The sequence below is a fragment of the Azotobacter bryophylli genome (assembly GCF_042643485.1).
Taxonomy (GTDB): domain Bacteria; phylum Pseudomonadota; class Gammaproteobacteria; order Pseudomonadales; family Pseudomonadaceae; genus Azotobacter; species Azotobacter bryophylli.
Window position 1 is genome coordinate 171,370 of sequence record NZ_JBHRSJ010000035.1, and the last position, 53,906, is coordinate 225,275.

Below are 53,906 nucleotides of genomic sequence, written 5' to 3' on the forward strand. Positions count from 1 at the left end.
GCCGCCAACGGGGAAGGCGTCAGACCTTCTTCACGAACTCCGATTTTAGTTTCATCGCACCGATGCCGTCGATCTTGCAGTCGATGTCGTGGTCGCCGTCGCACAGGCGGATGTTCTTGACCTTGGTGCCGACCTTGACCACCAGCGACGATCCCTTGACCTTGAGGTCCTTGATCACGGTGATGGTGTCGCCGTCCTGCAGGACGTTGCCGACCGAGTCTTTGATCACTCTTTCTCCTTCCGCGGCTTCGCTCGCCTGAGTGGCCGACCACTCGTGGGCGCATTCCGGGCAGACCAGCATCTCGCCGTCTTCGTAGGTGTATTCGGAACCGCATTTGGGGCAGGGCGGTAGAGTGCTCATGGATACTCCTCGGCTTCACTCAGGGGAAAACCGCAAATTATATAAGGTATTGATGCGTTTGAGGATTTTTCCTGGAGCAGAAGACCGGCCGGGGGTTTCGCCGATGCGGAAGGGACGCTTTTCCGGACGCAGCCCACCGCTCGTCGCGATTTCCGACGCCGGGCCGCAAAGCCCTGCCTGGATCGATGTCCAGACCCCCTGTTGTTTTGTATAGTATTGATTTTTTGGATTTTTTTGTGCGCAAAGGCAAGGCGAAGGGCAGGGTAAAGCGACGCAGTCGGCTCCACTGGCTGACCCGGCTTCCCTGGTGGTTGTGTTTCGCGATGGGCGCCGCAGCCTGGTTCTACCTGCAGGATTTCTCCGCCGTTCACCCGGCGGCGGTCCGGGTGCAGAAACTGGCGGATATCCAGCCCGCCATGAGCCGCTGGGCGCCCTGGGCTGCCGCCTATGTCGGCCAGTACGTGGTTCCGGGCTTCTTCGGCATGACCGGGCTGGCCTCGCTCTGGCGCCGCTGGCGCAATCGCCGCCTGATGCGGCGGGCGCTCGGCAATCCGCGCAACCTGGCGAGCGGCATGGACTGGCGCGAGTTCGAGCATCTGGTGGCGGAGATTTTCCGGCGCAAGGGCTATTCGGTGTCGATGACCGAGAACAGCGCCGACGGCGGCGTCGACGTGGTGCTCTACCGGCGCGGGACGAGGAGCTTCGTGCAGTGCAAGCAGTGGCGTTCGGCCAAGGTGGGAGTCGGCGTCGTGCGCGAGCTGTACGGCGTGATGGCCGCCGAAGGGGTGGAGGAGGGCTACGTGGTGACCTGCGGAACCTTCACCGAGGCGGCCAAGGATTTCGCCCACGGGCTGGACATCCATCTGATCGACTACTACGACCTCTGCGAGTGGATGGGGGTGAGTCCCTACGGCCGCTAGCGGGCGCTTGCCGTGCGGCGCGCGGGGCTTGTGCTATACAGATGAAAGCGCAGTTCTTCGAGCCGCGGACCTGACGGCGACACCCGGGCGTACCGTCGCGATCCGCGGAAGTCCGTTCCGCCGCCCGACGGAGCCTGCCGACAGCGAGGTCCAGACCATGACCGTGATGCAATGCACCTACCGTGATCACACCATCGTCGCCGATGTCATGGAGTACCCGGACAATCCGACGCCCTGGGCCGGCGGCTGCCACATCACCACGCCGGACGGCCGCACCACCCGGCGCATGCCGCTTCCTGTCGAGCACGCCTTCATGGCCGGGCTGGAAGAGGCCCAGCACGCCTCCATCGCCCATGGCAAATGGCTGGTCGACCAGTGCCTCGACCACGGCAAGCCGCTGTTCTCCGACGCCGCCTGAGCATTCGGCATCTCTTCCTGCAGCGGAGATGACCGCTGCCCCCCTGCTGCAAACTCCGCGTCCCGGCCGTCATCCCCTCCCGGCCGGGCCTCTGTCGTGACTGGCCGCCGGGTGCGGTAGATCTGGCGGCTGTCCGGAATTATCAAGAATCAGGCTGCAACCGTGATTGTCATGGCGCCGGGGGCTCGGCCAAGCTGGCACCCTCGCTTCGATAGGAATCGGCAGCGAATGCCGGCAATGGACAGGAGGAATGCACCATGACGCATGATCGACGGGACGCGACCCTTTATCTGGAAGACCTGGCCGTGGGCGATCGCTTTCGCAGCGGCGAGTTCCTGCTGGACGAGGACGGCCTCAAGGCCTTCGCCGGGCAGTTCGACCCGCAGCCCTTCCATCTGGACGATGAGGCGGCCAGGGCGACCCTGTTCGGCGGGCTGGCCGCCAGCGGCTGGCATACCGCGGCCATCACCATGCGTCTGCTGGTCACCAGCGGCATGCCGCTGGCCGACGGGCTGATCGGGGCGGGCGTCGAGGTCGAGTGGCCCCGGCCGACACGGGCAGGGGATGTGTTGCACGTGGAGAGCTGCATCCAGACGATCACGCCGTCGCGCTCCCGGCCGGACCGCGGCATCGTCCTTCTGGAGAGCCTGACGCTGAATCAGCGTGGAGAGGTGGTGCAGAAGCTGCTGGCCAAGCTGGTCGTGTTCCGCCGACCGGCCTAGCCGCTTTCGCCTGATCCGGGAAGGCGGGCTTGATGCGGCCCGCCTGCTCGGTCCGCGTCAATGCTGGAGCTTGGCCATCTCGACGTGCTGCTCCAGGTTCTCCCCCAGCATGCGGTTGAACTGGTCGGTGTACCAGGTCTTCGCCTTGTCCTTGTCGACCGCCAGGTCGGAGGATTTGTAGGAGGCTTCGTGGGCGCTGAAGCGGGCGGCCGCATAGCGGATGGCGGTGCTGATATAGCCCAGGTCCTTGTGGTTTTCCTCGAGCAGGCGGTTGGCCACGGCGATGAACTCGTCGGCCATATCCAGTATTTCCATTTCTATCGATGCTTCGGACATTGCTGAAAACCCCTATAGGCGCATTATTTGTGTGGGCTAGTCGAGGGTTTATAACGTGCCATCAATCCGCAAGCAAACGCTCGCGCGCTGGCTGAGCCGGAAAGCAGCGTTGCGGTTGTGGCCGGAAGGGGCGACGATTAGCCGGTTATCCGGCGCGCAGCTTCCAGGGCATCCCCAGGCGCTGCGGCCAATCGCTCACGAACCGAAGGACATTTCATGGTCTACACCGAAGCCCTCCCCCTGACTCCAGCCGAAATCGATGCGCGCTACGCCGCTGTGAAGAGCGTGGCTCAGGAGGCGGCACGCCTGGGAATGGATTACTACCTGCGTCGCCAGAGCCTGGCGGTGATGCACAAGGGCGACGACATGCAGGACGTGGTCAGCATCGCCGACAAGGAGATCGAGACCTTCATCCGGGCCGAGCTGACGAAGCGCTTCCCGGAGGACGGCTTCCTCGGCGAGGAGGGCGGTGCGGACGATCTGGACGCCCGCTGCATCTGGGTGATCGACCCCATCGACGGCACCAGCTGCTTCGTCAACGGCCTGCACAACTGGTGCGTGTCCATCGGCCTGCTGGTCGCCGGCGAGCCGCTGCTGGGCGCTATCGCCGACCCGAACCACGACGAGCTGTTCCATGGCTGCCGGGGGCGGGGAGCCTTCGTCAACGATACCCCGCTCAAGGTCAGCTCGGCCCAGGATGTCCGCGAGGGCGTGCTGGGTGTGGGAACCACCCATCGGCGGGGCAAGGAGAACTTCATCCCCTTCCTCCAGGGGCTGCTCAACGAGGGCGGCATGTTCCTGCGCAACGGCTCGGGCGCGCTGATGACGGCCTATGTGGCCGCCGGGCGGCTGATCGGCTATTACGAGACGGACCTGAAGAGCTGGGACTGCCTGGCCGGGCTGGTGCTGCTGAAGGAAGCGGGCGGACGGGTCAACGACTTCTTCCGCAACGACGGTCTGCTGCACGGCAATCCCTGTCTGGTCGCCTGCCCGGGGGTCTACGATCAGGTCGCCCGGCTGATCGGCCCGTCGCTGGATCAGGATTGAGCCGCGACTCGCGGGCCGACGAAGCAATCCCTTTCCCGTGTTGTCCATTACTTGCAGAGTCAGCGAGAGGGACAACCCCATGGCCCGCAGACATTTCGCCAAGTTCGACGCCATTTCGTCGGCCGTTCCGGCCGACGATGCCTTCGAGGCCGTCATCGCCGTGAAGCGCCGGGGCACCGACGAGCACGCCCGCGTGCATCAGGTCGCCAACGGCCAGCGTTACGATCTCATGTTCGAAGCCAATGCGGCCGCCGAGGCCGCCCTGACCCGGGTAGTCGAGGTCGGCGACGACGGCGAGCTGATCTGGGAGTCGACCGAGCCGATCTAAGGCGCGAGGTCTGGCCTGCGCGCCAGCGCCACGAGCGTCTTGTGCCGCCGGTAGCGCGCCAGGCGCTCCGCCAGCGGCTGCGGCAGGTCGGTGGTCGGCATGAAACCCGCCCTCCGGTAGAAGTCGGCGAGGTCCGGGTGGCAGAACAGCCACACAGTCCCCGGCGTCCGGGCGAGGGCCTGCTCGAGCAGGTGGCCGGCCAGCCCCCGGCGACGCTGCTCCGGGGCCACCAGCAGCCCGCTCAGCCAGTGTCCGTGCTCCACCGGGCTGAGGTTCAGCGCGGCTAGGATTTCCCGATGCCGGGCCACCCAGCTCTGCGCGCCGGCCGGGACGCGCATCGGCGAGCGATGGGCGCGGTAGAACTTGTCCAGCAGCGGGCGCAGCTCAGGCGCCAGCGGCTCGTAGCGGATATCGTCCGCGTCGGATGTTCCGGGGCGAGGCGAGGATTCGCCGATCCGGTCGCTACGGATAGTCGAGGCTTGCTCCCGCTCTTGCACCACTTCATCTCCTTCTCTGCGGTCGTCACCGCTCGCCGGACATCCCGGCAGAGGGCACAGGCCGTGACCGGGACCCATTAAGTTATGTTTCAGATTCGATTGCTATAGATGAACGGCAGCTTGGAAAACAGTCCCTTGCAGAGTCTTTTTCTGAGTTTCATGGAGGTTCGGGCATCCGCTCAGGCGAGGCCCCTTTCGCTGTTCGTCGGAGATCGTAGTCTTGGTGAATCGGTTTCGGGTGTTGTGTGCGTCGCTGGTCGCGGGCTGGTTGTCGTTCCTGGGCGTATCGACCGCACAGGCGTCGTCAGGCCAGCCCGGTGCCTACCCGCACATCCCCGAGCCGATGGTCTTCGACATGATGCGTCCGCTCGGCGCGCGCCAGGGCGAGCTGGAGTCCAACGTGTTGGCCACCAGCCCGCTGTCGGGCCGCGAGCGGGTGACCCACTGGGCCCCGGAGGTGGAATATGCCTTCGCCGACGGCCTGGCCATCGAGTTCGAGTTTCCCTTCGAGGACGATCGGCTGGCCGACTTCAAGCTGGGACTGCAGGCCACCTTCGGCACCTTCAATCAGGGGCGTTCCGTCCATGGCGCCCAGTATATGGGCATCTACGACCGCAAGCGGCATACCTACCTGAACACCCTGGTCTATACGCTGGGCCACCGTTTCAACGAGCGCTGGAGCAGCATGAGCATGCTCGGACTGGCCGACATCAGCTGGTCCCGCTCCAGCAGGCGCAACGATCTGATCGTCAATCAGTCGATCTTTTTCGATGCGACCGAGAGCACCGTCCTCGGGCTCGAGGTCAACTATCTGACCGGCAACGAAGGGCATGTCCTGCTGATGCCCCAGATCCATCGCAAGCTGAGCCGGTCGATGAACGTGCAATTCGGTCTCGGGGTCAACAAGGAGCGCGGCGAGTCGGCACACCCCGAGATCGGCCTGCGCATCGTTCGCCAGTTCTGATCGAGCGACGAGCAGGCTCGCGGTGTTCGGCCTTCCGCTGGCAGGGGATCGGGAGGGGAGATAACCGCGTGACCGGTTAGCGGTATCAGGTGAGGCAGGCTACCATCCGCGGCGCGTTTCCCATCTGCCGAGCCGATATGCCGTTCCCCTTCGAAATCGCCCAGGACCCCGTCACCTTCGCCGTTCTGGCCGGCGTGGCCTTTCTCGCCGGATTCATCGACGCCATCGCCGGGGGCGGCGGGCTGATCACGGTTCCGGCCCTGCTGACCGCCGGCCTGCCGCCCCATCTGGTGCTGGGCACCAACAAGCTCAGCGCCACCTTCGGCTCGGCCGTCGCCAGCTTCACCTTCTTCCGCCGCGGCCTGTTCGATCCCCGCCAGTGGTCCGCTGCTCTGGTCGCCACGGCCATCGGCGCGCTGCTGGGGGCGGGCATGGCCCATCAGGTCCCGGCCAGATGGCTCAATCAGGCTCTGCCGGTCATCGTCTTCGCCTGCGGCCTCTATCTGCTGTTCAACCGTGCTCCCGACAGGACGCCCGATCCCGCCAGGCCCCTGGCGAAGCGGCGGCAGTGGCCGCAGGGGCTGGCCCTAGGCGCCTACGACGGACTGGTGGGCCCCGGTACCGGGGCCTTCTGGACGGTCAGCACCCTGCTGCTGTATCCCATCGATCTGGTGCGCGCCAGCGGAGTAGCACGCAGCATGAACTTCGTCAGCAACGCCATGGCCCTGGCCGTCTTCATCGGCACCGGCCATGTCGCCTGGCTGCTCGGGCTGAGCATGGGCGCGGCGCTGATGCTCGGGGCCTTCCTCGGAGCCCGGACCGCCATCGGCGGCGGGACCAGGCTCATCCGCCCGGTGTTCATCTGCGTGGTGCTGGCACTGACAACGCGCCTGAGCTGGCAGCACTGGTTCGGTCATGCCTGAGTCCGGACGTGACGCTGCGTGCGTCACGGGCGATACTGTGGCGCTTTCCATTCTGTCGCCCGGCCACCACAGGAACCCTCTGCCGATGAACGAAACCCAAGCCGATCTCGACATGCAACTCATGCGCGACGCTGCCGGCAAGGCGGCATCCGTGCTGCGCACGCTGGGCAATCCGGATCGCCTGTTGCTGTTGTGTCAGTTGAGCCAGGGCGAACGATCGGTCGGCGAGCTGGAGGAGATTCTCGGCCTGAATCAGCCGAGCCTGTCGCAACAGCTGGGCGTGCTGCGCAGCGAAGGGCTGGTGCAGACGCGTCGCGATGGCAAGCGCATCTTCTATTCGATCGCCGAGCCGAAAATATTGGTGCTGTTGGGCACCCTGTACGAGCTGTACTGCCCCGGAACCGAAGAGGGGTAGGTCGCGTCTCTCAGCGATGCTGTTTTTCGTCCAGTGCTGGCCCGACGAGCGTCATGAGGTCGCTCTGGCGGTCCGGAGGAGCCCGAGAGCGGGGGAAACGCCCCGATTGTTTTGAAATCTTTCCGTCATCTCCCATTCTTCGGGATTCTTGGGTATGCTCCGCGGCCTTTCTACTAGCCTCAGACATCTCCCATGCTAGAAAACACTCTCGTGCAACTCGAACGCGTCGTGGCCGATCTGCTGCAACGGAACCAGGCGCTGACCGAAAACTGCAACCAGCTCCAGCAGGAACTGCGTCAGATCAGGGAGGAAAACGAAAACCTCCAGTTGGCGGCACTCGAACAGGAAGAGAAACAGGCCGCCACGCTCGCCCGCCTGCAGGCGCTGGTCGAGCGTGCCGGTGCCAGTAGCGCCGCATGAAGGGAAGTGGCGTCCGTGTCCTGAAGATCCTCGGGCGCGATTACTCGATCCGGGCCGGCGAGGGCGAGGCGAGCGCTCTGCTGGAGGCCGCCGAGATGCTGCAGAAGCGTCTCTCCGAGGGGCGGCGGCAGTTTCCCAATGCCAGCAACGACGAGCTGCTGGTGTTGACGGCCCTCAATCTCTGCGTCCCGCTGATCCAGCAGGGCCGACAGTTGAGCGAGGCGCAGCAGCGCCTGGCCGAGACTGTCGAACGCATCACCTGCCAGCTGCAGGCCTCGGCCGGAAGCATCGATTCCGGCGCCTGACGATCCCGCGCCCGCTTCCCGCGGAGCCGGCTTCGGATCGAGGGGGAAGGCGCATCGCGAACTTCCCCTTCATTTCCAGTCCCGCTTCCAGTTCGGCGAAGCCTCATGGGCATCGCCCGAGAGGCGGCGGCTTTTTCCGGTCAGGAAAGAAATCCCGGTCGTGATACCAGATCCTTGTCGCCGAAAGCCATGAATTCCGGATTCAGCATTTCCCGCTCCAGGCCATAGCGCAGCGGCTGACCCTGGAGATCGGTCACCGCTCCGCCGGCCACTTCCAGCACGCACTGGGCTGCGGCGGTGTCCCATTGGCAGGTCGGTCCGAAGCGTGGGTAGAGGTCGGCCTGGCCTTCGGCAATGCGGCAGAACTTCAGGGAGCTGCCGGCCGCGAGGAAACTGTGCTCGACCGGCAGGCCGGCGAGCCAGGCGCCGAGTTTCTCGCCGCCATGGGAGCGGCTGCCGATGATGCGCAGCGGTGTGCCCGCGTCATAGCGGGCCACCCGCAATTCGGTCGTGCCGCTGGCGCTGCGCTTCCGGGCCCCGAGGTCGGTGGCGGCGTAGAAGCATTCGCCGAGGGCCGGTGCCAACACCACGCTCGCCACTGCCCGGTCCTGATGGATCAGCGCGATGTTGACGGTGAATTCGTCGTTGCGCTTGAGGAACTCCTTGGTGCCGTCCAGCGGATCGACCAGGAAGAAGGTCTCGGTTGGCGCGAGCTCGCCCGAGGAGGACTCTTCCGAGAGGATAAATACCCCCGGGAAGGCCGTTTCCAGGCCCGCGCGGATCACCTTGTCGGCGCGCAGGTCCGCCTCGGTCAGCGGGGAGGCGTCGGCTTTCTCCCAGGCGGAAAGCTCGCCGGCATACACCTCCATGATTTCCCGGCCCGCCGTTTCGGCGATGGCGCACAGGGTCTGCAACTGTTCTTCGGTCACTTTCATCGCAACATCGTCCAATCCAATTTGAGTCCTGTCGACAGCGGCAACCCGGCCATCGGTCGGTGGCGGCCCCGTCTTCGGGGCCATGGCTCAGTCCAGCAGGCGCAGCAGGCTTTCCACGCAGGCTTCCGGCGTGTTCTCGGCAGGGTGCAGGTGCACCTCCGGCGCCCTCGGCGGTTCGTAGGCGCTGTCGATGCCGGTGAAGTTCCTCAGTTCGCCCCGGCGCGCCTTGGCGTACAGCCCCTTGACGTCGCGCCGCTCGCATTCCTCGAGTGGGGTGTCGACGAAGACCTCGACGAACTCGTCCGCGGCGAATAACCCCCTGGCCATCTCGCGCTCGCTGATGAAGGGGGAGATGAAGCTCACCAGCACGATCAGCCCGGCGTCGGTCATCAGCTTGGCCACTTCGGCGACCCGGCGGATGTTCTCCACCCGGTCCGCTTCGGTGAAGCCCAGATCGCGGTTCAGGCCATGGCGCACGTTGTCGCCGTCGAGCACGTAGGTGTGCCGGCCCTCGGCATGCAGGCGCTTCTCCAGCAGGCTGGCGATGGTCGACTTGCCCGATCCGGACAGCCCGGTGAACCAGATGCAGCGCGGCGTCTGCCGCATGAGCGCGGCGCGGGCCCTCTTGTCAATATCCAGGGCCTGCCAGTGGATGTTGCTGGCACGGCGCAGGGCGAAGTCGAGGGTGCCGGTTCCGACCGTTTCCTGACTGAGCCTGTCGATCAGGACGAAGCTGCCGAGAGCACGGTTCGCCCGGTGGGGCTCGAACACCACGGGTGCACTGGTGGACAGGTTCACCGTGGCGATCGCGTTCTGCTGCAGGGTCTTGGCCGCCAGGCGGGCACCGCTGTCGATGTCCTCGCGGTACTTGATGAGGGTGACGGTCGCCGCCACCTCCTGGGAGGCCAGTTTCAGCAGGTATTGCCGGCCGGGCGCCATCGGCTGTTCGCCCAGCCACAGCAGACGGGCCTCGAACTGGTCGGCCACCTCGGGCGGCGCTTCGGCCGTGGCCAGCACGTCGCCGCGCCGGACCTCCACGGAATCGGCCAGGGTCAGGGTGACAGCCTCGCCGCTGTCGGCCCGTTCCCGCTCGCTGCCGTCGACCAGCAGCGTCTCGATCTGCGTCTGCAGACCAGAGGGCAGCACGCGCACGGCATCGCCCGGGCGTACCGATCCTGCCGCCAGGCGCCCGCACAGGCCGGGCAAGCCCGGCTCCGACCGGCTGACCCACTGTACCGGCAGGCGCATGGGGTGGACCGTGCTATCGGGAATCTCGATACTTTCCAGATAGTCTGGAAGGCTCGGGCCGCTATACCACGACAGGCTCGGCTCGGCCTGCTGCCAGTCGACGCCCGACGGGCCTGGGAATGGAATCGCCTGGATGCCGGCAAAGCCCAGATCGGCAGCGAATTCGCGATACTGTTGGACGATAGCCTCGAACGCCTGCGAGTCGAATGCCACCCGCTCCATCCAGCCCACTGCCAGAATCACCTGGCGGACCCCCATCATCGCCACGATGCGGGTATGCAGGCGGGTCTGGGACGTCAGCCCCTGACTCGCATCCACCCGGATCAGCGCCAGATCGGCCGTGGCCGCGGCGTCTGCGAGTCGGCGGGTGAACTGCGGGTGGCCGGGGATTTCGGCAACCAGAAGACGCCGCCCCGCGATGGCGAGAAGGCGGTACTCCACTTCCCGCAGTCCGGCTCGGTTCGCTGTCGGGGCCTTGCCGGGGTTCTCCGGCAGCGGCGGTTCGAATGGCGTGGCGTTGCCGTCACCGGCGCTGCTGCAGGCGACGATGCGCAGGAGCGGTTCGTCATGCCGGTTTTGCAGGGCAAACGGCATGTCCAGGGGGGGGCGAAAGTTGCTCATCGGACCTTGCGCGGGAGAACCCGTACCTCCGTACGGGGAGGATGGCATGGTGCCCTCGGTCCCGCTTCCTTCCTTATCCAGACTATTTTGGCTCATTGATAGGGTTCGGTCTTCTTTCCGTGACCAGTTGCGAAGGCAGGATATCGCCTTTGCCTGTCCATTCCTGACCTGATGAGCAGGGGACGCCAACATACGACGCCCCGGCACATCATTCGTTGCATTGGGAAAGCAGGCGCCCGCCGTTCAGACGGCGAGCCAGTGGCTGAGATCGCGGTCCAGCAGTCGCGACAGGTGGGCGATGTCCTCCGCCAGAGTCTCGCGGATGTCCCGGCGCAGCGCGGCGTCGAGCGTCACCTTGGGCGCCGGCGCCTTGTTCCAGTCGAGTAGCGCCTTGCGCCCGCCCATCACCGCGCAGAGCAGCGGCGAAGGCCGTTCCGGCTTATCCAGCGGCTTCAGGCGCAGGCGGTACTTCTCCCCGGCCATAAAGCCGCGCACGGCCATCGGCGGGCGCTTCAGCAGGCGCTGCAGCCAGCCGACCTTGAAGCCCTGGCCGGCCCGGCGGGCGGCGAAGTCGGTGCGGCCGTCGTCGGGCAGGTCGAGGAAGTCGAGCATCCGCCGGTAGAGCCCGGCCGGGTCCTTGGCCAGATCGTCGTACACCGCCACGAAGCAGCGCTCCCGGCCCACTACCGAGAAGAAACGCTCCACGTGCTTGCCCAGGCGGCCGATCTCGTCGTACTGCAGCCAGCGCGGGTCGAGGCAACTGCGCGGGATCTGACGGCCGCGGGCGCGTTCGCCGAGCAGGCGCCAGGCGCTGGCGAAGTCGGGCACGACCTCGTCGCCCAGGTAGAGCAGGCGCTGGTGCAGGGAAGGGAGCATGGCCATGGGGTCGCGCAGGGCGATGATGAACTTGGCCTCGGGCCAGACGCGCAGGATGGGCTTCATCTGCTCGGCGGCGTAGAGGTAGGACACCGAGCCCTCGGCCAGGAGCGGGCGGTCGGCAGAATAGTGGCCGAAGTAGCGCGGCAGGTAGTCGCTTTGCAGGGCCTGGCGCAGTTCGGCGTCGGAGAGCCCGTTGAGGTCGTAGCGGGAGAAGAAGTGCGGCTCCTTGACGGAGGAGAAGGTGACGCCGGGATGCTCCGCGAGGTAGTTCGAGAGGGAGGTGGTGCCGCAGCGGGGCGCGCCCACGACGCAGGCGAAGCGCTGCGGGATGGCGTCGAACATGAATCGGGTGGTCATAATCACTCTGTGAAAGCAGCGTTGAGTTCCACCTCAAATGCCTACGACGAATGCGAGAAGGCGTTTTCCGGACAGATTCGCCTTGCCTAACTTCTGCCCATTGCGAGTGCAAGCAGGCCAAGACGCGCCTGCGGAATTGCAAGGAAAAACAACGCCGTGTTAGACGGTGCCGGCATTGTAGAGAGGCCGGAACGAGGTTGTCCATGGCGAGCCAAGGGGTAATCGCCCTCTGCCGGCGCCCCGTCGCTGCCGGATTGTCGCAGTGCCCGAAATCGCTCGAGGCGCAAGCCTGGCCCGGAAAAACGTCCGCGAGGGATCTTTCGCGCCTGGCGGGTGTCTAGGAAGGCCGGCGATCCGAAACGAAACGCTCGTTCCGTATCGCAGGAACGGCAATCAAGAGGACGACAATGCAGAAGCAAGTGATGGGGCTGGTAGCCGCGGCGTTCGTGTCCGGCATGGCGCTGGGCGGTGCGCTCGGCTATTTCGCCGCCGGCAAGGGCGAGCAGGGCGACACGAGCGCGGCAGGAAAGCAACTGACCACGGCCGAACTGACCGAGCGGCTCGGCGACGAGGCTTCCGAACTGAAGGAAACCCTGCCGAAGATGGCCGATGCCGAAACCGAATGGTTCGACGTCACCGTCGGTCCCGGAGCCGTGACCACCTACTGGTACCGCTTGGTGAACTACAACGGCGATGGTCTGAATTCCGAGAAATTCAAGGCCAACGTCGAGTCGAGTCTGACCAAGCAGGTCTGTGCCGAGCCGTCGATGCGGGAAAACATAGGCTACGGCACTACCTACCGCTTCAACTACGTCGGCAAGGACCGCATCAAGGTCGCGGAACTCGAAGTCGATCGTCAGAAGTGCGGCTTCTAATGGCTGCATGCCGGTTCAGTTCTGGCCGATGGAAGCGTTGACGGGAAAGTCTGAGAGGCCTATCAATCGTGATCCTTGTCGGATGAGGATCGGAAATTGAAACGACTCGTTGCCTTGGCGCTATCGTCCGGACTGCTGGCGGGATGCACCGGCACATCGCCCATACCCGTCGATATCGCCCGCAAAGCCCCTGCCGAGCGGGTGAGCGGAGGCCCGGATGGGCAAGCCCGAATCACCGTGGTGCGGGATGCGGGGCTCTGGACCTCGTTCTGCCCCGCCTCCCTCTACATCGACGGCGATCGAATCGCGCGGCTGGAGGCGGAGGAGAAGGTCACCGTTGGTGTTCGGGCCGGTGACCCCGTGCTGGTTCGTGCTGCGCAGGATGGCGGCGGGCTGTGCGCCTGGTTGCCGTCGAGCCGCTCGCTCGAGACCCGGCTGGAGCCGGGGCAGCATCGCTTCTATCGTATCTCCTTTGCCCGAAGCGGCAGGGTAGACCTGCAGGAGGACTCTCTCTGGCCTCGGAGGGAGCGGGCTTCCGATACATCCCGGCCCGGGCCGGCCACCTTGATCAGCGGAGCGGACAGGACTTCTCCTGCAAATAGCGTTATAAATAAATAATTTATCGCTATAAGCCTGACTGAAGTACGGGGACGACATGGAAAAGGCTTGGGACATCAAGATCCGACTGCTGCACTGGGCCATCGCCCTGACGGCGACCTTCCAGCAACTCAGCAGCCTTTATATGTCCGATCCCGGGACCCAGTACCTGTTTCCCTATCACCGGATCCTCGGCGCCGTCGCCGCCCTCGTCCTGCTGTTCTTCTGGCTCTACAGCTATGCGATCTACGACCTGAAGGTGCTGTTTCCCTGGGGCGGGGACGGGCGGCGCGCGGTGGTGCGGGAAGGCCTGGGTCTGCTGCGCGGGCGGCTGCCGGCGAGCGGGCGGGGGATCGGTCTGTCCGGATTCGTCCACGGGCTCGGACTGCTGGCCCTGAGCGGCTGCGCCATCACTGGCATGATCATGTTCTCCATGATTCCGCCGGGTCACGTCGGTCCTCCCGCCGACGGCATCGCCTTCACCCGCTACACGCTGCAGCACAAATTCTTCGGGCAGATGCTGTGGCTCTACTGGTGCGGCCACGTGGCCTTCGCCCTGGTCCACCAGATCGCCGGAGACCGGGTGTTCGGCGCCATCTTCGGCTTCGCCCGGCGGCGGGAGTGAGCCGTGATCCGCGTCGTGCTTGTGGCGAGCCCGAAAAACGAGGGGCTGCCCGTGGCAGCCCCTCGTTCGCGTAAGCGCTGATCGTGCCGGAGTCGAGTCCGGACCCTATCAGTCCTGGCGGCTGGTGACTTCGAGCAGGTGGTAGCCGAACTGGGTCTTCACCGGACCCTGCACGACATTCAGCGGGGCGCTGAACACCACGTCGTCGAACGCCTTCACCATCTCGCCACGGCCGAACGAGCCGAGGTCGCCGCCGTCACGGCCGGACGGACAGGTGGAGTTGTCGCGGGCAATCTGGGCGAAATCGGCGCCGGCCTCGATGGCGGCTTTCAGTTCTTCGCACTTGGCTTCGGTGGCTACCAGGATGTGGCGGGCGGTGGCTCGTGGCATGGGGGTACTCCTTCCAAAGAAGCCCACGAGACTACCGGAATCGCCGGGCTATTCAAGCACCGGAAAGATTGCGAGGGACATTCGGCAGCGGGGAAACCCGCCCGGGACTCCGAGCCCTCCGCCGCAAACGGCGGAGGGCTGCGGATAGCCGATCCGGTCGGGCTTTCCGAGGATCAGCAGTAGCGATCCAGATAGTGGACGCCCGGATTGCTCTGCGCCACGTGCCATTGCTCGGTCAGGGTCCGATGCACACGCCCGATGAAGTCGGCGTCTGCCGCGGCCTTCCGGCCGACATAGCCCTTGCCGCGGCGGTAGGCCCTGAAGCGGACGCGCATGTTGGGGGTGCGCTTCTCGAACTCCTCTTCCTCCATGCCGGCCGGCAGGCGGTCAAGATGGACGTCACCCTGATCGCAGACCCAGAGGATGTGGCTTTCGTTCTTGTCCTTGCGCTCGGCGAACAGACGAGCCAGGTCTTCGGGGGAGAGCGAATGGTTCAGATTCATGTGCAAGGTCCTCATGGTCATCTAGGGATCGAACGTTTCGTGGCAAAACGTGTTGTTGTCGTTCGGTTCAGGCCACCGGCCGCCGATCGGAAGATCGGGGCGGTGGACTGCATGCCGTGCCAGCTGTTTTCAGATCACAACATGAGCCTTATGTAGCACTGCACGTAGGCTTGCTACACAAAGCAGAGCCTGGAGAAGCCAAGACAGGATCGTTTGGGGAGAGGGAAGGCGAGCACCCGATGATGTTGGGTAGCAAGGCGGAGGGTTAGTACGCCAGCCACAAGCATCATGAGAATGTCTTGCCAGCACTTTCGCCGCAAATGACGATTACTGCCAATCAACTTCATCAGTCCGCCTTGTGGGCAGTACAGTCGCGAGATGGCTCGGCGAGTGGGCCGAGCGAGCTGCGATCACCCTTACCAGGGCTCCCTGTTAGGGAAGCGGTTTCATCATGCAGGGTTCAGCGAGGCGGCGTCAACACTTTTGTAGTGATTTTTTTATGGCGCTACATTTGCCGGAAAGACCGCTCCTGAGCATCCCGTCGCGAGCCATCCCGGCTTTCAGACTAGCTGCCGGAGCACTGGGCGTCCTTTCTTCCGGACAGCCCAACGACCGGTCGTCGCTTCTGCCGGCCGGCCACTCGCCCGTTGCCCTTGCCTGCGTGAGAATGCCCACCGTCCGGCTTCCAGGACGACGAAGCAGGGCGGCGGACGCCCTCCGCTCATCCCCTCGAATTCCACGCAGGGACGCGGTACCAGAGCACTACCCATCTTGGCGAACGTATCCATGCCGGTTGCCGGCGACTCTTCTTCCGACACGAAACGAACCCCGTCCCGTCTGGGGCGTCTGCTCCTCCTGAGCGCCAGCCTGTTCGCCGGCGCTGCGGCCAACGCCTCCGAGGCCTCGCGGCTCGTCACGCTGATCAACGCCTATCGCACCGCGCCCCAGACCTGCGACGGCCGGCGGGTAAAACCGCTCGGGCCTCTGGCCATCGACGAGCGGCTGGCGCTGGGGTCGGTGACTTCCCGGACGCATCTGCTGAACGCCCTGCGAAGCGCCGGATATCCGCTGGATGCCGTGCAGACCCTCTCCGTCTCGGCCCCGGCGAATCCCGCCGTGGTGATGGCGGCCCTCGAAAGACGCGCCTGTGGCCTGCTGCTGGACCCGCGCTATGCGGATATCGGCGTGTCGCGCCGCGGCGACAGCTGGCAGATCGTCCTGGCCCGACCGCTGGCTTCCACCGGGCTGGGCGGCTGGGAACGGGTGGGGCGGGACATCCTGAGACAGGTCAACCAGGCCCGCGCCGAGCCGCGCCGCTGCGGTCGCCAGCGCTTCGCCGCCGTGCCGCCGCTCGCCTGGAATGCGCGCCTGGCCCAAGCCGCCCTCGCGCACAGCCGCGACATGGCCGCGCGCAACTACTTCAGCCACCGGGGGAGGGACGGCAGTCAGGCCGGCGTGCGCGCCCAGCGCGAGGGCTATCGCTGGTACGGCATCGGAGAGAACATCGCCACGGGGCAGACCACGGCGAAACAGGCGGTGTCGAGCTGGCTGGCCAGCCCGGGGCATTGCGCCAATATCATGAACCCGGTCTACCGCGAGATGGGCGCGGCCTATGCGGCCAATCCCAGGAGCGACGGAGGCATCTACTGGACGCAGGTGTTCGGGAAGCAGCGCTAGACGAGCGGGTCCGGACACCCCGCCGGCCACTCGTCCGGCGGGGATGTCCCGATCGCTCGTCTCAAGGCGCTGAGGCCGCCGGCGTTCAGTGTTGTGGCCTGTTGCGGATGGTCTTGAGCAGATCCTCGGGGCTGATGTGGCCGACGACGCTGTCGTGGCTGCCCGGCTGCGGCAGGTTGAGGATGTGGCCCTTGATCTTGCCGATCACGTGCATCTCGCACGGCTTGCAGTCGAACTTCAGGGTCAGCACCTCGTCGCCGTGCACCAGCTGCATCGGCGCCACCTTGGTGCGCACGCCGGTGACGCCCTTGGCCTGCTTCGGGCACAGGTTGAAGGAGAAGCGCAGGCAGTGCTTGGTGATCATCACCGGCACCTCGCCGGTCTCCTCGTGGGTCTCGTAGGCGGCGTCGATCAGCTGCACGCCGTAGCGCCGGTAGAAGGCGCGGGCCTTCTCGTTGTAGACGTTGGCGAGGAAGGTCAGGTGCGACTCCGGGTAGACCGGCGGCGGCAAGCTGACCGGCTTGCGCAGGCCCGGGCGATGGGCGGCGACGCGGGCGGCGGTGAGCGCCTCGACGGCTTCGCGGCGCAGGGCCTTGAGCTGCGAGTTGGGCACGAACGGCATCTGCGGGGCGTCGATCTCCACGCTCTCGGCGTGGTAGAGGGTGGTGCCGAGCTGGCCGAGCAGATCGCGCAGCTGCTCCAGTGCCTGTTCCGGCTTGTTGGCCGGGCCGAAGGCGCCGTCGAGGCTGACCGAGGCGCTCGTGCCTTCCTCGCTGGTGGCGGTCAGGGCGATCCGCTCCGGGCGCAGCTCGGCCCTCCAGGTGACGCCGATGCGGCGCTCGGCGGAAGTCTTGAGCAGCGCCTGCTGCCAGTTGTGGTCCAGGTTGCGGTTGAGCGGGTGATGCGGGCGCAACTGCCGCAGCGCCGGCGGCATCTCGTTGGGCTCCACGCGATACTGCCAGCGCGGCTGACCGTCCTCCTCGAACTGGGCGAGCTGTCCGACCACGCTGGCGCGGAAGCCCACCACCTCGCGCTTGACCAGCACGTTGAGGCCGTCGCCGTTGCTCAGCGGCTCGCTGGTCTGGACGAGCAGGTCCTGCTTGCCGACCTTGAGCACCTCGCCCACCGGCAGCCCGGTGAAGGTGGGAGAGTCGAAGGCGCCGATGTCGATCTTGCGCTCGCTGACGAAGTAGTCGGTGCTGCCGCGGTGGAAGGTCTTGTCCGGATCGGGGACGAAGAAGTGCTCGGTACGGCCGCTGGAGGCGCGGGCCAGGTCCGGGCGCTCGGCGAGGATCTCGTCCAGCCGCTGGCGGTAGTAGGCGGTGATGTTCTTGACGTAACTCGCGTCCTTGTAGCGCCCCTCGATCTTGAACGAGCGCACCCCGGCGTCGATCAGCGCGCGCAGGTTGGCGCTCTGGTTGTTGTCCTTCATCGACAGCAGGTGCTTGTCGTAGGCCACCACCCGGCCCTGGTCGTCCTTCAGGGTGTAGGGCAGGCGGCAAGCCTGGGAGCAGTCGCCGCGGTTGGCGCTGCGCCCGGTCTGCGCGTGGGAGATGTAGCACTGTCCGGAGAAGGCCACGCAGAGCGCGCCGTGGATGAAGAACTCGATGGTCGAGTCCACCGAGTCGCTGATGGAGCGGATTTCCGCGAGGTTCAGCTCGCGGGCCAGCACCAGCTGGGAGAAGCCGGCGTCGGCGAGAAACTTCGCCTTGTCCAGGCTGCGGATGTCGCACTGGGTGCTGGCGTGGATCTCGATGGGCGGGATGTCCAGCTCCATGATGCCCATGTCCTGCACGATCAGCGCGTCGACGCCGGCGTCGTACAGCTCGCGGATCAGCGTGCGAGCCGGTTCCAGCTCGTCGTCGTGGAGGATGGTGTTGAGGGTGACGAACACCCGGGCATGGAACAGATGGGCGAATTTCACCAGCTCGGCGATGTCCGCCACGCTGTTCTCGGCGTTGTGCCGCGCACCGAAACTGGGCCCCCCGATATAGACGGCATCGGCGCCATGCAGGATGGCCTCTCGGGCGATGGACACGTCCCGTGCCGGGCTGAGCAGTTCCAGATGGTGCTTGGGTAATGACATGGCTTGGATGATCGGTACGGGAAAAGCCTGTCATTGTAGCCGCCCCAAGCGGTTTTTGAGCGCCTCCGCGCATCTGTCGGCGGGCAGGGCGACGTTCTGCTGAAGGGGAGGGACAGCACGAGAGCCTCTCGGCCGGCGTACCCATGCACCGACGAACGGTGCGCCGACGAAGCGAAAGCCGGAAATCGGAAATCGGAACTCCTCATGTTGCCGTTGTTCACCCTCCAATAACGTTTCGTTTCATACGCTTATAGATTCAGGGCGAAAGCAAGATTAGTCAGTTTGTTGGCGACGTTTTTTCATTTCGACAAACCTTTCGTCGTCCGATGAGTGATCGATGGAGTAAGGGATAATACTTTTCCCGGGCTTTTCGTTTGTTGTCTGGTATATGAGTCGCCGGGATCGTCATTCAAACAAACTCCAGTAGATATATTTTTGGGATTTTGTATGGGTGGCGCGGAAAGTCTGGTTGAGGCTGTTTTTCACAAATGTTAAGGCTTTGTGGAGATAGTGTTGGGGGTTTATGGACATAATGTCGGGAGTTCATGTTTATAGAGAATAACGTTGAACTTCCTTTTGCGCTGTAGTATTACCTGTACGCAATCGGATACGCCCTCCAGCTACCCGCAGCACTGCAGTAGTGTGGAAAAGCCATAAATATCAATTGGCTGTAATTCTTTTATAAGTACAAGTAAATACGGGAATGCGGGGTTCCAAATGAATCGACTGGTTGAAGATACATAGCGCCACGCTTCGGGGCCTGTTGTCGGTTTTCGATGAATATGGCGCCAGAAGTGGCGCCGTAAATGACCGCTTTTGTTTCTCGGCTGCAAGGGCCGGGAATGTTCCTGTTTAGCGGGCGATTGCAGAAGGACTCCAGGGTTCTTCTGGGAGCGGGTTTGCCGACAACAGCGTCAAAGTGATTCAGGTAGCAAATGGCTTGTCTTGGGTCTGCGCTCATTCGGAAGTTCTTATTTCCAATGACCGCCGGCAGAGCATGGCTTTGTTCAAACTTTCTTCGGGTCATTGGCATCGTTCCGATGGCCTCCGGAGTTGAATCGATGACCGCTAGATCAGAAGGCCCGGCACAGTTCGGCAGTTTCGACGAGGCTGCCGTATTGCACGAACTCGAGCATTATCTTCCGAAGCAGGCGCCCCTGAAGGATTTCGTGCACCACAACACCCTGCACGCCTTCCAGGGTTCGAAGTTCCACGACGCGCTGCGCAACGCCTCGGGCATCTTCGGCTACAACGTTTCGCTCAAGCTGGAGAAATACCGCAGCCTCTATCTGCAGGGGGAGATCACCCCGGCGGTTCTGGACTGGGTCATCCGCCAGCACAAGGGCGATCAGTTCGAGCGCTGGAAGAGCCTGCTCGTCGAGGGCGAGTTCGCACCGCCGGCCCTGCCGCGCATCGGCTCGGTGCGCGCGCACTGGAAGAAGAACCAGCGCGTCGACCTGGACTCGCTGGTGCATCCGCTGCTGTTCCGCATCCTCTGCAGCTACCTCGACCAGGGCATCTCCATCTGGGCCTTCCCGTCCAACGGCGAGGGCTTCCTGAGCGCCCTGCGCGAGCTGGAGCGCCACAGCTTCACCAGCTTCTTCCGCCGCGAGCGGGCACGGCGCCTGCTGCTCGACGGCGACTGCGCCATCGCCGACCTGCTGAGGCTTCTGGTGCGCGACGAGGCGCTGTTCGAGCATTACCTGTTCGACCAGCAGTTCGCCCATCCGGGCTGGTCGGGCATCGTCACGGTGATCGAGGCGCAGCCCGGCACCCTGATCGACAGCCGCAAGATCACCCTGCGCGAGCTGATCGTCTTCGAGCTGCTGCTGGAGATCGACGCGCTCGACGAGCATTTCGACGAGCGTTGGAGCCCGCTGGAGGCCGATCTGGCCGGGGAGCCGCGGGAAATCCTGGCCGAAGTGCCTCGGACCGAACTGCACGACGCCCTGGCGATCTGGCAGGAGGCGCTGGAGTGGAGCTTCTACGACCCGGTGCTGAGCGCCGTCCAGCGCCAGCCCGCGGAGAGCCCGGCGGCGCCGGCGAAGAGCTTCCAGGGCCTGTTCTGCATCGACGACCGCATCTGCTCCTTCCGCCGGCACCTGGAAAGCCTCGATCCGCACTGCGAAACCTACGGTACGCCGGGTTTCTTCGGCGTGGAGTTCTATTTCAAGCCGGCCAACGCCAAGTCCTCTTCCAGGGTCTGCCCGGGTTCGATCGAGCCGCAGTACCTGATCAAGGAGACCGGCGGCCAGGACCGGCGTCGCGCCGAGCCGCACTTCAGCAAGCACTCGCACAACCTGCTGGGCGGCTGGGTGATCTCCCAGACCCTCGGCTTCTGGTCGGCCATCAAGCTCTTCGACAACATCTTCAAGCCTTCGGCCAGCCCCCTCGGCTCGTCCTCCTTCCGGCACATGGAGCGCGGCTCCAGCCTGAGCATCGAGAACCGCTCGCCGGACGAGCGCGAAGACGGCCTGCAGGTCGGCTTCACCGTCGAGGAGATGGCCCAGCGCGCGGAGGGCCTGCTGCGCAGCATCGGTCTGATCCGCGATTTCGCGCCCATCGTCTACGTGGTCGGCCACGGCGCCAGCAACACCAACAACCCGCACTACGCCGCCTACGACTGCGGCGCCTGCTCGGGTCGCCCGGGCTCGGTGAACGCGCGGGTGATCTGCTTCATGCTCAACCATCCGCGGGTGCGCGAGATCCTCGCCGGCAAGGGCGTCGAGATCCCGGCGGCGACCCGCTTCGTCGGCGCGCTGCACGACACCACCCGCGACGAGGTCGCCTTCTACGACGAGGAGTCGCTCGATGCCGACAGCCAGGCCCGCCACCGGGCCAACGTCGCGGTGTTCGACAAGGCCCTGGCGCTCAACGCCAAGGAGCGCTCGCGCCGCTTCGAGCTGACCGACAGCCAGCAGTCGCCGGAGCGGGTGCACGAGGCGGTCAAGGCGCGCGCCGTGTCGCTGTTCGAGCCGCGTCCGGAGCTGAACCACGCCACCAACGCGCTGTGCATCGTCGGGCGCCGTTTCCTGAGCCGCAAGCTGTTCCTCGACCGGCGCTCGTTCCTCAACTCCTACGACTACCGGGTCGACCCGGACGGAACCTTCCTGCTCGGCATCCTGCGCGCTGCGGCGCCGGTCTGCGGCGGGATCAACCTGGAGTACTTCTTCTCCCACGTGGACAACCAGAAGCTGGGGGCGGGGAGCAAGCTGCCGCACAACGTGATGGGCCTGATCGGGGTGGCCAACGGCAACGACGGCGACCTGCGCCCGGGCCTGCCGAGCCAGATGATCGAGGTGCACAACCCGGTGCGGATGATGATCGTGGTCGAGCAGTTCCCCGAGGTGGTGCTGAACACCCTGCGCCAGCATCCGCCCACCTGGGAGTGGTTCGCCAACGACTGGATCAACCTGACCGTCGTCAGCCCCGAGAGCCACGAGCTGTTCCGCTTCCGCGACGGCGCCTTCGAGGCGTACCGCCCGCTGACCGAGCGGATCGGCGTCGCCGCGGACCTCGAGAAACTCTTCGAAACCCAGGCGGACAACCTGCCTGTCCTCGCCCTGAGCTAGGAATCGCCATGGCCTCCGTACTGCAGATCTTCATCTTCCTGCCGCTGATCGGTTTTCTGCTCAGCCTGACCCACCCGGAACGGGACGAGACGCGCATCACGCGCACCGCGCTGGCCACGGTCGGCGCGCACCTGCTCGGCTTCGTGCTGTTCCTCTTCTACTGGGCGTGGCACGGCTTTCCCTCCCTGGACCTGAAGGACTTCATCGTCTTCCAGACCGGCAGCTACGAGTTCTACATCGACTTCCTGTTCGACCGGATCACCGCGACCTACGTGTTCGTCGGCGCCTTCCTGACCCTGATGGTGCTGCTCTACAGCCGCCGCTACATGCACCGCGAGCCCGGCTACAAGCGCTTCTTCAGCACGGTGCTGTTCTTCTACGCCGGCTACAACATGGTGGTGTTCTCCGGGAACATGGAGACCATGTTCACCGGCTGGGAGGTGCTGGGGATCACCTCGTTCCTGCTGATCGCCTTCTACCGCGACCGCTACCTGCCGGTGAAGAACGCGGTCAAGGTGTTCTCCATCTACCGGATCGGCGACGTCGGACTGCTGCTGGCCATGTGGGCGATGCACCACCTGTTCCACGCCAACGTCAGCTTCCACATGCTGCAGAACCGCGACTTCGTGCTCGAGCATCTGCAGCCGCACGCCTTCGGCGGCCTGTTCATCTCCATGATGATCCTGCTGGCCGCCGCGGCGAAGTCGGCCCAACTGCCGTTCTCCAGCTGGCTGCCGCGGGCCATGGAGGGGCCGACGCCGTCGAGCGCGATCTTCTACGGCTCGCTGTCGGTGCACATCGGCGTGTTCCTGCTGCTGCGCACCGCGCCGCTGTGGCGGGGCGAGCCGTGGGTCTGCGCCGTCATCGGCCTGCTGGGGTTCTCCACCAGCGTCGTCGCCACGGTGATCGCCCGCTCGCAGTCGGCGATCAAGAGCCAGATCGCCTACGCCTCCATCGCCCAGATCGGCCTGATCTTCATCGAGATCGCCGCCGGCCTCGACACCCTGGCCCTGGTGCACTTCGCCGGCAACGCCTTCCTGCGCACCTACCAGCTGCTGGTGTCGCCGTCGGTGGTGACCTACCTGATCCGCGAGCAGTTCTACAACTTCGTGCCGCGCCAGCACCAGGCCACATGGCGCCTGCCGAAGAAGCTGATGTATTCCCTCTACATGCTCTCGGTGCGGGAGTTCGACCTGGACGCCTTCATGTACCGCCGGCTGTGGAACCCGATGAAGAGCCTGGGCCGGCGCCTGGACTTCCTGAGCTTCTGGCGGGTCCTCGGCTTCTTCGTGCCGGTCTATCTGCTGGGGGGGTTCCTGGCCTACCGGCGCGATGCGCTGCCGGTCGGGGTCGTCCAGGCCCTGCCGGTGGTCTTCTCCACGATGGCGGCGATCCTGGTGCTCAAGTCGTTCACCGAGCGCAAGCACGCCCGGATGACCTGGCTGCTGGCGATCATGACGCACTTCTGGATCGCCCTGGCCACCTCGTTCAACGCCAGCTTCGACTTCGCCGAGAGCTACGTCTACCTGAGCGGCGTCGCCCTGGCCGGCCTGGTCGGCTTCCTCTGCCTGCGGCGGCTCAAGGAGCTGGAAGGCGACATCCACCTCGACCACTTCCACGGCCATTGCCGCCAGCACCCGCGGATCGCCTTCGTCTTCCTGCTGTGCTGCCTGTGCGCCACCGGCTTTCCGATCAGCCCCACCTTCGTCGGCGAGGACCTGATCTTCGCCCACATCGAGGAAGGGCAGATCGGTCTGGCCTTCCTGACCAGCTTCAGCTTCATCCTGGTCGGCCTGTCGATCATCCGCATCTATGCACGGGTGTTTCTCGGGCCGCACGCCAAATCCGTCTACGAGGTGGCCTACAAATCTTCCTGATTCGATCCGATTCCGATCTCGCCCGGGGAGGAGCGGATTCGTCCGCGATCGGCGGTGGCAGGCACAGCCTCGCGAGCGAGCCCGCTCCTACCGGTTCGACCAGAGCTATCCATACCCAGCATTCGAAAGTGCATGACAATACCGAAGGAGCCATTGCCCAATGAAAGCGAGTGCAATTCCCGAAGATGGCCTCAAGGGCCTCAAGCAAAACTGGCGCAGCGACGTGGTATCGGGGTTCCTGGTATTCCTGCTGGCGCTTCCCCTGAGTCTCGGCATCGCCAAGGCCAGTGAGTTCCCGCCGGCCATGGGCGTGCTGACCGCCATGATCGGCGGCATGTTCGTCAGCCTGTGCGCCGGCTCGCGGCTCACCATCAAGGGCCCGGCCGCCGGCCTGATCACCATCTGCGCCGGCGCCGTGGTCGAGTTCGGCGGCGGCGCCCAGGGCTGGCACCTGGCGCTCGGCGCCATTGTGGTAGCGTCCATGCTGCAGATGCTGTTCGGCTTCCTGCGCTTCGGCTCGCTGAGCGACTTCTTCCCGCACTCGGTGGTGCACGGGATGCTGGCGGCGATCGGCCTGATCATCTTCGCCAAGCAGATCCACGTGCTGCTCGGCATCGATCCGGCCACCCTCAAGGGCCTCGACCTGATCCAGCTGTTCGAGCGGATTCCCGCCTCGATCATGCACGCCGATCCCCACGTGGCCCTGGTCGGCGTCATCAGCCTGGCGATCATCTTCGGTCTGCCGCTCTTGAAGATTCCGGGTTTGCAGAAGGTGCCGGTGCCGATGCTGGTGCTGCTGGTGGCCGTCCCCATGGCCCTGATCCTCGACTTCCGCCACACCGAGCCGGTGTTCGACATGGTGACCATCGGCAACTTCTGGTCCAACGTCGGCCTGAACGTGGATTTCTCCCTGATCGGCACCGCGGTGTTCTGGAAGTACGTGCTGATGTTCCTCTTCATCGGCAGCCTGGAATCCCTGCTGACGGTCAAGGCCGTCGACGGGCTCGACCCCTGGAAGCGGGCCTCGGACGCCAACCGCGACCTGGTCGCGGTTGGCGCCGGCAACGCGCTGTCCGGGCTGCTCGGCGGCCTGCCGATGATCTCCGAGGTGGCCCGCAGCTCGGCCAACGTCACCTTCGGCGCGCGCAGCCGCTGGAGCAACTTCTTCCACGGCCTGTTCCTGTTCGTCGCCATGCTGATGTTCATCCCGGTCATCGAGATGATCCCCAACGCGGCCTTGGCGGCGCTGCTGATCTCCGTGGGCTACCGTCTGGCCTCGCCTCGCGAGTTCTTCAAGGTCTACCGCATCGGCGTCGAGCAGTTGGTCATCTTCGTCGTGACCGTGCTGGTGACGCTGTCCACCGACCTGCTGATCGGCGTCGGCGCCGGCATCGCCACCAAGCTGGCGCTCAGCCTGGTGCACCGGGTCCCGCTGGACAACCTGTTCAAGGCCCGCTACAGCCGCGCCAAGGAGGCCGGCGGTGAGCGGATCAGGGTGAGCGGGGCGGCGGTCTTCTCCAACCTGCTGGGCTTCAAGAAGCTGTTCGGCCAGATCGACCGCGGCACCCGGGTGACTCTGGACTTCTCCGCGGCCCATCTGGTGGATCACACCTTCATGGAGTTCATCGAGCACCTCAAGGAAGAGTTCGAGCATGCCGGCGGCAAACTGGTCGTCAGCGGCATCGAGAACCTCAAGCCGTTCTCGAAGCACCCGCTGGCGGCCCGCAAGCGCCTGCCGAGCCACGCCCAGCTCGCCTGACCTGCGGGGCGGAGGCAACGGATTGCCTCTTGCCGCTCCCTGCGGCGGACTTGCGAAACCCCTCTTCCATCCGAGCCTCTTGCCGGGAGGCGCAGGGAGGTCTTGCCCCTTCGGGGACAGGTCTAGACTGAGAAGGGCATTCCGTCAGCCGTAACAGCGAGGTGTCGTCATGTCGAAGACCAGCGGATCCAAGGGCGGCCACAAGGGCGAGCCGACCCACGAGAAGGGCGGCGGAGAAGGGCTACCGCCCAAGAACTGGCCCTCCACGACCGGCGAACCCAGCATGGGCGGTCGCGCCACCGTGAGGGAACGGAAGGAGAAGGATCGCTGACCCGCGTCAGCGGATGATCGGATCGTTCCCACGCTCCGCGTGGGAACGCCCTTGGCCCTATTCACCGGCTCCCTCGCATTCAGGCGCTGGGAGCATCCTTCGGGACGCCCCCGCGCTCCCGCCGCCGACTCGTCGGCCGACCGCCTAATCTCCGCACCCATCGTCCAGCCCGTCGAGCCGTTGCCGGGGATGCCCTGTGTCAAGGATTCGCCCCGGAAACGTCCGATTCGGGCGCCGGGACATGCTCTAAGGCCGGCAATCGCGCATCATGTGCGCAGTCAGAAAGAAAGGAGTTTTTCATGCGCATTGCTTCACCCGTTGCGCGGCTTGCCGCGTTGTCGTTGGGACTGCTGTCCGCCGCCGCTGCCGGGGCGAGCGAAGAGGCGCAGTTGGTGGAATCGATCAACGCCTACCGCGGCCAGGTGCAGCGCTGCGCCGGCCAGGCGTTCGCGGAGCTGCCGCCGCTGTCGGACGACCCGCGACTGATCCAGTCCGCCGGCAGCACCGGCGACCTGCAGGAGGCGCTGACCCGCGCCGCCTATCCGATGGTCAACGCCCAGGCGATCAGCCTGTCCGGGCCGCGCGACGTACCGGCGGCCATGCGGGCGCTGCAGGAGAGCTTCTGCCGGGTGCTGCTGGACCCGCAGTTCGTCGACGTCGGGGTCAGCCGCACCGGGCGGGACTGGCGCATAGTGCTGGCGCGACCGCTGCTGGCCGGGCGCATGGGCGACTGGCAGGCGGAGGGGCACAAGCTGCTCGGGCAGATCAACGACGTGCGCGCCCATTCCCGCGAGTGCGGCGGCCAGCTGTTCCCCGCGGCGGCGCCGCTGACCTGGAACGCCGAACTGGCGACGGCGGCCGAGGCGCACAGCCGGGCCATGGCCAACGGCAACTTCTTCGATCACAAGGGCAGCGACGGCACCACCCCGGGGGACCGGGCGGAGCTGGCGGGCTACAGCGGCGGGCAGGTCGGCGAGAACATCGCCGCCGCGCTGGATAGCACGCGCAAGGTGGTCGACGGCTGGCTGGCCAGCCCTGGCCACTGCGCCAACCTGATGAACCCGCAATTCCGCGACCTGGGCGCCGCCTACGCGGTCGATCCGAAGAGCGATGCGGGGATCTACTGGACGGCATTGTTCGGCGCGCCTTGAGGGCTTCGGCCGGGGGGAGGGCGCGCCATGGAGGCGACCGAAAGAACCATCCTAGGCCCGCTCCGGACCTGGCGTCCAGCCCCGACGCGGCCGATGTCGCGGGTGGCTGATTCAGGTCAGCGAAGAATGTTTCTTTATGCGTCAGGGACTTCCATACGCTGCGGGTTGGCGTAGTCTGGAGACGTCGCCCGAGCACGTCAGTACGCGGCGACATTGCTGATCGGTTGAATAAGGAACGGCGTATGCAACTCCAGGTTCACAGCGATAACCATATCGATGGCAGTGCCCGCCTGGCCGGGTGGGTCCGTGCTACCGTCGCCAGCAAATTCGAGCGTTACGACGAGGAGTTGACCCGCGTTGTCGTCCACCTGAACGACGAGAACGGCAACAAGGCAGGCGCCAACGACAAGCGCTGCCAGATCGAGGCCCGTGCCAGGGGCCAGCAGCCGGTTTCGGTGACCTACAAGGCCGAATCCCTGGAGTACGCCCTGGACGGGGCGATGGAGAAGCTGGGCCGTGCCCTGGCCCACCGCCTCGGCAAACAGCGCAGCAAGCGCCTCGGCGCCAATCGCGAAGAGCTGGGCGACGTGGTCGAGCGTGACCGCCTGCTGGAAGAGGATTTCCTCGCCGAGCAGCAACTGCTCACCGCCTGATTCCTCAGCAGAAAAGACAGACCGCCGGCAGTCGGGAGCTGCCGGCGGTTTTTTTATGGGGCGTGCCCGTCGCCTCGGCGGTCGGGTTCGACCCTGTGCAGTTCCCCATCCCGGCCTAGGTGAAAGCGCGCGAAATCCTCCGCCAGAAATAGCCGGCCCCGATACAGAGCCGCGGCTTCGGCGCGGATGTCCTCGATGGACGGGCTGCGTTTCGGATCGGCCTGGTAGCGGGCGCTGAAGTGGGTCAGGACCAGATGGGCGAGGCCGGCCTGCTCGGCGAAGGCGGCGACCGCGGCGGCGGTGCTGTGGCCGAAGTCGGCCCGGGCGTCGTTCGCCACGGCCCGGGTATAGGTGGCTTCGTGGACCAGCACCTGGGCGCCTTGGCAGGCCTCGGTCAGCAGTTCCGGGCGGTCGTTGTCGCCGCCGACCACCACCCGGCGGGGCGGGCGGTCGAAGATCAGGTAGTCGTCGCTGCGCAGCAGGCGCCCTTCGTACTGCACGTCGGTGCCGCGAATCAGCTGGCCCCAGAGCGGGCCGCGGGGGATGCCGTGCCGGTCGAGCTTGTCGATGTTCAGGCGCGGATCCGGGCGCGCCTCGCTGAAACGGTAGCCGTAGCAGGGCACCCGGTGGGAGAGGGCGACGGCCTCGACGCGCAGACTCCCGCCCCGCCATTCGCCCAGGGACTCGGCGGCATGGAAGTGCAGTTCGAACGGCAGCCAGACCCGGGTGAGACGCAGCGTCGTTCGGACCCATTCCTCGATGCCGGCCGGGGCGACGATATGCAGCGGGGCCTTTCTGCCGTGCATGCCGGCGCTGGCCAGAAGGCCGGGCAGGCCGTAGCAGTGGTCGCCATGGACATGGGTGACGAAGACCGCGCGCAGCTCATGCAGCGAGAGCGGGGTGCGCAGCACCTGATGCTGGGTGGCCTCGCCGCAGTCCACCAGATGCCAGCCCCTGCCGGTGTCCTCCAACAGCGCCAGCCCGGTGACGTTGCGGGCCCTGGTGGGGGTTCCGGAGGAGGTGCCGAGAAATAGCAGGTCCACGTTCGGGGTTCCGTCGTTCTGGGTCGTATCAGTATGCCGCAGGGCGTTGGTTCGCGCCCCGAATCCGGCAGGAGGCAGGACCGCTCCTCCCATCCGCCGCTGCGGTATCAGAACGATAGGGCGCGAAGGTCCTCCAAACCCTGAGGGCCGCCTTGAAGCGGCCTTCTCACCCAAAGCGCGAGGAGGAAGCCGACATGACCGACCCTGACGATCCGCACAAGGACGGCCTGACCCCGCCGGATTACGACGAATACGGCGACGTGCCCGACTCGGGCGCCGACGCCGAGGAAGAGGACGACGAGACTTCCGAGGTTCCGCACAGTCCTGGCGAAAGTCCGCTTGGCTGACTTCCGGCCGGCTGGAAAGCCGCACAGCCGATCCCTGCCGATTCCGCCTTGTCCGTTTCAGTTTCCGCGCTCCCGAATCCGTCCGAAGCCGGTTCCGAGTCTTCCAACGGTGAAGGCTCGGATGGTCGGGCGCTCAGCCGAATTCCTGCCACCCGGACGGGATAAACCGCGAGGAATATTCCGGCCGATAGGCTAGACAAGTCGGCCGGTCCGCCCTACAAAGGCGCACGTCGCGCAGGGCGGGCGAATGGCCCATGAATGCCCTGTATTCGCTGGGTTTGATCTGAAGGCAGGTGGAGTCGTGAGAAAGAAGAAACCGGTAGACCCCGTTCGTCAGGCACAGAAGAATCGTGCCCATCGGATCGGCTGGCTGATCGCCCTGGCCGGCATCGGTTGCGGGTTCGCGTTGCTGGCGCTGAAGTCCGCGTGAAGGGCTTTGCCGCTGTGGCGGGGAGGGCGGCTGGCCGAAAGGCTGGTCGCTGAACCCGGTCGGCGGTGTCGTATTGGCACCGCCGAAAACCGGGCGGGGCAGGCGGAATCGGCTGTCACGTCGCGCGCACATCCCCGGCGCGCAACGTGCAATCGTTTCCGGTGCGGGGCTTACTTGGCCTTATCGCCGCCCTGATCGGCGCTGGCGGCCATTTCGGTCCAGCCGTCGATGGTCTTGTCGAGATTGCCGCCATTTTCCTGCATGGCATGGGCGAACTGGTCGCGGTAGATCTTACCGATGTTGAGACCGCTCATGACCAGGTTGCGCATCAGCCACTGACCGTTGCTGTTCACCATGGTGTACGACACTTCGTGCGTTTCGCCTTTCCCGCCGTGGACTTCCAGACGAATGCTGGCGCGGTCGTCGGTCGGAGCCGCAGACGGCAGTACCTTAATCTCCTTGGGATCGAATTCGAGCATGCCGTTGCTGTAGAACTGCATCAGGCCGTGGCGGACGTTTTCCTTGAAGCGGGCCATCTGCTCGGGGCTGGCCTGCTTGGCATAGGTGTTCATGATGCTGCGGGCCATGCCCTCGGCATCCACGATGGGGCCGATGATGTTGTCCATCGAGGCGTACAACGCTTCCGGCTTGCTGCGGTACTGGGCCTTGTGGGAGTTGAGATCCTTCATCATCTCCTGGGTCTTTTGCTCGATCAGGGCCTGCGGAGTTGCATCTGCCTGAGCGAACAGCGGCAGGGCCGCCAGCAGAATCAGAAAACCACGGCGTAGCGTTTTAAGCATGATTTTTTCTCTGGTAGGTGTTTCTGGTTATTCGCACGGTTGCCGGTGACACGTCGGGCCCGATGCCTATTTTCACGTTAGATCAAGACGGGCCGGTGCGTCGTCGTGCCAACGCCGTGCGCATGAATCGTCGAAAACCGCGGCTAGTTTAACGCCACCGGTCCGATACTCGATTACCTGGATATCAAAGAAGTTTTTCAGGAACGCACTCGCGCATCCGCGGCAACGGTCGTGCGTAGCGCGTCGCTGCTCCGGCAGGGCGATCGCTCCCGCGCGGGAGCGCGGAAACGATCATCGTCCTGTCACGTCACGAGGTCCTGCCATTGCAGCGTCTCGATGCCCGTCAGCTCGATGGCGAGCTCCGCCTGGGCATCATCGTCCACGTTGCCGTACAGCACGCCGTCGGCGAATCTCAACTGGCCGGGTTCGCTGAAGGCGTCGTCGGCGTCCAGCAGCACGCCGAAGGCATCGTCGTCCGGCGTCGCCCGGTTCGCATCGACCCGCTGCAGATCGATCCGGTCGTCTCCCGGTTCGAAGTCGGTGATCCGGTCCCGGGTGTCGGCCGAGGGACCGCTCTCGTCACTCCAGCCATAGGCGAACACGTCCTGGCCGTCGCCGCCGCTCAGGCGGTCCCGGTCGTTGCCGCCTTCCAGCCGGTCGTCGCCGTCGCCGCCGATCAGGGTGTCGTCGCCGGCGGCGCCCACGAGCGAGTCGTTGCCGCTGCCGCCTTCCAGCCGGTTGTCGCCCGAGGCGCCGTACAACAGATCGTTGCCGCCCAGGCCGTAGAGGCTGTAGTCGGTGATGGTGGCGTCGAATTCGTCTTCGGGAGTGATGCGATTGTCAGCGTCGTTGCCGTAGGCCACCCGGGTGTCGTGCATGATGATGTCTTCGAAATGTTCGGGCAGCCTGAGGAGCTCCAGCTCGATGGCATAGATGGTGTCCCGGCCGCCCGACTCGCCCTCCACCAGCTCCACCGGGCCGCTGATCCGGTAGTGATCGTCACCGCTGCCGCCGATCAGTACATCGCCTTCGTCCCCGTCTATCAGGGTGTCGGCGTCGCTGCCGCCCACCAGCCGGTCCGCGCCGCTGCCGCCGACCAGCAGATCGAGCCCCGAGCCGCCATACAGGCGGTCGTCGCCCGCATCGCCGTACAGCTCGTCGTGATCGGTACCGCCGTAAAGACGGTCGTCGCCGCCGCCGCCGTGGAGTTTGTCCTGGCCGGCGGAGCCGTACAGTTCGTCGTCGTCTGCTGTTCCCACGAGATTCAGGCCCGCGTTGTAGCCCTGCGCGAATTCCTCACTCGTTGCGATCGATCGTACGGACGCCATGATCTCACCTCGCTCTAGCCGGGTTGGTGGGCGCCGGGAGAGAGCCGCTTCGCCTGTGAAGACCTCGCCCGCGGCCTGCAAGCATAGCTGCCCGATTCGCGCGTTCATGGCTCCGGCGGTTTTCCGCCGGTGAACCGATCTTCGAGGGTGCCGGATCTCGATGCCTCGGTCCTGCGGCAGAGGGAATGTCCGGGCCAGCTCGCTGGGCCGCGGCGCGCTCTGCGGCGTACAATCCCGCTTCGCCCCGCTCCTGCACGAAGGGGCATGGCGGCGGCCGGCTCCTGCCGTTCAGGCGGGCTGCCGTGGATCGCCGATGCACACATCAATCGCGAGAGGAATTCCATGCCGACCTACGATTACCGCTGCGAAGCCAACGGCCAGGTGTATGAAGTCCAGCATCCGATGGCGCTGCGCCCGAAAACCTGGGGCGAGCTGCGCGCCGCCTGCGCGCTGGCGGAAGACTCGTCGATCCCGGACGACGCGCCAGTGACCAAGCTGTTGAGCGCCGCCGGCGTGGTCAACAGCCGGGTGCTGAAGAACCCGGAACCCCCGGCCTGCGCGCGGGGGAACTGCGCCGGCAACTGCCGCTGAGCGGGGACAGCCCGTCAGCCCGTAGGGTGGAAAACTCGCGTAGCGATTTTCCACCGCTGCCGTCCCTAACGGCCGCCCCCACGCAGGGTAGAAAACCCGCGCAGCGGTTTTCTACCAATCCGCCTCAACTCGCTCCCCCCAAGCTTTCGGCTCGCCGCCGCGATCGTCGCCCGCCCAATCCGGGGCATAGATGCCTTCGCGCACCGCACGGTGGAAGCTCGACCACGGCCAGTCGGCCACCCGCGCCACATGCCTGTGCTTCACCGGGTTGTGGTGCAGGTAATCGAGGTGCCGTTGGTAATCGAGGTCGTCGCGGATCAGGTGTTCCCAGTAGCGCCGTTGCCAGAGGCCGCGCTCGCCACGGGCGGCCTGTGCGGCATTCGGCGTGCTGCGCCCCGGCAGACGGCGGGAGAAGGCCGCCTTGATGATCTTCCAGCGCAGCGCGAAGTCGCGGTCGCCTGCCGGCAGCGTCCAGATGCAGTGCATGTGCTCCGGCAGCACCACCCAGGCATCGATATGGAAGGGATGCCGCGCGCGAGTCGCCCGCACCGTGGCGCGTAGCAGGTCGATTTCCCGCACCAGCAGATCGCTGCGCCGGTCGCGCAGGTTCACCGTGAAGAAATAGGTCGCTCCCGGCACGCGGGCACGTCGGTAGTTGGACATGGTTCCTCCCTGAGCCGGTGGGCCGTTGCCGGCAGCCCTGCCCGGTAGACAAGGCTGCGCCGTTGTCTACCCTACGTCACCCACCCCTGCGTGCACTCCCGTAGGGTGGAAAACTTGCGCAGCGATTTTCCACCAGGGAGGTCCGGGCTACTCGCTAAATTTTTGTTTCGCGAAGAGCCTCTATGATGCGCTCCCTTATTGCAATCATTGAGGAGTTCCCTGTTCCTTCTGGAGGGGTGGGGGCTAGTTCAAAGAATTTTGTGAAAACCTTCTCAAAGAACTCTTCGCTTATATCTCTTTTTTTCTCGCCAGCATAAACGATCTCGCTTAGTGCTTGCGTGACGCCGCCGTATCCTGATGTTCTGTAGAAGTAGTCTTTCGGGTATTTGTTTTGAGTGCTCTCAATGGCGTTATCTATAGCTTTAAAGCAGTTAATGATGAGTTTTCTTAGTACCCAGTCCTCTTCTTTTTCATAGTACTTTATGAGTGAGCTGGATTTCTTGTTTATGGTTTTTAAAAGCTGGTCAATAAACGCGGATTGTGAGAGGCTTTCTGTATCTTCTATTTTCTTTCCGAGGATTTTAATTCTCTTGTGGAATGGAGATAGAGGGTCGTCATTAAGTGACTTCACGATCTCGTGACAAACTCGCTCTTTGCTCCTTTTGGGGTCTAATGCAAATAGGTCGTATATCAGGGATTTTGATACTTGTTTTTGGTTGCTGTTAATTGTTGTGAAGATGGTTGCTTCGGAGTAGGTGTCTATCCCGAAGACAAAGACAATTAAGAGCTCGATTTCTTCCAATATGCTTTCTGGTGTTTCTTTGAGTCCAAGTACCCTGTGCTGGCCATCAAGAATGTGGCCAATTATTTTCTCGTTTTCACTTATCTCTAAGTGAGTGTCTGTGAGTTTTATACAGTTTTCATAAGCTGAGACGATGATTGGTGTAGGGATGATTGCATCGGGAGTGCCAAGGTAGTTTCCGATGTCTCTTACCCTTTTACGGTCATCATCTCGCTGTATGCCATCGCTGCTGTCACTGCGTCGTCTAATTGCTAGTCGATGGATTATTTCGGGTGCTTTAATGGTGCAGGTATAGAAAGTTGCACCGGGCTGGTTGTATCTAAGGAAACTGTGCTTGCTCATTTTTTTCCTCAAATCTTCATGCCGTTAATGGTGCTGGTGTTTTTCTCGGATTCACTGGTCATACGCTTGGCATTGTTTTCCCAAGTCTTGACGACGGCACTGGCGGATTCGTTTTCTTCAACGGTCCATAGAATGGTCGATAGTAGTATAGAGAATGTATAGATGGACCAATGGAATATGGCATTCTCTCTATAGGCGAATGCTGGATTTTGGGTTAATTCAAATGCTATGAAAACACCAAGTAATATGGTGATTGCTGTTACGAGGAGTAGTGAGGATTTCAGTTCGCGGTTGCCTATTTCCTTGCGCTTAATGTACTCGCGCACCATAAAATAGGATGAGCTTGCAAGCATGGCTGTGGAGAAAACAATAAAGTTTCCACTGGCTGCTTGGGTGCTGATGCTTGCCGCTGCTCCATTTCCTTGCCAGAGTGAGTGGAGGATGGCGAGAGTTGGGCCTAGCTGGCCGAAAATTACGATAATAAATATGAACCAGCCTAGGCTGATTAGTCGCGTCTTATGCTGATCCAACCAGATCTTAATGGGGTCGCACATGCATTTGCACATGAGATTATTCCAAGCCTGTATCTTCTTGTGAAAGAGGGGGCATAAAGCCCCCTCAATTTGTTACAACCTTATAGTGGGGATTGATCAATCCCAGCTCAACGCCCCACCGGTCTGATACTCAATCACCCGCGTCTCGAAGAAGTTCTTCTCCTTCTTCAGGTCCATGATCTCGCTCATCCACGGGAAGGGGTTGGTCACGCCGGCGTACTGTTCCGGCAGGCCGATCTGGGTCAGGCGGCGGTTGGCGATGAACTTGAGGTAGTCCTCCATCATCGAGGCGTTCATGCCGAGCACGCCTCTAGGCATGGTGTCGCGGGCGTATTCGATTTCCAGCTGGGTGCCCTGGAGGATCATCTGGGTCGCTTCGTCCTTCATCTCGGTGTCCCACAGGTGCGGGTTCTCGATCTTGATCTGGTTGATCATGTCGATGCCGAAGTTCAGGTGCATGGATTCGTCGCGCAGGATGTACTGGAACTGCTCGGCGGTGCCGGTCATCTTGTTGCGGCGGCCCATGGAGAGGATCTGGGTGAAGCCGCAGTAGAAGAAGATGCCTTCTAGCACGCAGTAGTAGGCGATCAGGTTCTTGAGGAACTGCTTGTCGGTCTCGACGGTGCCGGTGTTGAACTGCGGGTCGGAGATCGAGCGGGTGTACTTGAGGCCCCAGGAGGCCTTCTTCGCGACGCTCGGGATCTCGTGGTACATGTTGAAGATTTCGCCTTCGTCCATGCCCAGCGATTCGATGCAGTACTGGTAGGCGTGGGTGTGGATGGCTTCCTCGAAGGCCTGGCGCAGGATGTACTGGCGGCATTCCGGGTTGGTGATCAGGCGGTAGACGGCCAGGGCCAGGTTGTTGGCGACCAGCGAGTCGGCGGTGGAGAAGAAGCCGAGGTTGCGCATGACGATGCGGCGCTCGTCCTCGGTGAGGCCGTCCTTGCTCTTCCACAGGGCGATGTCCGCGTTCATGTTGACCTCTTGCGGCATCCAGTGGTTGGCGCAGCCGTCGAGGTACTTCTGCCAGGCCCAGTCGTACTTGAAGGGCACGAGCTGGTTGAGGTCGGCGCGGCAGTTGATCATGCGCTTCTCGTCCACGCGCACGCGGGCGGCGGCGCCTTCGAGGTCTTCCAGGCCTTCGCGGACGTCCAGCTCGTTCAGCGCGGCCTTGGCGCGGGCGACGGCGTCGGAGTCGTCGGCGGCGACGGCGCGGGCGTCGTGGGCGGCGGCGTCGCCGGCCTGGTTCAGGCTGTCCAGGCTCATGGCCGCGACCTGCGGCTGTGCAGCGGCGGCCGGCTGCTTGGCGGCGCCTTCTTCGGGTTGGTCGAATTCGTCCCAGCTCAGCATGGCGATGTCTCCTGATTGGGGGACCGGATCACGGCCGGTCGGAAAGGGTGGTCTGCTTTCGAGTGCTGCACGCAAAAGCGAAATCTTGTGGGGGCGGATGCTCTCAATGGGCTGCGCCCGAAGCGAGCGCGAAGCTGAGCGAGTGAGCGCTAGGCGCCCGGCGAGCCGGAGCCCCTGAGCGTACTGACGTACGCGATGGGGGCCGGCTGGCCGGGCAACGACGCGGGCGCCGCTCAGATCCGCGCGGTTTACCTACTTACTGGCAGGCTTCGCAGTCGGGGTTGTCGATACTGCACGCCTTCGGCACCGGCGCCGGAGCCGGCTCGGCGGCCTGCAGACCTTCGTCGATCACCGAACTCACGGCGTTGAGCTTGCCGGTGTTGATGGTCGACTTCTCGGTGCTGGTGGCGGCCAGGGCACGGAGGTAGTAGGTGGTCTTCAGACCGCGGAACCAGGCCATGCGGTAGGTCACGTCGAGCTTCTTGCCCGAGGCGCCGGCGATGTACAGGTTCAGCGACTGGGCCTGGTCGATCCACTTCTGGCGGCGGCTGGCGGCCTCGACGATCCACTTGGTCTCGACTTCGAAGGCGGTGGCGTAGAGGTCCTTGAGATCCTGCGGGATGCGCTCGATCTGCTGGACGGAGCCGTCGTAGTACTTGAGGTCGTTGACCATCACCGCGTCCCACAGGCCACGGGCCTTGAGGTCGTGGACCAGGTAGGGGTTGATCACGGTGAACTCGCCGGAGAGGTTCGACTTCACGTAGAGGTTCTGGTAGGTCGGCTCGATGGACTGCGACACGCCGATGATGTTGGAGATGGTCGCGGTCGGGGCGATGGCCATGATGTTGGAGTTGCGCATGCCTTTCTTCACGCGCTCGCGGATCGGCGCCCAGTCCAGGGTGCTGGAGCGGTCCACGTCGATGTACTTGGCGCCGCGGGCTTCGGTGAGGATGTCCAGGGAGTCCAGCGGCAGGATGCCCTGGGACCACAGGGAGCCCTCGAAGCTGGAGTAGGCGCCGCGCTCTTCGGCCAGGTCGCAGGAGGCCTGGATGGCGAAGTAGCTGATGGCTTCCATGGACTGGTCGGCGAAGTCGATGGCGGCATCGGAGCCGTAGGCGATGTGCTGCAGGTACAGGGCGTCTTGGAAGCCCATCAGGCCGAGGCCTACCGGACGGTGCTTGAAGTTGGCGTTCTGCGCCTGCGGCACCGAGTAGTAGTTGATGTCGATGACGTTATCCAGCATGCGCACGGCGGTGCGCACGGTGCGCTCCAGCTTGGCGATGTCCAGCTTGCCACCATCGATGTGGTTGACCAGGTTGATCGAGCCCAGGTTGCAGACGGCGATCTCGTCGGCGTTGGTGTTCAGGGTGATCTCGGTGCAGAGGTTCGAGCTGTGCACGACGCCCACGTGCTGCTGCGGGCTGCGCAGGTTGCACGGGTCCTTGAAGGTCAGCCACGGGTGGCCGGTCTCGAACAGCATCGAGAGCATCTTGCGCCACAGGTCCTTGGCCTGGACGGTCTTGAACAGCTTGAGCTTGCCGTACTGGGTCAGGGCCTCGTAGTACTCGTAGCGCTCCTCGAAGGCGCGGCCGGTCAGGTCGTGCAGGTCGGGCACGTCGGAGGGCGAGAACAGGGTCCAGGTGCCGTCCTCGAACACGCGCTTCATGAACAGGTCGGGAATCCAGTTCGCGGTGTTCATGTCGTGGGTGCGGCGGCGGTCGTCGCCGGTGTTCTTGCGCAGCTCGAGGAATTCCTCGATGTCCAGGTGCCAGGTTTCCAGGTAGGCGCAGACCGCGCCCTTGCGCTTGCCGCCCTGGTTGACCGCCACGGCGGTGTCGTTGACCACTTTCAGGAACGGTACGACGCCCTGGCTCTTGCCGTTGGTGCCCTTGATGTAGGAGCCCAGTGCGCGCACCGGGGTCCAGTCGTTGCCCAGGCCGCCGGCGAATTTGGACAGCATGGCGTTGTCGTGGATGGCGTTGTAGATGCCCGAGAGGTCGTCCGGCACGGTGGTCAGGTAGCAGGACGACAGCTGCGGGCGCAGGGTGCCGGCGTTGAACAGGGTCGGCGTCGAGGCCATGTAGTCGAACGACGACAGTAGGTTGTAGAACTCGATGGCGCGGGCTTCCCGGTCCTGCTCCTCGATGGCCAGGCCCATGGCCACGCGCATGAAGAACACCTGCGGCAGTTCGAAGCGGATGCCGCCCTTGTGCAGGAAGTAGCGGTCGTACAGGGTCTGCAGGCCGAGGTAGGTGAACTGCTGGTCGCGCTCGTGGTTCAGCGCGGCGCCCAGCTTCTCCAGGTCGAATGCCTTGAGCTTGGGATCGAGCAGCTCGAATTCCACGCCCTTTTCCACGTAGACCGGCAGGGCCTTGGCGTAGAGGTCGGCCATCTCGTGGTGGGTGGCGGTTTCGGCCACGCCTAGGAAGCCCAGGGCTTCGGCGCGCAGGGTGTCCATCAGCAGGCGTGCGGTGACGTAGCTGTAGTTCGGCTCGCGCTCGACCAGGGTGCGGGCGGTCATCACCAGGGCGGTGTTGACGTCCTTCTCGGCCACGCCGTCGTAGAGGTTCTTCAGGGTCTCGCGCTGGATCAGCTCGGCGTCCACCTCGGCTAGGCCTTCGCAGGCCTCGCGGATGATGGTGTTCAGGCGGCCCATGTCCAGCGGGGCGAGGGAGCCGTCGGCGCGGGCGATGCGGATGCTCGGGTGCGGCTGGGCGACTTCGCCGCTGGCGGCGGCGCGCTTGCGCTCCTGGGAGCGGGCTTCGCGGTAGAGCACGTAGTCGCGGGCGACCTTGTGCTCGCCGGCGCGCATCAGGGCCAGTTCGACCTGGTCCTGGATTTCCTCGATGTGGATGGTGCCGCCGGAGGGCATGCGCCGGCGGAAGGTGGCGCTGACCTGTTCGGTCAGGCGCGCCACGGTGTCATGGATACGCGACGAGGCGGCCGCGGTGCCGCCTTCCACGGCGAGAAACGCCTTGCTGATGGCCACGGTGATCTTGTCGTCGGTGTAGGGGACGACGGTGCCGTTGCGCTTGATCACGCGCAGCTGGCCCGGTGCGGTGGCGGCCAGATCCTGGATCGAATCGGCAGCCTGCGGTGCGCTGGGCGGCAGGTTCTCGCGGGATGCGTCGGTATGCATGAGTGTCTCCATGTGCTTCGAAAAATTGGGCCAGGTCACGTCTTGGCCATCCGTTTCTAACGAGCAAAGCGAAACGCCGCGCTGGCGCTTGCGCAAAACATGGCTGAGGAACAGAGGGTTGTGACTCACCGCCTTCCTGGCCGTAAAACAGGGGTCGCGGCCCGAGAGCCGAAACCACTACATCTAGTGGGTGCGCCCTTCTTGGCCACCCTATGAATCGGCTTTCCTGCGCCCGTCGCGCCGGAAGCGGAAGCCGTCCGTAACGCCGGTCGGCATTCTAATGGCATCGATATGACGAGCCGTTTGCAAGGCCTGCGAGCGAGCCTCGCGGGAGCCATTTTCCGTTGTGTCGTTATTCGGGGCTCGGCACAACATATAGGTGTCTGGCGTTGTGGGGATACAAGATAATGCGCTGATGGGGGTAATGCAAGACGAAGCGGCAGGGGACATCCTGTGGATAAATTGTGCGTGGTGTGTGGGTGGGCGGGGGGCACTTTCGTACAGGCCGCGCGGCCGTTGGGCTTTACCGTTCGTCGTGGTCGCCTGGCGATTCCGGCGTTGTCCGGGAAGTTTTTCGCTTTGAGCGCTGCGGCACAATATCTTGTGTTTCGCTTGGCTTCCTGCTAGGTCGGGCGGGAGGTCGGGGAGGGCGTGCGCCGTTCAGTGCCCGATGCCGACCAGGGTCAGCAGGCGCTCTTCCAGTTGGGCGAACTGGCCCTCCAGCTCGGCGCCGGTCGGCCAGTCCGCCGCCAGGGGGGTGAGCAGGCGCAGGCGCGCCTGGCCGTCGGCGGACCACTCCAGCAGCTCGGCGTCCTGGAAGTAGAAGCGCTGGCGCACCAGCGGATAGAGCGCCTTGAACAGGCTTTCCTTGAGCGAGAAGACCAGGGTGACGAGCCAGGCCCGCTGATCCAGGGGCAGGACGGCGCTGCGCTCCTGCTCGCCGGGGGTGAGGATCTGCCGGGCCAGGCGCTCGCTGCGCGCGGGCTGCAGCAGGGTTTCCGCGTCCAGCCCCAGTCCGCGCCAGAGGCTGGCGTGGCCGACCAGCGCTGCCGCCCAGCCGTCGCTGTGGGTGATCGAGCCGACCGTGCCGGCCGGCCACTGCGGCGCGCGGTCCGCGCCGACCGCGGGAACGTCGGGGATGCCGGCCAGCCCCAGCAGGGCCTGGCGCGCGCAGAGGCGGCCGGCGAGGTGCTCGGCCTGGCGCTTGGCGGCGCCGCCGAGCGGGGGGATGGCGCAGCGCGCGAAGTCGTCGGGTGCCAGGCGCTCCGGGTCGAAGCGGGCGCTGACCAGTCGGGTGCCGGTCAGTGGGCGGGGCAGCGGCCAGTGCTCGACGGGCTCGTCGCAGCAGGAGGGGAGGGGCAGTGGATTCATCGTGCCATTGTGCCGCGACCGGAGGCGGAGCGGGTAGTCGTGCGGTGGCGGAATTTCGCCGCCGGACTGGCGGATATACGCCAGCCGAAGCGGTTTCGATAGTTCAACTGGCTGATTTTAAAGGGTTTCTTGGTGATTTAATGGGTGGCATGGCATTTGCTTTTCGTGCCCAACCCCTCGCACGAGGGATTACAAGAGCCTCCCCGGAGAGGGAGAAAAATCGTGTCAGGCGACGCCCGCCTCTGGGAAGGAGGTCCGGGGAGTCCCCCAAGGAAATCTGCCATGTCCCAACCCTTCTACAAGAGCCTGTATGTCCAGGTGCTGGCGGCCATCGCCATCGGCGTCGCGCTGGGCCATTTCTATCCGGAAACCGGCGCGGCGATGAAGCCCCTGGGTGACGGCTTCGTCAAGCTGATCAAGATGGCCATCGCGCCGATCATCTTCTGTACCGTGGTGAGCGGTATCGCCGGCATGCAGGACATGAAGGCGGTGGGCAAGACCGGCGGCATCGCCTTGCTGTACTTCGAGATCGTCTCCACCCTGGCCCTGATCATCGGCCTGGTGGTGGTCAACGTGGTCAAGCCGGGTGCCGGCATGCACATCGACCCGGCCAGCCTGGACGCCGGCAGCATCGCCGCCTACGCCAAGGCCGGTGCCGAGCAGAGCACCGTGGGCTTCCTGCTCAACGTGATTCCCGAGACGGTGGTCGGTGCCTTCGCCAAGGGCGACATCCTCCAGGTGCTGTTCTTCTCCGTGCTGTTCGCCTTCTCCCTGCAACGCATGGGCAGCTACGGCAAGCCGGTGCTGGAGTTCATCGACGGCATCGCCCAGGTGATGTTCGGCATCATCGGCGTGATCATGAAGCTGGCGCCCATCGGTGCCTTCGGCGCCATGGCCTTCACCATCGGCAAGTACGGCGTCGGCTCCCTGGTGCAGCTCGGCCAGCTGATGCTGTGCTTCTACATCACCTGCCTGTTCTTCATCCTCGTGGTGCTCGGCACCATCGCCCGCGCCAACGGCTTCAGCATCGTGCGCTTTATCAAGTACATCCGCGAGGAACTGCTGATCGTGCTCGGCACCTCCTCCTCGGAGTCCGCCCTGCCGCGCATGCTGAACAAGATGGAGAAGCTCGGCTGCCACAAGTCGGTGGTCGGTCTGGTGATCCCCACCGGCTACTCCTTCAACCTGGACGGAACTTCCATCTACCTGACCATGGCCGCGGTGTTCATCGCCCAGGCCACCGATACCCCGCTGGATCTGACCCACCAGCTGACCCTGCTGGCCGTGCTGCTGATCGCCTCCAAGGGCGCCGCCGGCGTCACCGGCAGCGGCTTCATCGTGCTGGCCGCCACCCTGTCCGCGGTGGGCGACCTGCCGGTGGCCGGTCTGGCGCTGATCCTCGGCATCGACCGCTTCATGTCGGAAGCCCGCGCCCTGACCAACCTGATCGGCAACGGTCTGGCCAGCGTGCTGGTGTCCAAGTGGGTCGGCCAGCTGGACGAGAAGAAGCTGCAAAGCGAGCTGCGCGGCGGCGGTTCGGATTCCGATGCCATGCTGAACGTGCGTCTGGATGACGGGGTCAGCGACTGAGTCGGGCATGACCTGCGCGGCGGCACTTCCCGCTGCCGCGCCATCCCTCCAGGCAAAGCCGGCCCGGCGCTCCCGCAGCGCCGGCCGGCCTTTTCTTACTTGAAGACGTCCTTGAAGAACGCCTGCATGTCGGCCCAGGAGCGCTCGTCGGCCTCCTTCTGGTAGCCGATGTCCATGCCCTGCTTGGCCAGCTCGTCGGCCTCCGGGTTGGTGAAGCCGTGCTTGGCGCCCGGGTATCGGTTGAACTGGTAGCGGGCGCCGGCCTGCTGCATTTCCCGCTTGAAATTGGCGATGTCCTGTTCCCGGGTGAAGCTGTCGGCGTCGCCGTGGGCGACCAGTACCCGCGCCTTGACGCTACCCGGCGTGGCCGGCTTCTGCGGCACCAGGTTGCCGTGGAAGCTGACCACCCCGGCCAGCGGCACGCTCTGGCGGGCCATGTCCAGCACCACCTTGCCGCCGAAGCAGTAGCCGATGGCGCCGAGCTTGGCGGGGTCGGTCTGCGGCTGCGCCTTGAGCAGCTCCAGCCCGGCCAGGAAGCGCGCCTTGGCGGTATCGGCACCGGCCGTGGCGGCCTGCATGAAGGCCTTGGCGTCGGCCGGGTGGCTGGTGTTCTTGCCTTCGCCGTACATGTCGATGGCCAGGGCGCTGTAGCCGAGACCGGCGAGGTCGCGGGCGCGGCGTTTGGCGTAGTCGTTCAGTCCCCACCATTCGTGCACCACCACGATGCCCGGCCGCTTGCCGGCGATGGCGTCGTCGTAGGCGTAGTAGCCCAGCAGGGGCGTGCCGTCGGCGGCCTTGTAGTGCAGCTCTTCGGTCTGGATCGCCGCCTGGCTGGCAGCACTGAAGGCCAGCAGCAGGCCTGGCAGGTAATGTCGCATTGCCGATCTCTCCTTTTCGGTCGTTGGCGCGCCCCGCCGATCCGGACGGGGGCGTGCCCTGCAGAGTATCAGGCCGGCACCGCTCATGGCCCGCCCGTTTCCGCCGGGGCCGCCTGTGTTAGCCTCCGGTCACCGCTTCGCATCGTTTCCGGATTTCGGCAATGGACCTGACCTCGGCCCTCGTTCCCCACCTGACCCGCGGCACGCCGGCCTACCGGCGCGCGACCCTGGCGCTGTTCTGCGCCGGCTTCGCCACCTTCGCCTTGCTCTATTGCGTGCAGCCGCTATTGCCGCAGCTGGCGGCGCATTTCTCGGTGTCGGCGGCGAGCAGCAGCCTGGCGCTGTCCCTGACCACCCTGAGCCTGGCCTTCTGCCTGCTGATTTCCGGGGCGCTGGCCGAGAGCTGGGGACGCAAGCCGGTGATGGCGGCGGCCCTCGGCCTGGCCTGTTCGCTGGGGATCGCCTGCTCCCTGGTGGAGTCCTGGGAGCTGCTGCTGACGCTGCGCGCCCTGCTCGGGCTGGCCCTGAGCGGCCTGCCTGCGCTGGCGATGGCCTACGTGGGCGAGGAATTCGACCCCGGCTCGCTGCCGGCGGCGATGGGCCTGTACATCGGCGGCACGGCCCTGGGCGGACTGCTCGGCCGCCTGCTGGCCGGCCTGCTCGGCGATCTCGGCGGCTGGCAGACGGCTCTCGGCGGCGTCGCCGGCATGGGGCTGCTGGGGCTGGGGCTGTTCGTCTGGCTGCTGCCGCCGTCGCGGCATTTCCAGGCGCAGCCGCTGTCCCTCGGCGGGCTGCTCGGCAACTTCCGCGACCACCTCGGCAACGCCGAGCTGCGGCGCCTGTTCCTGCTGGCCTTCCTGCTGATGGGCGGCTTCGTCGCCCTGTTCAACTATGCCGGCTTCCGCCTGGCCGCGCCGCCGTTCAATCTGTCCTCGACGGTGATCGGTCTGCTCTTCGTCGTCTACCTGATCGGCATTCTCAGCGCCGGCTGGGGCGGCAGGCTGATGTCGCGCTTCGGCGCGCGCGGGGTGCTGCAGGGGGCCGCCGGGATCATGCTGCTGGGAGTGGGGCTGTGCGCGACGCCCTGGCTGGCCGGCGTGGCGGCCGGGCTGGGGCTGGTGACGCTGGGCTTCTTCGCCGCCCATGCGGTGGCCAGCGCTCAGGTGGGGCAGCGGGCCGGGGGCGCCAAGGCCCAGGCTTCGGCTCTCTATCTGTGCGCCTATTACCTGGGCTCCAGCCTGGTCGGCTACGGCGGCGGCTGGGTCTTCCAGCACGCCGGCTGGCTGCCGCTGCTGGGGCTGCTCGGTAGTCTGTTCCTGCTCGCCGGCGGGATCGCCCGGCGGCTGTAGGTTTACTCGATGCGCTGCTGGCCGGTGAATACCAGCGTCGCCCGGCACTGCCGGCACAGGTAGCGGCGGCCCTTGCCGACCAGGGCGTGGCGCTGGGCGGAGAAGGGGAACTGCTGGTTCGGGCACAGGCAGCGATAGAGATAGCGCGTGGCCCGGCGCCGCGGGATGGCGTAGTTGTGGCAGCGGTTCGGCGGCAGCTGGTAGACCCCGCGCATGATCTCCTGCCATTCCGCGCCGTGGGGCTTGATTCCGGCTCCGTAGAGCTGGTGGGCGACCAGGTGCGCCACCTCGTGGGCCACCGTCTGGCGGAGGAAGTCCTCGCGGTTCTCCCGGTAGAGCTGCTCGTTGAAGCGCAGCAGGTTCTCCGTCAGATAGGCCACGCCGGCCTTCTGCCCGCGCAGTTGCAGGCTGATCCGCGGGCGCAGGAAGGTTCGTTCGAAGAAGGCTTCCGCCTGCTGGAAGCAGGCTTCGACGCGGGCATGGATCATCTCGGGCATGGGCAACACTCCTTGAAGCCCGGCCATTATGCCGAAAAGCCGGGTTACCTCGGGCTGCGTTTCGTCGCAGCCGCTTCGGCGAAGTCCAACGATTGACTGGTCGGCCGGGAACGGCGATCGCCGCTCCCGCCACCTTCGGCGTTCAGTCCCGCCCGCCGGGACCTTCCACGGGCCGTTCGCTGCGTACCGGGTAGCCCTGGTCGATGCCGGTGCGTTCGTAATTCGGCCGCAGCTGGTACTGCCAGAACAGCAGGGCGGTCAGCAGTACCGACAGCAGCACCAGCAGGCCCACCGAAAACACCGAGACGGCGTAGAGGAAGCCCGGGGACTGGCGGATGCGCATGAAGGCCGGCAGGCCGACGAACAGCAGGTAGGTCCAGTGCGCCAGGCCGACCGCCAGGACCGCGACGGCCAGCCAGCGGTTCGGATAGAGCCCGGCCAGGCCCAGGAACAGGAAGGGCGTGAGGGTGTAGGCGATGAAGCCGATGCACTGCTGGAGGCTCGGGCGCGCCTCGAAGGTCCGCGACATCCAGTGCACGAACCAGCCCATGATGGCGGTGCCGGCGAGGATCGCCAGATACAGCAGCACGCTGAATTGCAGGGCGCTGACCGGGTCCAGGCGCACGCGTTCCTCGCCGACCAGGCTCCAGCCGACGTAGGAGTTGCCGATGAACAGGGATACCGCGGGGATCAGGCCGAGCAGCAGCAGGTGGGGCAGGAAGTGCAGGCCGTTCTGGTCCTCCTCCCGGCGGATTTCCTCCCAGGTCTGCTCCGGGTGGCTTATCAGTTGCAGGGCATGCAGAGTCATGAGGGCCTACCTCGCGTCTTGATGGCTGCAGGAAAACAGCACCGATACCCGTTAGACGGCGCCAGGCTCCAGGATTCCCCCCTGCTGCCGAACGGTAGGCCCCTCGCAAACGAAGAAGCCGCCAGGCGGCGGCTTCGTCATCCCCGTGTCGCGACGGCGGTCAGCTGATGTACACCGGGCCGGCGCCGAAGCCCCAGAGGAGCACCGAGACGGCGATCAGCGCCACTAGCACCACCAGGCCCACCGCGAGCACCGAACTGGAGAACAGGAACCCCTCGTCGCGGGGGATGTTCATGAAGGTCGGCAACCCCACGTAGAGCAGGTAGACCGTGTAGCTGATGGCGACGGTGCCGACGGCCATGCCCACCCAGAGATTCGGGTAGACCGCCGCCATGCCGCCGATGAACAGGGGGGTGGCGTTGTAGGCGGCGAATACGATGCATTGTTCCAGGGTCGGGTTGGCATCGTAGGTCCGCGCCATCCAGTGGATGAAGGCGCCCATCACCGCCACGCCGGCCAGCATCGCCAGGTAGGACAGGATGGTCATCTGCAGCGCGCTGCCTTCGGTCAGCTTGACCGGCTCGCCCGAGCCGATGCTCCAGCCGACCTGGGTGGTGCCGATGAAGGCGGCGATGGCCGGAATGGCCGCCAGCAGCAGTACATGGGTCAGGTACATGTGGCTGATGCTTTCTTCTTCGCCACGGATTTCCTGCCATTCCTGATTTGGGCGGGTGAGTAGCCCCCAGACGTGGTTGATCATGCGTGCATCTCCTGTAGGAACGGTCGCCCCCAGCCAGAATCAAGCCTCTGCGACCTTGTCTGGCAGTATAGAAGCGGCCTGTAAGCCTCGCCGGGCGCGGCTTAGAGTGTTTTCCTCTCTGCACCGGGGCGGTAATAACCCTGAAGCGTTACGCTCGAGCCGGCGATGGATCGATGGGCTGGGGCCGGAGACGCTTTGCGCGTAAAATGCCCGCCTTTTCGTACCTTTCGCGGATTCAGAGCACCATGGGCACCCTTTCGGTCAATCAGAACAAGCTGCAGAAGCGCCTGCGCCGCCAGGCCGGCGAAGCGGTCACCGACTTCAACATGATCGAGGACGGCGACAAGGTGATGGTCTGCCTGTCCGGCGGCAAGGACAGCTACACCATGCTCGACGTGCTGCTCTATCTGCAGAAGGTGGCGCCGATCCGCTTCGAGATCGTCGCGGTGAACATGGACCAGAAGCAGCCGGGCTTCCCCGAGCACGTGCTGCCCGAGTACCTGAAGTCCATCGGCGTCGAGTACCACATCATCGAGAAGGACACCTACTCGGTGGTCAAGGAGAAGATTCCGGAGGGCAAGACCACCTGCTCGCTGTGCTCGCGCCTGCGCCGCGGCACCCTCTACACCTTCGCCGACGAGATCGGCGCGAGCAAAATGGCGCTCGGCCATCACCGCGACGACATCCTCGAGACCTTCTTCCTCAACCTGTTCTACGGCGGCACCCTCAAGGCCATGCCGCCCAAGCTGCTCTCCGACGACGGCCGCAACGTGGTGATCCGCCCGCTGGCCTACTGCAGCGAGGTGGACATCGAGGCCTATGCGAAGATGAGGGAGTTCCCGATCATCCCCTGCAACCTGTGCGGCTCCCAGGAGAACCTGCAGCGCCAGGTGGTCAAGGAGATGCTCCGGGAGTGGGAGCGCAAGAGCCCAGGCCGCACCGAGATCATGTTCCGCGCCCTGCAGAACGTGCATCCCTCGCAGCTGGCCGACCGCAATCTGTTCGACTTCAAGAGCCTGCGCATCGACGACAACGCCACGCCGCGCTTCGTCGACGTGATGAGCCTGTAGGGCAGGCCGTTCGCCGGCCGAGGCAAGGGAGATCACATGCGCGATTACCGATGGCTCCACGAGTACTGCCTGAACCGCTTCGGCTCGGCCGCCGCGCTGGAGGCGCGCCTGCCCGTGCCCAGGAGCGCCGGGGAGCTGCGCGCCATCGCGGACGACCGCTACCTGTCGCTGATCAGCCTGCGCATCTTCCGCGCCGGCCTCAAGCACAGCGTGGTCGACGCCAAGTGGCCGGCCTTCGAGGAGGTGTTCTTCGGCTTCGACCCGCACAAGGTGGTGCTGATGGGCGACGAGCACCTGGAGCGGCTGATGCGGGACGAGCGCCTGATCCGCCACCTGGCCAAGCTCAAGAGCGTGCCGCGCAACGCCCAGTTCGTGCTGGACGTGGCCAGGGAGAAGGGCAGCTTCGGCACCCTGCTCGCCGACTGGCCGGTGTCCGACATCGTCGGCCTGTGGCGCAGCCTGGCCAAGCGCGGCAACCAGCTCGGCGGCCTGTCGGCGCCGCGCTTCCTGCGCATGGCCGGCAAGGACACCTTCATCCCCACCGAGGACGTGGTCGCCGCGCTCGTGGCGCAGGGCGTGATCGACAAGGCGCCGACCAGCCAGAAGGACCTCGCGGCGGTACAGGACGCCTTCAACCGCTGGCAGGCGGAAAGCGGCCGGCCGCTGTGCCAGCTATCGGTCATGCTCGCCCACACGGTGAATCATTGAGCGAGCCGACGGTCCTTCTTGCAGTGCAGGAAAAAGACCGGCATCGAGCCGAGCGGACGGAGGAGACATGCAGGACACCATCGAGCGGATCGCCCGGGCGCTGCAGCGGGCCGAGCGCATCCTGATCATCACCGGCGCCGGGCTCTCCGCCGACTCCGGCCTGCCCACCTATCGCGGCCTCGGCGGCCTGTACAACGGCCGTACCGCGGAGGGCCTGCCGATCGAGGCGGCGCTGTCCGGGCCGATGCTCGGGCGCGATCCGGCGCTGTGCTGGAAATACCTCGCCGAGCTGGGGCGCGCCTGCCTGGGGGCGCGGCCTAATGCCGCACACGAGGCGATCGCCGAACTGCAGCGGCGCAAGCCCGGCTGCTGGGTGCTGACCCAGAACATCGACGGCTATCACCGGGCGGCCGGCTCGCCGCCGGAGCGGCTGATCGAGATCCACGGTCGGTTGGAACCGCTCTATTGCCAGTCCTGCGGCGCGCGGAGCGCCGAGCTGGCCGAGCACCTGCAGCGGCCGCTGCCGCCGCGCTGCGCCTGTGGCGGCATCCTGCGCCCGCCGGTGGTGCTGTTCGAGGAGATGCTGCCGGAGCGGGCCGTCGCCACGCTGTACGAGGAGCTGGGCAAGGGCTTCGACGCGGTGCTGGCGGTGGGCACCAGCGCCAGCTTCCCCTATATCGTCGAGCCGATCCTGCGGGCCCGGCGCCTGGGCGGCTTCACCGCCGAAATCAATCCGGGCAGCAGCGAGATCAGCGGCCTCGTCGACCTCCATGCGCGGGCGAGGGCCTTGGATGTCCTGCCATCGTTGCTAAGTCACATTTCTGGCATGGCTATTTGCAATACCGGCTAACACAAGGCATAGTCGGCCCGCCTTTCAACTTTCTGACACGGTCGTGCCTATGCAAGTACGCTTCGCACCCCTCGTGCCTCTGGCACTCGCCTTTCTGCTGACTGCCTGCGCGGGACATGCGCCTTACGAGCAGTCCTTCGCCGAGCGCATGTCGCAAGCCACCTCTCTGGCCGACGAGCCGAGCCGGGAAGAGCTGGCGGAACTCACCGACAACGTTCCCTACCGGCTGCCGGCCCTGGCCGACGCCGTCCTCGAGCGCGGTTTCGGACTGCTCGGTACGCCGTACCGCTTCGGCGGCGTTTCGGAACAGAGCGGTTTCGACTGCAGCGGTTTCATCGGCTACGTGTTCCGCGAGGAACTGGGCCTCGAACTGCCGCGCTCGACCCGCGACATGATCAGCATGGACGCCCCGCGGGTGGCCCGCAGCGATCTGGCGCCGGGCGATCTGATCTTCTTCAACAACCGTGGCCGCGGCCGCGTCAGCCATGCCGGCATCTACATCGGCAACGGGCGCTTCCTGCATTCCTCCAGCCGCCGCAGCGGCGGGGTGCGGGTGGACAGCCTGGAAGACGGTTACTGGAACGCCAGCTACCTGCAGGCCAAGCGCGTGCTGTCCCTGGCGGAGATGGACGTCAAGGCGTCGCGCTGACGGCCCCCTTCCGACCGACGCGTTCGCGTCGGTCATAATTTCGAAATGATATTATCCTGACGGCTTGATCCCCCGATGACTCCGTCGGCGGAAGCGCTAGAGTGGGGGTTCGAGCCGTTCGTCCGTCTGCGAGCGGTGGTCGCCAACAGCGAGCCGCCTTTCGGTTCCGCCCCGGCCCGCGCTTGCCGCGCAGGCCGACCAGCGGCAGAGTAGAGCGCTCGGTTGAAGATTCCTTTCAACGGTTCTGGTCAGGGAGTGCCGCATGTCTGCCCCGGTCCGCTTCGCCCTCGTTCTCGTCGCCGCACTGCTCGGTGCCTGCGCCAACCATGCTCCCGCGCCCCTGCCGGAGATCCAGCCGGTTTCGGAGGAGCTCTCCCCGGCGGCCAACGACGTGCTGTTCCGCGCCATCGGCCTGGTCGGCACGCCCTACCGCTGGGGCGGCAACACCCCGGATTCCGGATTCGACTGCAGCGGCCTGATCGGCTATGTCTATCGGGAGGCGGCCGCTCTGCAACTGCCCCGTACCACCCGCGAGATGCACGGCATGGGCATGCCGAGCGTGAACCGCGAGGCGCTGCGCAGCGGAGATCTGGTGTTCTTCGCCACCAGCGGCGGGCGCCAGGTCAGCCATGCCGGCATCTACGTCGGCGAGGGACGCTTCGTGCATGCGCCCTCCAGCGGCGGTACGGTACGCTTGGACCATCTGGGCGACCGCTACTGGCAGAAGACCTATCTGGGCGCCAAGCGCGTGCTGAACGACTCCCTGGCACGCAACCCCTGACGCCGGGCGGCCATGCCCGGCCCTCGCTGCGGAGGTGGGCATGAGCAACCGTACCCTGACCCTCGACGACTCCCTCTACCGCTACCTGCTCGAGGTTTCCCTGCGCGAGACGCCGCTCTTGAGGCGCCTGCGCGAGGAGACCGCGCGGCTGCCCAACGCCAACTGGCAGATCGCCCCGGAGCAGGGCCAGTTCATGGCCCTGCTGGTGCGCATCGCCGGCGCCCGGCGGGTCCTGGAGATCGGCACCTACACCGGCTACAGCGCCCTGTGCATGGCGGCGGCGCTGCCGGAGGACGGCGAGCTGCTCAGCCTCGACATCAGCGCGGAATACACCGACATCGCCCGCCGCTACTGGCAGGAGGCCGGGCTGGGCGCTCGCATCGCCCTGCGCCTGGCGCCGGCGCTGGAGAGCCTGCAGGCGCTGGAGCGCGAAGGGCAGGGCGGGCGCTTCGATCTGGTCTTCGTCGACGCCGACAAGACCGGCTATCCGGCTTACCTGGAGCATGCGCTGCGGCTGCTGCGCCCGGGCGGGCTGGTCCTGTTCGACAACACCCTGTGGGGCGGCCGGGTGCTGGAGGCCGCCCCGGAAAGCCCCGACACCCGCGCTGTCCAGGCGCTCAACCGGGCGCTGCGCGACGATCCGCGGATCGAGCTGTCGCTGCTGCCGCTGGGTGACGGCCTGAGCATCTGCCGCAAGCGCGAGACGGCCGGCTGAAAGCGCTCCTATAGAGGCGTCATGAGCGGGATTCAGACGTTCACGGATTTTCCTCAATTGACTCGGTGCGTATTTGCTCTAATCTGCGCGTCTTGCTTCAGGTGCCCTGGTTACCCAGGGTGAAACAGGGAAGCCGGTGCGCTCCGCGATCTCGCGGCGCAAGGCCGGCGCTGCCCCCGCAACGGTAGACGAGTCGAGAAGCCGCATCGCAATGCCACTGTGTTTCGACACGGGAAGGCGCGGTTTCGGGAACCGCACGGTTCCGCTCGTGAGCCCGGAGACCGGCCTGTCGCATTCCAGGGCATCGCGGAGGGCTTTGCCGGCTGCGCGGGGCCGTTCGTGGCCGGCGCACGTCCCTTTCTCTCCGCCTGCCGTACAGCCTTCAGGCCGCGCGGGTGGCGCGGCGGAGAACCGACCTTGAGACGCAAGCCCCGTTCCGGGCCGGCAGCCTGCACGCTGCTCGGCTTCGCTTTTCTTCATCATCCGGCCCAGGCCGCCGTCGAACCGCTCACCCTCGAGGGCGAGCTGGTGACCGCCAGCCGTACCGCGCAGACGGCGAGCCAGAGCCTCGCCGCGGCGACCCTGATCGAGCGCGACGAGATCGCGCGCAGCCAGGCGCAGACCCTGCCGGACCTGCTCCGGCGGGTGCCGGGCGTGTCCATCGCCAGCAACGGCGGGATGGGCAAGCCCAGCTCGCTGTTCATGCGCGGCACCGAGTCCGACCACGTACTGGTGCTGGTCGACGGGGTGCGCGTCGGCTCGGTGAGCAGCGGCGGCGCCGCCTGGCAGGACCTGCCGGTGGAACTGATCGAGCGTATCGAGGTGGTCCGCGGGCCGCGCTCCAGCCTGTACGGCTCGGAGGCCATCGGCGGGGTGATCCAGATCTTCACCCGCAAGGGCCGCGGGCAGGGGGCCAAACCCTTTCTCTCCGCCGGCTACGGCAGCCACGACACCTACGAAGGCAGCGCCGGGGTTTCCGGCGGCAACGGCCGCGGCTGGTACAGCCTGGCGGCGAGCGGTCTCGGCACCGACGGCATCAACGCCGAGCGCGTCGGCACCTGGGGCTACGAGAAGGATGCCGACGGCTACCGCAACCTGTCCGGCTCGCTGCGCGCCGGCTACCGCTTCGCCAACGGCCTGGAGCTGGACGGCAGTCTCCTGCGCGCCTGGACGCGCAACGCTTACGACCAGGTGAACGGCGAGCGCACCGCGGGCTTCTCCGCCCATGCCCGAGGCGAGCAGAACGTCTACGGCGGCCGCGCGCGCTTCAGTCCGTTCGAGCCCTGGCTGGTCACCCTGCAGTTGGGGCGCAGTGAGGACAACTCCGACACTTACCAGGACGGCGCCTTCTATACCCGCTTCGACAGCCGCCGCGACTACGCCAGCTGGCAGAACGACCTGCGCCTCGCCGCCGGGCACACCCTGACCCTGGGCGCCGACTACCAGCACGACCAGGTCGACGGCACCACCGACTACGCGCGGGACTCGCGGCGCAACTACGGCGCCTTCGCCCAGTACCTCGGCGAGCTCGGCCGGCACGACTGGCAGCTGTCCCTGCGCCATGACGACAACCAGCAGTTCGGCGGCCGCGACACCGGCAACGCCGCCTACGGCTTCGCCCTGAGCGACGAGCTGCGCGCCACCGTCTCCTACGGCCGCGCATTCAAGGCGCCGACCTTCAACGAGCTGTACTACCCCTACTACGGCAATCCGAACCTGGCGGCGGAGACCTCGCGCAGCCTGGAGGCCGGTCTGTCCGGCCAGCACGGCTGGGGCCACTGGTCGGTGAACGCCTACCGCACCCTGGTCGACAACCTGATCGCCTACGATTCCGCCCTCCAGGCGGCGGGCAACGTCGACAAGGCGCGGATCCGCGGCGTCGAGCTGGTGCTCGGCAGCCGCCTGTTCGGCTGGGACTGGAACGCCAACTACAGCTGGCTCGACCCGGAGAACCGGGGCGCGGGCGCCAACCGCGGCAACCGGCTGCCGCGCCGGGCCCGGCAGCTGTTCAACCTGGACCTGGACCGTACCCTGGGCGCCTTCGGCGTCGGCGCCACCCTGCACGCCGAGGGCAAGCGCTACGACGATCTGGCCAACCGCAACAAGCTCTCCGGCTTCGCCACCCTCGACCTGCGCGGCGAATACCGGATCAACCCCGCCTGGCGCCTGCAGACGCGGCTGGCCAACCTGCTGGACGCCGATTACCAGACCGTCCGCGGCTACAACCAGCAGGGGCGGGCGCTCTACCTGACCCTGCGCTATCAGGCGCTCTAGCCCCCATTCCCGAAGGAGAAACGCTGCATGCTCCAACTGTCTCCCCGCCGCCGACAGGCCGCCCCGATGGCCATGACCAGTGGCCGGTATTTCGCTATCCCCCCGTTCGGCCCGTGCTCCGGCCTGACCCGTGACGGGGAGGTGCGCGCATGAGCGAGTCGGCCGAGCGCGACGAGCGCCACAAGGCGCGCATGCAGCGCAAGAAGGCGGTGGTCGAGGAAAAGATCGCCCAGGCCGGCGACGAGCGCGGCCTGCTGCTGGTGCACACCGGCAACGGCAAGGGCAAGAGCAGCTCGGCCTTCGGCATGGCCGCCCGCGCCCTGGGGCACGGCATGAAGGTCGGCGTAGTGCAGTTCATCAAGGGCGCCGCCAGCACCGGCGAGGAGGCGTTCTTCCGCCGCTTCCCCGACGAGGTGCGCTATCAC

Annotated in this window: 55 protein-coding genes and 1 riboswitch (1 of these 56 running past the window's edge); of the genes, 33 read left to right on the plus strand and 22 right to left on the minus strand. The window is 65.4% G+C overall.

The features are described from left to right. Window positions 1–19: 19 nt before the first annotated feature. Window positions 20–361: a zinc ribbon domain-containing protein YjdM gene (locus tag ACFOJE_RS19790; RefSeq protein ID WP_377816650.1), complete on the minus strand. Its 342-nt coding sequence runs from the start codon at window positions 359–361 to the stop codon at window positions 20–22. Between the two features lie 323 nt (window positions 362–684). Between ACFOJE_RS19790 and ACFOJE_RS19795 the strand changes: the two genes are divergently transcribed. The 3 genes from ACFOJE_RS19795 to ACFOJE_RS19805 all read left to right on the plus strand — a co-directional run bounded on the left by ACFOJE_RS19795 (window position 685) and on the right by ACFOJE_RS19805 (window position 2,421). After that, window positions 685–1,281, plus strand: a complete 597-nt coding sequence (locus ACFOJE_RS19795) for a restriction endonuclease (protein ID WP_377816651.1) — start codon at window positions 685–687, stop codon at window positions 1,279–1,281. A gap of 157 nt (window positions 1,282–1,438) precedes the next feature. Further along, window positions 1,439–1,699 (plus strand): hypothetical protein, encoded by a 261-nt coding sequence (locus ACFOJE_RS19800; protein WP_377816653.1) that lies wholly within the window; start codon window positions 1,439–1,441, stop codon window positions 1,697–1,699. 257 nt (window positions 1,700–1,956) lie between these two features. Further along, window positions 1,957–2,421: a MaoC family dehydratase gene (locus ACFOJE_RS19805; RefSeq protein ID WP_377816655.1), complete on the plus strand. Its 465-nt coding sequence runs from the start codon at window positions 1,957–1,959 to the stop codon at window positions 2,419–2,421. Between the two features lie 57 nt (window positions 2,422–2,478). Here ACFOJE_RS19805 and ACFOJE_RS19810 read toward each other — a convergent pair whose 3' ends face one another. Beyond that, entirely contained in the window at window positions 2,479–2,736 is a 258-nt protein-coding gene (locus ACFOJE_RS19810) for a DUF3144 domain-containing protein (RefSeq protein ID WP_377816657.1), read from the minus strand. Between the two features lie 237 nt (window positions 2,737–2,973). Here ACFOJE_RS19810 and ACFOJE_RS19815 point away from each other — a divergent pair, with 237 nt between their 5' ends. Together ACFOJE_RS19815 and ACFOJE_RS19820 are read left to right on the plus strand one after the other, a co-directional pair. Beyond that, entirely contained in the window at window positions 2,974–3,804 is an 831-nt protein-coding gene (locus ACFOJE_RS19815) for an inositol monophosphatase family protein (RefSeq protein ID WP_377816659.1), read from the plus strand. Between the two features lie 79 nt (window positions 3,805–3,883). Then, complete coding sequence (locus tag ACFOJE_RS19820) at window positions 3,884–4,132, plus strand: hypothetical protein (RefSeq protein ID WP_377816660.1); 249 nt, start codon at window positions 3,884–3,886, stop codon at window positions 4,130–4,132. Here the strand turns inward: ACFOJE_RS19820 and ACFOJE_RS19825 are convergent. Then, on the minus strand, window positions 4,129–4,542 hold the full coding sequence (locus tag ACFOJE_RS19825) for a GNAT family N-acetyltransferase (RefSeq protein ID WP_377816948.1): 414 nt from the start codon (window positions 4,540–4,542) through the stop codon (window positions 4,129–4,131). The two genes, ACFOJE_RS19820 and ACFOJE_RS19825, sit on opposite strands and share 4 nt — an antisense overlap. A 310-nt stretch (window positions 4,543–4,852) precedes the next feature. Between ACFOJE_RS19825 and ACFOJE_RS19830 the strand changes: the two genes are divergently transcribed. The 5 genes from ACFOJE_RS19830 to ACFOJE_RS19850 all read left to right on the plus strand — a co-directional run bounded on the left by ACFOJE_RS19830 (window position 4,853) and on the right by ACFOJE_RS19850 (window position 7,656). Beyond that, window positions 4,853–5,593, plus strand: a complete 741-nt coding sequence (locus ACFOJE_RS19830; RefSeq protein WP_377816949.1) for a hypothetical protein — start codon at window positions 4,853–4,855, stop codon at window positions 5,591–5,593. A gap of 137 nt (window positions 5,594–5,730) precedes the next feature. Further along, window positions 5,731–6,516, plus strand: a complete 786-nt coding sequence (locus ACFOJE_RS19835; RefSeq protein ID WP_377816662.1) for a TSUP family transporter — start codon at window positions 5,731–5,733, stop codon at window positions 6,514–6,516. Between the two features lie 85 nt (window positions 6,517–6,601). After that, entirely contained in the window at window positions 6,602–6,931 is a 330-nt protein-coding gene (locus tag ACFOJE_RS19840) for a metalloregulator ArsR/SmtB family transcription factor (RefSeq protein ID WP_377816664.1), read from the plus strand. 192 nt (window positions 6,932–7,123) lie between these two features. Continuing rightward, window positions 7,124–7,351, plus strand: coding sequence for a hypothetical protein (locus ACFOJE_RS19845; protein ID WP_377816666.1), 228 nt, complete (start codon window positions 7,124–7,126; stop codon window positions 7,349–7,351). After that, a complete protein-coding gene (locus ACFOJE_RS19850) occupies window positions 7,348–7,656 on the plus strand; it encodes a cell division protein ZapA (protein ID WP_377816668.1) in 309 nt (102 codons plus the stop codon). Before ACFOJE_RS19845 ends, ACFOJE_RS19850 begins: the two co-directional genes overlap by 4 nt. Window positions 7,657–7,796: 140 nt before the next feature. On the opposite strand, the gene cysQ is transcribed toward ACFOJE_RS19850, so the two are convergent. The 3 genes from cysQ to ACFOJE_RS19865 form a co-directional block, all read right to left on the minus strand. After that, window positions 7,797–8,675, minus strand: a complete 879-nt coding sequence (gene cysQ, locus ACFOJE_RS19855) for a 3'(2'),5'-bisphosphate nucleotidase CysQ (protein ID WP_377816670.1) — start codon at window positions 8,673–8,675, stop codon at window positions 7,797–7,799. Between the two features lie 3 nt (window positions 8,676–8,678). Then, entirely contained in the window at window positions 8,679–10,460 is a 1,782-nt protein-coding gene (gene cysC, locus ACFOJE_RS19860; RefSeq protein WP_377816672.1) for an adenylyl-sulfate kinase, read from the minus strand. Between the two features lie 243 nt (window positions 10,461–10,703). Further along, entirely contained in the window at window positions 10,704–11,696 is a 993-nt protein-coding gene (locus ACFOJE_RS19865) for a sulfotransferase family protein (protein ID WP_377816674.1), read from the minus strand. Window positions 11,697–12,103: 407 nt separating this feature from the next. Here ACFOJE_RS19865 and ACFOJE_RS19870 point away from each other — a divergent pair, with 407 nt between their 5' ends. The 3 genes from ACFOJE_RS19870 (at window position 12,104) to ACFOJE_RS19880 (ending at window position 13,793) form a co-directional block, all read left to right on the plus strand. After that, window positions 12,104–12,571, plus strand: coding sequence for a hypothetical protein (locus ACFOJE_RS19870; RefSeq protein ID WP_377816676.1), 468 nt, complete (start codon window positions 12,104–12,106; stop codon window positions 12,569–12,571). Window positions 12,572–12,667: 96 nt separating this feature from the next. Further along, a complete protein-coding gene (locus tag ACFOJE_RS19875; protein WP_377816678.1) occupies window positions 12,668–13,189 on the plus strand; it encodes a hypothetical protein in 522 nt (173 codons plus the stop codon). Window positions 13,190–13,226: 37 nt separating this feature from the next. Then, the gene (locus ACFOJE_RS19880) at window positions 13,227–13,793 is read left to right on the plus strand and encodes a cytochrome b/b6 domain-containing protein (protein WP_377816680.1); all 567 of its coding nucleotides are present in this window, start codon (window positions 13,227–13,229) and stop codon (window positions 13,791–13,793) included. 108 nt (window positions 13,794–13,901) lie between these two features. Here the strand turns inward: ACFOJE_RS19880 and ACFOJE_RS19885 are convergent, their stop codons facing one another. Both ACFOJE_RS19885 and ACFOJE_RS19890 read right to left on the minus strand, forming a co-directional pair. Next, entirely contained in the window at window positions 13,902–14,183 is a 282-nt protein-coding gene (locus ACFOJE_RS19885; protein ID WP_377816682.1) for a peptidylprolyl isomerase, read from the minus strand. A 173-nt stretch (window positions 14,184–14,356) separates the two neighbouring features. Next, window positions 14,357–14,686 carry a hypothetical protein gene (locus ACFOJE_RS19890; protein ID WP_377816684.1) on the minus strand — a complete coding sequence of 110 codons (330 nt, stop codon included), beginning with the start codon at window positions 14,684–14,686 and terminating at the stop codon, window positions 14,357–14,359. Window positions 14,687–15,472: 786 nt separating this feature from the next. On the opposite strand from ACFOJE_RS19890, the gene ACFOJE_RS19895 reads away from it, so the two are divergent. Continuing rightward, the gene (locus tag ACFOJE_RS19895; RefSeq protein WP_377816686.1) at window positions 15,473–16,363 is read left to right on the plus strand and encodes a CAP domain-containing protein; all 891 of its coding nucleotides are present in this window, start codon (window positions 15,473–15,475) and stop codon (window positions 16,361–16,363) included. 85 nt (window positions 16,364–16,448) lie between these two features. Here the strand turns inward: ACFOJE_RS19895 and ACFOJE_RS19900 are convergent, their stop codons facing one another. Further along, window positions 16,449–18,449: a peptidase U32 family protein gene (locus tag ACFOJE_RS19900; protein ID WP_377816688.1), complete on the minus strand. Its 2,001-nt coding sequence runs from the start codon at window positions 18,447–18,449 to the stop codon at window positions 16,449–16,451. Between the two features lie 980 nt (window positions 18,450–19,429). Between ACFOJE_RS19900 and ACFOJE_RS19905 the strand changes: the two genes are divergently transcribed. The 6 genes from ACFOJE_RS19905 (at window position 19,430) to ACFOJE_RS19930 (ending at window position 27,792) form a co-directional block, all read left to right on the plus strand. Continuing rightward, complete coding sequence (locus ACFOJE_RS19905; protein ID WP_377816690.1) at window positions 19,430–22,021, plus strand: YbcC family protein; 2,592 nt, start codon at window positions 19,430–19,432, stop codon at window positions 22,019–22,021. An 8-nt stretch (window positions 22,022–22,029) separates the two neighbouring features. Beyond that, a complete protein-coding gene (locus tag ACFOJE_RS19910; RefSeq protein ID WP_377816691.1) occupies window positions 22,030–23,898 on the plus strand; it encodes a proton-conducting transporter transmembrane domain-containing protein in 1,869 nt (622 codons plus the stop codon). A gap of 160 nt (window positions 23,899–24,058) precedes the next feature. Beyond that, the gene (locus ACFOJE_RS19915) at window positions 24,059–25,657 is read left to right on the plus strand and encodes a SulP family inorganic anion transporter (protein ID WP_377816693.1); all 1,599 of its coding nucleotides are present in this window, start codon (window positions 24,059–24,061) and stop codon (window positions 25,655–25,657) included. Window positions 25,658–25,826: 169 nt separating this feature from the next. Beyond that, on the plus strand, window positions 25,827–25,988 hold the full coding sequence (locus ACFOJE_RS19920) for a hypothetical protein (protein WP_377816695.1): 162 nt from the start codon (window positions 25,827–25,829) through the stop codon (window positions 25,986–25,988). Between the two features lie 299 nt (window positions 25,989–26,287). Then, window positions 26,288–27,139: a CAP domain-containing protein gene (locus ACFOJE_RS19925; RefSeq protein ID WP_377816697.1), complete on the plus strand. Its 852-nt coding sequence runs from the start codon at window positions 26,288–26,290 to the stop codon at window positions 27,137–27,139. 242 nt (window positions 27,140–27,381) lie between these two features. After that, window positions 27,382–27,792, plus strand: coding sequence for an HPF/RaiA family ribosome-associated protein (locus tag ACFOJE_RS19930; protein WP_377816699.1), 411 nt, complete (start codon window positions 27,382–27,384; stop codon window positions 27,790–27,792). 53 nt (window positions 27,793–27,845) lie between these two features. On the opposite strand, the gene ACFOJE_RS19935 is transcribed toward ACFOJE_RS19930, so the two are convergent. Beyond that, on the minus strand, window positions 27,846–28,835 hold the full coding sequence (locus ACFOJE_RS19935; RefSeq protein WP_377816700.1) for a ribonuclease Z: 990 nt from the start codon (window positions 28,833–28,835) through the stop codon (window positions 27,846–27,848). A gap of 194 nt (window positions 28,836–29,029) precedes the next feature. Here ACFOJE_RS19935 and ACFOJE_RS19940 point away from each other — a divergent pair, with 194 nt between their 5' ends. Further along, entirely contained in the window at window positions 29,030–29,182 is a 153-nt protein-coding gene (locus tag ACFOJE_RS19940) for a hypothetical protein (RefSeq protein ID WP_377816702.1), read from the plus strand. A gap of 301 nt (window positions 29,183–29,483) precedes the next feature. After that, a complete protein-coding gene (locus tag ACFOJE_RS19945; protein WP_377816704.1) occupies window positions 29,484–29,612 on the plus strand; it encodes a hypothetical protein in 129 nt (42 codons plus the stop codon). A gap of 170 nt (window positions 29,613–29,782) precedes the next feature. On the opposite strand, the gene ACFOJE_RS19950 is transcribed toward ACFOJE_RS19945, so the two are convergent. Beyond that, window positions 29,783–30,412, minus strand: a complete 630-nt coding sequence (locus tag ACFOJE_RS19950) for an MlaC/ttg2D family ABC transporter substrate-binding protein (protein ID WP_377816706.1) — start codon at window positions 30,410–30,412, stop codon at window positions 29,783–29,785. A 302-nt stretch (window positions 30,413–30,714) separates the two neighbouring features. Further along, window positions 30,715–31,740: a calcium-binding protein gene (locus ACFOJE_RS19955; protein ID WP_377816707.1), complete on the minus strand. Its 1,026-nt coding sequence runs from the start codon at window positions 31,738–31,740 to the stop codon at window positions 30,715–30,717. Between the two features lie 342 nt (window positions 31,741–32,082). Here ACFOJE_RS19955 and ACFOJE_RS19960 point away from each other — a divergent pair, with 342 nt between their 5' ends. Continuing rightward, a complete protein-coding gene (locus ACFOJE_RS19960; RefSeq protein ID WP_377816708.1) occupies window positions 32,083–32,331 on the plus strand; it encodes a zinc ribbon domain-containing protein in 249 nt (82 codons plus the stop codon). A 111-nt stretch (window positions 32,332–32,442) separates the two neighbouring features. Here the strand turns inward: ACFOJE_RS19960 and ACFOJE_RS19965 are convergent, their stop codons facing one another. The 6 genes from ACFOJE_RS19965 to ACFOJE_RS19990 form a co-directional block, all read right to left on the minus strand. Further along, on the minus strand, window positions 32,443–32,994 hold the full coding sequence (locus tag ACFOJE_RS19965) for an REP-associated tyrosine transposase (protein WP_377816709.1): 552 nt from the start codon (window positions 32,992–32,994) through the stop codon (window positions 32,443–32,445). A gap of 154 nt (window positions 32,995–33,148) precedes the next feature. Further along, window positions 33,149–34,138, minus strand: a complete 990-nt coding sequence (locus ACFOJE_RS19970) for a DGQHR domain-containing protein (RefSeq protein WP_377816710.1) — start codon at window positions 34,136–34,138, stop codon at window positions 33,149–33,151. Between the two features lie 8 nt (window positions 34,139–34,146). Beyond that, window positions 34,147–34,692 (minus strand): hypothetical protein, encoded by a 546-nt coding sequence (locus ACFOJE_RS19975; protein WP_377816711.1) that lies wholly within the window; start codon window positions 34,690–34,692, stop codon window positions 34,147–34,149. A 96-nt stretch (window positions 34,693–34,788) separates the two neighbouring features. Beyond that, entirely contained in the window at window positions 34,789–36,042 is a 1,254-nt protein-coding gene (locus tag ACFOJE_RS19980) for a ribonucleotide-diphosphate reductase subunit beta (RefSeq protein WP_377816712.1), read from the minus strand. Window positions 36,043–36,298: 256 nt separating this feature from the next. Then, a complete protein-coding gene (locus ACFOJE_RS19985) occupies window positions 36,299–39,181 on the minus strand; it encodes a ribonucleoside-diphosphate reductase subunit alpha (RefSeq protein WP_377816713.1) in 2,883 nt (960 codons plus the stop codon). Between the two features lie 660 nt (window positions 39,182–39,841). Next, complete coding sequence (locus tag ACFOJE_RS19990; protein ID WP_377816714.1) at window positions 39,842–40,552, minus strand: 4'-phosphopantetheinyl transferase family protein; 711 nt, start codon at window positions 40,550–40,552, stop codon at window positions 39,842–39,844. A 282-nt stretch (window positions 40,553–40,834) separates the two neighbouring features. Here ACFOJE_RS19990 and ACFOJE_RS19995 point away from each other — a divergent pair, with 282 nt between their 5' ends. Continuing rightward, the gene (locus ACFOJE_RS19995; protein ID WP_377816715.1) at window positions 40,835–42,142 is read left to right on the plus strand and encodes a dicarboxylate/amino acid:cation symporter; all 1,308 of its coding nucleotides are present in this window, start codon (window positions 40,835–40,837) and stop codon (window positions 42,140–42,142) included. 95 nt (window positions 42,143–42,237) lie between these two features. Here the strand turns inward: ACFOJE_RS19995 and ACFOJE_RS20000 are convergent, their stop codons facing one another. Further along, complete coding sequence (locus ACFOJE_RS20000) at window positions 42,238–43,020, minus strand: dienelactone hydrolase family protein (protein ID WP_377816716.1); 783 nt, start codon at window positions 43,018–43,020, stop codon at window positions 42,238–42,240. 161 nt (window positions 43,021–43,181) lie between these two features. Here ACFOJE_RS20000 and ACFOJE_RS20005 point away from each other — a divergent pair, with 161 nt between their 5' ends. Then, the gene (locus ACFOJE_RS20005; RefSeq protein WP_377816718.1) at window positions 43,182–44,369 is read left to right on the plus strand and encodes an MFS transporter; all 1,188 of its coding nucleotides are present in this window, start codon (window positions 43,182–43,184) and stop codon (window positions 44,367–44,369) included. A gap of 2 nt (window positions 44,370–44,371) precedes the next feature. Here the strand turns inward: ACFOJE_RS20005 and ACFOJE_RS20010 are convergent, their stop codons facing one another. The 3 genes from ACFOJE_RS20010 to ACFOJE_RS20020 all read right to left on the minus strand — a co-directional run bounded on the left by ACFOJE_RS20010 (window position 44,372) and on the right by ACFOJE_RS20020 (window position 46,434). Continuing rightward, window positions 44,372–44,866, minus strand: a complete 495-nt coding sequence (locus ACFOJE_RS20010) for a SprT family zinc-dependent metalloprotease (protein ID WP_377816719.1) — start codon at window positions 44,864–44,866, stop codon at window positions 44,372–44,374. A gap of 142 nt (window positions 44,867–45,008) precedes the next feature. Further along, on the minus strand, window positions 45,009–45,674 hold the full coding sequence (locus tag ACFOJE_RS20015) for a Yip1 family protein (RefSeq protein ID WP_377816722.1): 666 nt from the start codon (window positions 45,672–45,674) through the stop codon (window positions 45,009–45,011). Window positions 45,675–45,834: 160 nt separating this feature from the next. After that, a complete protein-coding gene (locus ACFOJE_RS20020) occupies window positions 45,835–46,434 on the minus strand; it encodes a Yip1 family protein (protein WP_377816724.1) in 600 nt (199 codons plus the stop codon). A gap of 245 nt (window positions 46,435–46,679) precedes the next feature. Here ACFOJE_RS20020 and ttcA point away from each other — a divergent pair, with 245 nt between their 5' ends. From ttcA to cobO, 8 genes are all read left to right on the plus strand, one after another. Beyond that, on the plus strand, window positions 46,680–47,504 hold the full coding sequence (ttcA, locus tag ACFOJE_RS20025; protein ID WP_377816725.1) for a tRNA 2-thiocytidine(32) synthetase TtcA: 825 nt from the start codon (window positions 46,680–46,682) through the stop codon (window positions 47,502–47,504). Window positions 47,505–47,540: 36 nt separating this feature from the next. Continuing rightward, on the plus strand, window positions 47,541–48,212 hold the full coding sequence (locus ACFOJE_RS20030; RefSeq protein WP_377816727.1) for a DNA-3-methyladenine glycosylase I: 672 nt from the start codon (window positions 47,541–47,543) through the stop codon (window positions 48,210–48,212). A 67-nt stretch (window positions 48,213–48,279) separates the two neighbouring features. After that, window positions 48,280–49,062 (plus strand): NAD-dependent deacylase, encoded by a 783-nt coding sequence (locus ACFOJE_RS20035; protein ID WP_377816729.1) that lies wholly within the window; start codon window positions 48,280–48,282, stop codon window positions 49,060–49,062. A gap of 49 nt (window positions 49,063–49,111) precedes the next feature. Then, window positions 49,112–49,711, plus strand: a complete 600-nt coding sequence (locus ACFOJE_RS20040) for a C40 family peptidase (RefSeq protein WP_377816730.1) — start codon at window positions 49,112–49,114, stop codon at window positions 49,709–49,711. 262 nt (window positions 49,712–49,973) lie between these two features. Next, window positions 49,974–50,492 (plus strand): C40 family peptidase, encoded by a 519-nt coding sequence (locus ACFOJE_RS20045; RefSeq protein ID WP_377816731.1) that lies wholly within the window; start codon window positions 49,974–49,976, stop codon window positions 50,490–50,492. A gap of 40 nt (window positions 50,493–50,532) precedes the next feature. Continuing rightward, window positions 50,533–51,207: an O-methyltransferase gene (locus tag ACFOJE_RS20050; RefSeq protein WP_377816733.1), complete on the plus strand. Its 675-nt coding sequence runs from the start codon at window positions 50,533–50,535 to the stop codon at window positions 51,205–51,207. 82 nt (window positions 51,208–51,289) lie between these two features. Continuing rightward, window positions 51,290–51,511, plus strand: a riboswitch (cobalamin riboswitch). A gap of 113 nt (window positions 51,512–51,624) precedes the next feature. Further along, window positions 51,625–53,481 carry a TonB-dependent vitamin B12 receptor gene (gene btuB / locus ACFOJE_RS20055; protein ID WP_377816734.1) on the plus strand — a complete coding sequence of 619 codons (1,857 nt, stop codon included), beginning with the start codon at window positions 51,625–51,627 and terminating at the stop codon, window positions 53,479–53,481. 149 nt (window positions 53,482–53,630) lie between these two features. After that, window positions 53,631–53,906, plus strand: partial view of a cob(I)yrinic acid a,c-diamide adenosyltransferase gene (cobO, locus tag ACFOJE_RS20060; protein ID WP_377816735.1) — the beginning only. Its footprint extends 336 nt past the window's final position; only the first 276 of its 612 coding nucleotides appear in the window; it begins with the start codon at window positions 53,631–53,633; its stop codon lies beyond the right edge, outside the window.

Bases quoted from the DNA above. Each gene is read 5' to 3' on its own strand.
- ACFOJE_RS19790 (WP_377816650.1), bottom strand. From the start codon at position 361: ATGAGCACTCTACCGCCCTGCCCCAAATGCGGTTCCGAATACACCTAC.
- ACFOJE_RS19795 (WP_377816651.1), top strand. From the start codon at position 685: ATGGGCGCCGCAGCCTGGTTCTACCTGCAGGATTTCTCCGCCGTTCAC.
- ACFOJE_RS19800 (WP_377816653.1), top strand. From the start codon at position 1,439: ATGACCGTGATGCAATGCACCTACCGTGATCACACCATCGTCGCCGAT.
- ACFOJE_RS19805 (WP_377816655.1), top strand. From the start codon at position 1,957: ATGACGCATGATCGACGGGACGCGACCCTTTATCTGGAAGACCTGGCC.
- ACFOJE_RS19810 (WP_377816657.1), bottom strand. From the start codon at position 2,736: ATGGAAATACTGGATATGGCCGACGAGTTCATCGCCGTGGCCAACCGC.
- ACFOJE_RS19815 (WP_377816659.1), top strand. From the start codon at position 2,974: ATGGTCTACACCGAAGCCCTCCCCCTGACTCCAGCCGAAATCGATGCG.
- ACFOJE_RS19820 (WP_377816660.1), top strand. From the start codon at position 3,884: ATGGCCCGCAGACATTTCGCCAAGTTCGACGCCATTTCGTCGGCCGTT.
- ACFOJE_RS19835 (WP_377816662.1), top strand. From the start codon at position 5,731: ATGCCGTTCCCCTTCGAAATCGCCCAGGACCCCGTCACCTTCGCCGTT.
- ACFOJE_RS19840 (WP_377816664.1), top strand. From the start codon at position 6,602: ATGAACGAAACCCAAGCCGATCTCGACATGCAACTCATGCGCGACGCT.
- ACFOJE_RS19845 (WP_377816666.1), top strand. From the start codon at position 7,124: ATGCTAGAAAACACTCTCGTGCAACTCGAACGCGTCGTGGCCGATCTG.
- ACFOJE_RS19850 (WP_377816668.1), top strand. From the start codon at position 7,348: ATGAAGGGAAGTGGCGTCCGTGTCCTGAAGATCCTCGGGCGCGATTAC.
- cysQ (WP_377816670.1), bottom strand. From the start codon at position 8,675: ATGGCCCCGAAGACGGGGCCGCCACCGACCGATGGCCGGGTTGCCGCT.
- cysC (WP_377816672.1), bottom strand. From the start codon at position 10,460: ATGAGCAACTTTCGCCCCCCCCTGGACATGCCGTTTGCCCTGCAAAAC.
- ACFOJE_RS19865 (WP_377816674.1), bottom strand. From the start codon at position 11,696: ATGACCACCCGATTCATGTTCGACGCCATCCCGCAGCGCTTCGCCTGC.
- ACFOJE_RS19870 (WP_377816676.1), top strand. From the start codon at position 12,104: ATGCAGAAGCAAGTGATGGGGCTGGTAGCCGCGGCGTTCGTGTCCGGC.
- ACFOJE_RS19880 (WP_377816680.1), top strand. From the start codon at position 13,227: ATGGAAAAGGCTTGGGACATCAAGATCCGACTGCTGCACTGGGCCATC.
- ACFOJE_RS19885 (WP_377816682.1), bottom strand. From the start codon at position 14,183: ATGCCACGAGCCACCGCCCGCCACATCCTGGTAGCCACCGAAGCCAAG.
- ACFOJE_RS19890 (WP_377816684.1), bottom strand. From the start codon at position 14,686: ATGAATCTGAACCATTCGCTCTCCCCCGAAGACCTGGCTCGTCTGTTC.
- ACFOJE_RS19895 (WP_377816686.1), top strand. From the start codon at position 15,473: ATGCCGGTTGCCGGCGACTCTTCTTCCGACACGAAACGAACCCCGTCC.
- ACFOJE_RS19900 (WP_377816688.1), bottom strand. From the start codon at position 18,449: ATGTCATTACCCAAGCACCATCTGGAACTGCTCAGCCCGGCACGGGAC.
- ACFOJE_RS19905 (WP_377816690.1), top strand. From the start codon at position 19,430: ATGACCGCCGGCAGAGCATGGCTTTGTTCAAACTTTCTTCGGGTCATT.
- ACFOJE_RS19910 (WP_377816691.1), top strand. From the start codon at position 22,030: ATGGCCTCCGTACTGCAGATCTTCATCTTCCTGCCGCTGATCGGTTTT.
- ACFOJE_RS19915 (WP_377816693.1), top strand. From the start codon at position 24,059: ATGAAAGCGAGTGCAATTCCCGAAGATGGCCTCAAGGGCCTCAAGCAA.
- ACFOJE_RS19920 (WP_377816695.1), top strand. From the start codon at position 25,827: ATGTCGAAGACCAGCGGATCCAAGGGCGGCCACAAGGGCGAGCCGACC.
- ACFOJE_RS19925 (WP_377816697.1), top strand. From the start codon at position 26,288: ATGCGCATTGCTTCACCCGTTGCGCGGCTTGCCGCGTTGTCGTTGGGA.
- ACFOJE_RS19930 (WP_377816699.1), top strand. From the start codon at position 27,382: ATGCAACTCCAGGTTCACAGCGATAACCATATCGATGGCAGTGCCCGC.
- ACFOJE_RS19940 (WP_377816702.1), top strand. From the start codon at position 29,030: ATGACCGACCCTGACGATCCGCACAAGGACGGCCTGACCCCGCCGGAT.
- ACFOJE_RS19950 (WP_377816706.1), bottom strand. From the start codon at position 30,412: ATGCTTAAAACGCTACGCCGTGGTTTTCTGATTCTGCTGGCGGCCCTG.
- ACFOJE_RS19955 (WP_377816707.1), bottom strand. From the start codon at position 31,740: ATGGCGTCCGTACGATCGATCGCAACGAGTGAGGAATTCGCGCAGGGC.
- ACFOJE_RS19960 (WP_377816708.1), top strand. From the start codon at position 32,083: ATGCCGACCTACGATTACCGCTGCGAAGCCAACGGCCAGGTGTATGAA.
- ACFOJE_RS19965 (WP_377816709.1), bottom strand. From the start codon at position 32,994: ATGTCCAACTACCGACGTGCCCGCGTGCCGGGAGCGACCTATTTCTTC.
- ACFOJE_RS19970 (WP_377816710.1), bottom strand. From the start codon at position 34,138: ATGAGCAAGCACAGTTTCCTTAGATACAACCAGCCCGGTGCAACTTTC.
- ACFOJE_RS19975 (WP_377816711.1), bottom strand. From the start codon at position 34,692: ATGTGCGACCCCATTAAGATCTGGTTGGATCAGCATAAGACGCGACTA.
- ACFOJE_RS19980 (WP_377816712.1), bottom strand. From the start codon at position 36,042: ATGCTGAGCTGGGACGAATTCGACCAACCCGAAGAAGGCGCCGCCAAG.
- ACFOJE_RS19985 (WP_377816713.1), bottom strand. From the start codon at position 39,181: ATGCATACCGACGCATCCCGCGAGAACCTGCCGCCCAGCGCACCGCAG.
- ACFOJE_RS19990 (WP_377816714.1), bottom strand. From the start codon at position 40,552: ATGAATCCACTGCCCCTCCCCTCCTGCTGCGACGAGCCCGTCGAGCAC.
- ACFOJE_RS19995 (WP_377816715.1), top strand. From the start codon at position 40,835: ATGTCCCAACCCTTCTACAAGAGCCTGTATGTCCAGGTGCTGGCGGCC.
- ACFOJE_RS20000 (WP_377816716.1), bottom strand. From the start codon at position 43,020: ATGCGACATTACCTGCCAGGCCTGCTGCTGGCCTTCAGTGCTGCCAGC.
- ACFOJE_RS20005 (WP_377816718.1), top strand. From the start codon at position 43,182: ATGGACCTGACCTCGGCCCTCGTTCCCCACCTGACCCGCGGCACGCCG.
- ACFOJE_RS20010 (WP_377816719.1), bottom strand. From the start codon at position 44,866: ATGCCCGAGATGATCCATGCCCGCGTCGAAGCCTGCTTCCAGCAGGCG.
- ACFOJE_RS20015 (WP_377816722.1), bottom strand. From the start codon at position 45,674: ATGACTCTGCATGCCCTGCAACTGATAAGCCACCCGGAGCAGACCTGG.
- ACFOJE_RS20020 (WP_377816724.1), bottom strand. From the start codon at position 46,434: ATGATCAACCACGTCTGGGGGCTACTCACCCGCCCAAATCAGGAATGG.
- ttcA (WP_377816725.1), top strand. From the start codon at position 46,680: ATGGGCACCCTTTCGGTCAATCAGAACAAGCTGCAGAAGCGCCTGCGC.
- ACFOJE_RS20030 (WP_377816727.1), top strand. From the start codon at position 47,541: ATGCGCGATTACCGATGGCTCCACGAGTACTGCCTGAACCGCTTCGGC.
- ACFOJE_RS20035 (WP_377816729.1), top strand. From the start codon at position 48,280: ATGCAGGACACCATCGAGCGGATCGCCCGGGCGCTGCAGCGGGCCGAG.
- ACFOJE_RS20040 (WP_377816730.1), top strand. From the start codon at position 49,112: ATGCAAGTACGCTTCGCACCCCTCGTGCCTCTGGCACTCGCCTTTCTG.
- ACFOJE_RS20045 (WP_377816731.1), top strand. From the start codon at position 49,974: ATGTCTGCCCCGGTCCGCTTCGCCCTCGTTCTCGTCGCCGCACTGCTC.
- ACFOJE_RS20050 (WP_377816733.1), top strand. From the start codon at position 50,533: ATGAGCAACCGTACCCTGACCCTCGACGACTCCCTCTACCGCTACCTG.